General features: G+C 60.5%; 48 protein-coding genes (1 of these 48 cut by a window edge). 18 read left to right on the top strand and 30 right to left on the bottom strand.

The genetic code is table 11. The features are described 5' to 3' along the window. Positions 1-137: 137 nt before the first annotated feature. Entirely contained in the window at positions 138-908 is a 771-nt protein-coding gene (locus tag CIB54_RS04185) for an amino acid ABC transporter permease (protein WP_101218722.1), read from the bottom strand. Then, complete coding sequence (locus tag CIB54_RS04180) at positions 905-1,726, bottom strand: ABC transporter substrate-binding protein (protein WP_065953295.1); 822 nt, start codon at positions 1,724-1,726, stop codon at positions 905-907. Before CIB54_RS04180 ends, CIB54_RS04185 begins: the two co-directional genes overlap by 4 nt. A 114-nt stretch (positions 1,727-1,840) precedes the next feature. On the opposite strand from CIB54_RS04180, the gene CIB54_RS04175 reads away from it, so the two are divergent. Continuing rightward, positions 1,841-2,743, top strand: a complete 903-nt coding sequence (locus tag CIB54_RS04175) for a homocysteine S-methyltransferase family protein (RefSeq protein ID WP_101218721.1) — start codon at positions 1,841-1,843, stop codon at positions 2,741-2,743. Between the two features lie 131 nt (positions 2,744-2,874). Here CIB54_RS04175 and CIB54_RS04170 read toward each other — a convergent pair whose 3' ends face one another. From CIB54_RS04170 to CIB54_RS04160, 3 genes are read right to left on the bottom strand one after another with little or no spacing between them, the layout of a single operon-like run. Continuing rightward, positions 2,875-3,546 (bottom strand): GNAT family N-acetyltransferase, encoded by a 672-nt coding sequence (locus CIB54_RS04170; RefSeq protein ID WP_065953293.1) that lies wholly within the window; start codon positions 3,544-3,546, stop codon positions 2,875-2,877. A 10-nt stretch (positions 3,547-3,556) separates the two neighbouring features. Next, on the bottom strand, positions 3,557-4,003 hold the full coding sequence (locus CIB54_RS04165) for a GNAT family N-acetyltransferase (RefSeq protein ID WP_101218719.1): 447 nt from the start codon (positions 4,001-4,003) through the stop codon (positions 3,557-3,559). Then, positions 4,000-4,638 (bottom strand): FMN-binding negative transcriptional regulator, encoded by a 639-nt coding sequence (locus CIB54_RS04160; RefSeq protein WP_101218717.1) that lies wholly within the window; start codon positions 4,636-4,638, stop codon positions 4,000-4,002. Before CIB54_RS04160 ends, CIB54_RS04165 begins: the two co-directional genes overlap by 4 nt. Positions 4,639-4,725: 87 nt before the next feature. On the opposite strand from CIB54_RS04160, the gene CIB54_RS04155 reads away from it, so the two are divergent. Then, entirely contained in the window at positions 4,726-6,264 is a 1,539-nt protein-coding gene (locus CIB54_RS04155; protein WP_101218715.1) for a MocR-like pyridoxine biosynthesis transcription factor PdxR, read from the top strand. Between the two features lie 8 nt (positions 6,265-6,272). Here the strand turns inward: CIB54_RS04155 and CIB54_RS04150 are convergent, their stop codons facing one another. The 7 genes from CIB54_RS04150 to aspA all read right to left on the bottom strand — a co-directional run bounded on the left by CIB54_RS04150 (position 6,273) and on the right by aspA (position 18,871). Continuing rightward, positions 6,273-10,898 carry a dermonecrotic toxin domain-containing protein gene (locus CIB54_RS04150; RefSeq protein ID WP_101218713.1) on the bottom strand — a complete coding sequence of 1,542 codons (4,626 nt, stop codon included), beginning with the start codon at positions 10,896-10,898 and terminating at the stop codon, positions 6,273-6,275. Between the two features lie 358 nt (positions 10,899-11,256). Continuing rightward, positions 11,257-12,348, bottom strand: coding sequence for a polyamine ABC transporter substrate-binding protein (locus CIB54_RS04145; RefSeq protein ID WP_065953289.1), 1,092 nt, complete (start codon positions 12,346-12,348; stop codon positions 11,257-11,259). Continuing rightward, on the bottom strand, positions 12,345-13,379 hold the full coding sequence (locus CIB54_RS04140) for a histone deacetylase family protein (protein WP_101218711.1): 1,035 nt from the start codon (positions 13,377-13,379) through the stop codon (positions 12,345-12,347). The genes CIB54_RS04145 and CIB54_RS04140 overlap by 4 nt, the downstream gene beginning before the upstream one ends. A 132-nt stretch (positions 13,380-13,511) precedes the next feature. Further along, on the bottom strand, positions 13,512-14,504 hold the full coding sequence (locus CIB54_RS04135; protein WP_101218709.1) for an AraC family transcriptional regulator: 993 nt from the start codon (positions 14,502-14,504) through the stop codon (positions 13,512-13,514). 50 nt (positions 14,505-14,554) lie between these two features. Further along, positions 14,555-15,532: an asparaginase gene (locus CIB54_RS04130; protein WP_065953286.1), complete on the bottom strand. Its 978-nt coding sequence runs from the start codon at positions 15,530-15,532 to the stop codon at positions 14,555-14,557. A gap of 76 nt (positions 15,533-15,608) precedes the next feature. After that, positions 15,609-17,054: an alanine/glycine:cation symporter family protein gene (locus CIB54_RS04125; protein WP_065953285.1), complete on the bottom strand. Its 1,446-nt coding sequence runs from the start codon at positions 17,052-17,054 to the stop codon at positions 15,609-15,611. 392 nt (positions 17,055-17,446) lie between these two features. Beyond that, on the bottom strand, positions 17,447-18,871 hold the full coding sequence (gene aspA, locus CIB54_RS04120) for an aspartate ammonia-lyase (protein ID WP_032884466.1): 1,425 nt from the start codon (positions 18,869-18,871) through the stop codon (positions 17,447-17,449). A gap of 182 nt (positions 18,872-19,053) precedes the next feature. On the opposite strand from aspA, the gene CIB54_RS04115 reads away from it, so the two are divergent. Then, positions 19,054-19,968 (top strand): LysR substrate-binding domain-containing protein, encoded by a 915-nt coding sequence (locus CIB54_RS04115; RefSeq protein ID WP_065953284.1) that lies wholly within the window; start codon positions 19,054-19,056, stop codon positions 19,966-19,968. A 58-nt stretch (positions 19,969-20,026) separates the two neighbouring features. On the opposite strand, the gene CIB54_RS04110 is transcribed toward CIB54_RS04115, so the two are convergent. Further along, the gene (locus CIB54_RS04110) at positions 20,027-20,677 is read right to left on the bottom strand and encodes a M12 family metallo-peptidase (RefSeq protein WP_101218707.1); all 651 of its coding nucleotides are present in this window, start codon (positions 20,675-20,677) and stop codon (positions 20,027-20,029) included. A 362-nt stretch (positions 20,678-21,039) separates the two neighbouring features. On the opposite strand from CIB54_RS04110, the gene purE reads away from it, so the two are divergent. From purE to CIB54_RS04090, 4 genes are all read left to right on the top strand, one after another. Beyond that, on the top strand, positions 21,040-21,531 hold the full coding sequence (gene purE, locus CIB54_RS04105; RefSeq protein ID WP_003195648.1) for a 5-(carboxyamino)imidazole ribonucleotide mutase: 492 nt from the start codon (positions 21,040-21,042) through the stop codon (positions 21,529-21,531). 12 nt (positions 21,532-21,543) lie between these two features. Then, entirely contained in the window at positions 21,544-22,629 is a 1,086-nt protein-coding gene (locus CIB54_RS04100; RefSeq protein ID WP_101218705.1) for a 5-(carboxyamino)imidazole ribonucleotide synthase, read from the top strand. A gap of 105 nt (positions 22,630-22,734) precedes the next feature. Beyond that, a complete protein-coding gene (locus CIB54_RS04095; protein WP_057006311.1) occupies positions 22,735-22,980 on the top strand; it encodes a GlsB/YeaQ/YmgE family stress response membrane protein in 246 nt (81 codons plus the stop codon). Positions 22,981-23,057: 77 nt separating this feature from the next. Further along, positions 23,058-23,594 (top strand): DUF3299 domain-containing protein, encoded by a 537-nt coding sequence (locus CIB54_RS04090; RefSeq protein ID WP_065953281.1) that lies wholly within the window; start codon positions 23,058-23,060, stop codon positions 23,592-23,594. Between the two features lie 119 nt (positions 23,595-23,713). Here CIB54_RS04090 and CIB54_RS04085 read toward each other — a convergent pair whose 3' ends face one another. Then, positions 23,714-24,613: a D-hexose-6-phosphate mutarotase gene (locus CIB54_RS04085; protein WP_101218703.1), complete on the bottom strand. Its 900-nt coding sequence runs from the start codon at positions 24,611-24,613 to the stop codon at positions 23,714-23,716. Positions 24,614-24,688: 75 nt separating this feature from the next. After that, positions 24,689-25,093 carry an acyl-CoA thioesterase gene (locus CIB54_RS04080; RefSeq protein ID WP_003176975.1) on the bottom strand — a complete coding sequence of 135 codons (405 nt, stop codon included), beginning with the start codon at positions 25,091-25,093 and terminating at the stop codon, positions 24,689-24,691. A 405-nt stretch (positions 25,094-25,498) separates the two neighbouring features. On the opposite strand from CIB54_RS04080, the gene CIB54_RS04075 reads away from it, so the two are divergent. From CIB54_RS04075 to CIB54_RS04045, 7 genes are all read left to right on the top strand, one after another. Beyond that, the gene (locus CIB54_RS04075) at positions 25,499-26,788 is read left to right on the top strand and encodes an MFS transporter (RefSeq protein ID WP_065953279.1); all 1,290 of its coding nucleotides are present in this window, start codon (positions 25,499-25,501) and stop codon (positions 26,786-26,788) included. A 197-nt stretch (positions 26,789-26,985) separates the two neighbouring features. Continuing rightward, complete coding sequence (locus tag CIB54_RS04070; RefSeq protein WP_017135798.1) at positions 26,986-27,972, top strand: phosphate ABC transporter substrate-binding protein PstS; 987 nt, start codon at positions 26,986-26,988, stop codon at positions 27,970-27,972. 386 nt (positions 27,973-28,358) lie between these two features. After that, positions 28,359-30,392: an ABC transporter permease subunit gene (locus CIB54_RS04065; protein ID WP_175413321.1), complete on the top strand. Its 2,034-nt coding sequence runs from the start codon at positions 28,359-28,361 to the stop codon at positions 30,390-30,392. 15 nt (positions 30,393-30,407) lie between these two features. Continuing rightward, a complete protein-coding gene (pstA, locus tag CIB54_RS04060; protein ID WP_101218702.1) occupies positions 30,408-32,078 on the top strand; it encodes a phosphate ABC transporter permease PstA in 1,671 nt (556 codons plus the stop codon). Between the two features lie 105 nt (positions 32,079-32,183). Continuing rightward, positions 32,184-33,017: a phosphate ABC transporter ATP-binding protein PstB gene (gene pstB / locus CIB54_RS04055; RefSeq protein WP_065883786.1), complete on the top strand. Its 834-nt coding sequence runs from the start codon at positions 32,184-32,186 to the stop codon at positions 33,015-33,017. 111 nt (positions 33,018-33,128) lie between these two features. Further along, complete coding sequence (gene phoU, locus CIB54_RS04050) at positions 33,129-33,890, top strand: phosphate signaling complex protein PhoU (protein WP_065953276.1); 762 nt, start codon at positions 33,129-33,131, stop codon at positions 33,888-33,890. A 167-nt stretch (positions 33,891-34,057) separates the two neighbouring features. Next, a complete protein-coding gene (locus CIB54_RS04045) occupies positions 34,058-34,966 on the top strand; it encodes a response regulator (protein ID WP_065953275.1) in 909 nt (302 codons plus the stop codon). Positions 34,967-35,086: 120 nt separating this feature from the next. Here the strand turns inward: CIB54_RS04045 and CIB54_RS04040 are convergent, their stop codons facing one another. The 3 genes from CIB54_RS04040 to phoB all read right to left on the bottom strand — a co-directional run bounded on the left by CIB54_RS04040 (position 35,087) and on the right by phoB (position 38,809). Continuing rightward, entirely contained in the window at positions 35,087-36,427 is a 1,341-nt protein-coding gene (locus CIB54_RS04040; RefSeq protein ID WP_057726098.1) for a hemolysin family protein, read from the bottom strand. 266 nt (positions 36,428-36,693) lie between these two features. After that, positions 36,694-38,016, bottom strand: coding sequence for a phosphate regulon sensor histidine kinase PhoR (phoR, locus tag CIB54_RS04035; RefSeq protein WP_101218701.1), 1,323 nt, complete (start codon positions 38,014-38,016; stop codon positions 36,694-36,696). A gap of 103 nt (positions 38,017-38,119) precedes the next feature. After that, positions 38,120-38,809 carry a phosphate regulon transcriptional regulator PhoB gene (phoB, locus tag CIB54_RS04030; RefSeq protein ID WP_003195617.1) on the bottom strand — a complete coding sequence of 230 codons (690 nt, stop codon included), beginning with the start codon at positions 38,807-38,809 and terminating at the stop codon, positions 38,120-38,122. 156 nt (positions 38,810-38,965) lie between these two features. Between phoB and CIB54_RS04025 the strand changes: the two genes are divergently transcribed. Next, a complete protein-coding gene (locus CIB54_RS04025) occupies positions 38,966-39,343 on the top strand; it encodes a COG4315 family predicted lipoprotein (RefSeq protein WP_101218700.1) in 378 nt (125 codons plus the stop codon). Between the two features lie 119 nt (positions 39,344-39,462). Here the strand turns inward: CIB54_RS04025 and ubiA are convergent, their stop codons facing one another. Together ubiA and CIB54_RS04015 are read right to left on the bottom strand one after the other, a co-directional pair. After that, positions 39,463-40,353 carry a 4-hydroxybenzoate octaprenyltransferase gene (gene ubiA / locus CIB54_RS04020; RefSeq protein ID WP_065953272.1) on the bottom strand — a complete coding sequence of 297 codons (891 nt, stop codon included), beginning with the start codon at positions 40,351-40,353 and terminating at the stop codon, positions 39,463-39,465. Continuing rightward, positions 40,353-40,916 (bottom strand): chorismate--pyruvate lyase family protein, encoded by a 564-nt coding sequence (locus CIB54_RS04015; protein WP_065953271.1) that lies wholly within the window; start codon positions 40,914-40,916, stop codon positions 40,353-40,355. Before CIB54_RS04015 ends, ubiA begins: the two co-directional genes overlap by 1 nt. Positions 40,917-41,109: 193 nt before the next feature. On the opposite strand from CIB54_RS04015, the gene CIB54_RS04010 reads away from it, so the two are divergent. From CIB54_RS04010 to CIB54_RS04000, 3 genes are all read left to right on the top strand, one after another. Further along, entirely contained in the window at positions 41,110-41,277 is a 168-nt protein-coding gene (locus CIB54_RS04010; protein WP_065953270.1) for a rubredoxin, read from the top strand. A gap of 37 nt (positions 41,278-41,314) precedes the next feature. Further along, positions 41,315-42,463: an NAD(P)/FAD-dependent oxidoreductase gene (locus CIB54_RS04005; protein ID WP_101218699.1), complete on the top strand. Its 1,149-nt coding sequence runs from the start codon at positions 41,315-41,317 to the stop codon at positions 42,461-42,463. Positions 42,464-42,653: 190 nt separating this feature from the next. After that, positions 42,654-42,929 carry an HU family DNA-binding protein gene (locus CIB54_RS04000; RefSeq protein ID WP_003213368.1) on the top strand — a complete coding sequence of 92 codons (276 nt, stop codon included), beginning with the start codon at positions 42,654-42,656 and terminating at the stop codon, positions 42,927-42,929. Positions 42,930-43,014: 85 nt separating this feature from the next. Here the strand turns inward: CIB54_RS04000 and CIB54_RS03995 are convergent, their stop codons facing one another. The 10 genes from CIB54_RS03995 to tssF form a co-directional block, all read right to left on the bottom strand. Continuing rightward, positions 43,015-43,371 (bottom strand): DUF7716 domain-containing protein, encoded by a 357-nt coding sequence (locus CIB54_RS03995; protein WP_057726105.1) that lies wholly within the window; start codon positions 43,369-43,371, stop codon positions 43,015-43,017. Between the two features lie 10 nt (positions 43,372-43,381). Further along, complete coding sequence (locus CIB54_RS03990) at positions 43,382-43,726, bottom strand: HNH endonuclease (RefSeq protein ID WP_269801672.1); 345 nt, start codon at positions 43,724-43,726, stop codon at positions 43,382-43,384. A 151-nt stretch (positions 43,727-43,877) separates the two neighbouring features. Next, entirely contained in the window at positions 43,878-44,525 is a 648-nt protein-coding gene (locus tag CIB54_RS03985) for a hypothetical protein (protein WP_101218697.1), read from the bottom strand. 130 nt (positions 44,526-44,655) lie between these two features. Beyond that, entirely contained in the window at positions 44,656-45,225 is a 570-nt protein-coding gene (locus tag CIB54_RS03980; protein WP_065953267.1) for an imm11 family protein, read from the bottom strand. A 1-nt stretch (position 45,226) separates the two neighbouring features. After that, positions 45,227-49,615 (bottom strand): RHS repeat-associated core domain-containing protein, encoded by a 4,389-nt coding sequence (locus CIB54_RS03975; RefSeq protein ID WP_101218696.1) that lies wholly within the window; start codon positions 49,613-49,615, stop codon positions 45,227-45,229. A 12-nt stretch (positions 49,616-49,627) separates the two neighbouring features. Beyond that, positions 49,628-50,062, bottom strand: a complete 435-nt coding sequence (locus CIB54_RS03970; RefSeq protein WP_065953266.1) for a DcrB-related protein — start codon at positions 50,060-50,062, stop codon at positions 49,628-49,630. Positions 50,063-50,077: 15 nt separating this feature from the next. Next, complete coding sequence (locus CIB54_RS03965) at positions 50,078-52,018, bottom strand: type VI secretion system Vgr family protein (RefSeq protein WP_065953265.1); 1,941 nt, start codon at positions 52,016-52,018, stop codon at positions 50,078-50,080. A gap of 156 nt (positions 52,019-52,174) precedes the next feature. Further along, the gene (tssH, locus tag CIB54_RS03960; protein ID WP_101218695.1) at positions 52,175-54,829 is read right to left on the bottom strand and encodes a type VI secretion system ATPase TssH; all 2,655 of its coding nucleotides are present in this window, start codon (positions 54,827-54,829) and stop codon (positions 52,175-52,177) included. Further along, positions 54,822-55,865 (bottom strand): type VI secretion system baseplate subunit TssG, encoded by a 1,044-nt coding sequence (tssG, locus tag CIB54_RS03955; RefSeq protein ID WP_101218694.1) that lies wholly within the window; start codon positions 55,863-55,865, stop codon positions 54,822-54,824. The genes tssH and tssG overlap by 8 nt, the downstream gene beginning before the upstream one ends. After that, positions 55,829-57,414: the 3' portion of a type VI secretion system baseplate subunit TssF gene (tssF, locus tag CIB54_RS03950; protein ID WP_101218693.1), read on the bottom strand. Its footprint extends 274 nt past the window's final position; 1,586 of the gene's 1,860 nt are visible here — the last part of the coding sequence; the start codon falls outside the window, past its right edge; its stop codon occupies positions 55,829-55,831. The genes tssG and tssF overlap by 37 nt, the downstream gene beginning before the upstream one ends.

Raw genomic sequence — 57,414 nt, 5'->3', positions numbered from 1 at the left:
TCCCGACCTCTGATGAATGAGGCCGGGAATGTAGCGAGGTCGTCGAGGGATAACTGTCAGGCCACTGACCGCTGGTTTGCGGGAGTTGTCGTTAATGGCGTGCGGCTGAAAGCTCATCTGCCTAGGGGTTCTGAACTTCAACCGCGGCGCACATAACCTTTGCCGAAATGCCGCTCCATGCGCGCCTGGATCAGCTCCAGCCCGAGAGACATCACCCAGTAAATGATCGCCGCCGTGGTGAGCATCTCGATATAGCGATAGCTCGAGCGGCCATAGGACTGCGCCAGGAACATCACTTCCCAAACGCCCATCACCGAGATCAGCGACGAGTCCTTGAGCATCGAGATGAACTGGTTGGTGGCCGGCGGAATGATGGTGCGCATGGCCTGGGGCAGGGTGACATGCCAGAAGATCGCCCGGTCACGCATGCCCAGGGCCAATGCGGCTTCCCGTTGGCCATGGGGCACGCCGAGGATACCGGCGCGAAAGATCTCGCTCAGATAGGCACCATAGTTCAGCGACAGCGCGATGATCCCGGCGACGATGGCGCCCGGTACCAGGCCCAGTTGCGGCAAACCCAGGTAAATCAGCAGGATCTGGATCAGCAACGGCGTGCCGCGAAAGAACGAGGCGTAGAAACTGGCAATGCCAAACGCCACCGCGCTTTTCGACAGGCGCCCCAGGGCAGTGACAAAACCCAGTACCGACGACGCAACGATGGCGCACAGGCACAAAAACAGCGTCAGCGCCGCACCTTGCAGGAAGCCATTGGGCGCCAGGTGCAGGCCGACCAGGTTGGGCAGCTTGTCGAGGATGATCGAGAACTTCAGGTCAAAGCTCAGGAAGAAACTGGCAAACAAGGCGAACAGCGCCGCCCAGGTCAGGTAAAGCCGTATACGAAAACTCATCGGCTGATATCGGCGCCGATCCATTTTTGCGACAGCTTGCTCAAGGTGCCGTCCTGTTTGAGCTGGGCGAAGACCTCACGCACTTTGCTGTCCCACTGCGCGTCGCCTTTCTCGATGGCCACCGAGTTGGGCTCCGAATACAACGGCTCGCCTGCAAGCTTGAAGCGCTTGTCCTGGGTCAGGCGCGGCTGCGCGGTGACCAGGTTGGTGAGGATTGCATCCAGGCGCACGCCCGCGCCCAGGCCGAGGTCCTGGAATGCCACGTTGTCGGTGTCGTACGGGGCAATCTGCACATCCTCGAACGGGTACTGCAACTGTGTGTCTTCGGCGCCTTCGATCACCAGGTTCTTGTTCAGGTAGCTTTCATAGCTGGAGGCGCTGGTGAGGCCGACTTTCTTGCCGCTCAGGTCTTTGGCTGTATGGATGCGATCATCCTTGGCATTGACCACGATGACGGCGGGCGAGGCGTAGTACTCCACCGGGAAGTCGAACACCTCGGCGCGTGCCTTGCTCGGGGTCATGGAGCAGATGCAAATATCGTAGCGCCCGCTCCAGCGGCCGGCGGCAATGACGTCCCATGAAGGCGTTTCCAGGCGCAACTTGACCCCAAGCTTTTGCGCCACGGCCTTGGCCACATCCACGTCGAAGCCGTCGAGTTGGTTTTGATCGTTGAGGAATGAAAACGGCGGGTAGCTTTCCATCAGCACACCGACCAGCTCTTTCTTCTGTTCGATACGGTCCAGCGTGGCGCCGCCAAAGGCTTGGGTTGAAGCGGCCAATATCGTCAGGCCCAGGGCCAACAGCGGTCGTAATTTCAAAATCGAGCACCCGAATAAAAAAGAGGTTGTTATTAACCGAACGGTACGCATTAAATAGTTATAAGAACGACTCTCATAGTGAGTTATTTTCATAAGCATATGAGTAAAAAGCATATGGGCACAGCAAGTACAGTAATTCTCGATGGCGGCATGGGCCGTGAACTGCAACGCCGTGGCGCGCCGTTCCGCCAGCCGGAATGGTCGGCGCTGGCCCTGAGCGAAGCGCCGCAAGCGGTAGAGGCGGTGCACGCAGCTTATATCGACAGTGGTGCCAACGTGATTACCAGCAACAGTTACGCGGTGGTGCCGTTTCATATCGGCGAAGCGCGGTTCGCGCAAGAGGCCCAGGCGCTGGCCGCGCTGGCCGGTGAGTTGGCGCGACGGGCGGTGAAGGCATCCGGCAAACCGGTGCGCGTCGCCGGTTCATTGCCGCCGTTGTTTGGCTCATACCGGCCCGACCTGTTCCTGCCGGAGCGGGTCAGTGAATTGCTGACACCGCTGGTGCAGGGCCTGGCGCCTCACGTTGACCTGTGGCTGGCGGAAACCCAAAGCTCCATCGTTGAAGCACAAGCGATTCATGCCGGCCTGCCGCAGGATGGCAAGCCGTTCTGGCTGTCGTTTACCTTGAAAGATGAAGACACTGATGACGTGCCGCGCCTGCGTTCCGGTGAGCCAGTGGCGGAGGCGGCCGAGGCGGCGGCGCAGTTGGGCGTGCAGGTGTTGCTGTTCAACTGCAGCCAGCCGGAAGTGATCGGCGCGGCGATCGATGCGGCGCGGGCAACCTTCGAGCGATTGGGCGTCGCGATTCAGATCGGCGCCTACGCCAATGCCTTCCCACCGCAACCCAAGGAAGCCACGGCCAACGATGGCCTGGACCCATTGCGCGACGATCTCGACCCGCCGGGTTACCTGCAGTGGGCGGCTGATTGGAAAGCGCGTGGCGCCAGCCATTTGGGCGGTTGCTGCGGCATCGGGCCGGAGCATATTGCGGTGTTGGCCGAGCGCCTTACCAACTGATTCACCGCAGATCAAAATTGTGGGAGGGGGCTTGCCCCCGATAGCAGAGTGTCAGTCTCAGCCTGTTTGACTGATAAACCGCCATCGGGGGCAAGCCCCCTCCCACATGGGTTTTGTTTTGCGGGTGAGGTTCAGGTTCGGCATTCGGCCAGTGTTCTGAGCTGACCGGAACCGGCCTGGTTCTCCTCCGACAACCACGCCTCAAACCCCGCGCCAATCTTCGGCCATTCCGAGTCGAGCATCGAATACCACGCCGTATCCCGGTTCTGCCCCTTGACCACCATATGCTGGCGGAACACGCCTTCAAAACTGAACCCCAGGCGCTCGGCTGCATACCTGGAGCGCGCATTGCCGTTGTTGCACTTCCATTCCAGGCGGCGGTAGCCCTGTTCGAACGCGTACTTGGCCAGCAGGTACACCGCTTCGGTACTTTTTGGCGAACGCTGCATCGGTGCGCCAAAGGTGACGTGGCCGATTTCAATACGCCCGTGAGCGGGGACGATGGACATCAGGCTGAGGATGCCCTGGACCTGGCCGCTTGCGCGGTCGACCACGCTGAAGAAATACGGGTCGCTGCTGGCAGCATGGTTGTTCAGCCAGGCATCGAAGGCGCTGCGCTCAGCAAAAGGCCCGTAGGGCAAATAGTCCCACAACGTCGGGTCGGCACCGGGGCCTTCGAGGGCTTGCCACAGTTGCTCGGCGTGGCGCGCCGGGTCGAGCTTTTCCAGGCGAATAAAGCGCCCTTCAAGCAGTTGCGCGGCAGGCGCGGGGGCGCCTTTCCAGTCGGCGGGGGAAGTGACCATGCTGCGCTCCTTAAAGACCTTTGCGAAATTGGATGAAACCCGGGCGTTCAGCGATGCGTTCGTACAGTTGAATCGCGGTGGCGTTGGTCTCGTGGGTCAACCAGTGCACCTTGCAGCAGCCATCGGCCTTGGCGGTGGCGTAGACGAATTCGATCAGCTTGCGGCCCACGCCAGTGCCACGCTGGGCGGGGTCCACCAGCAAGTCCTGCAGGTAGCAGGAGTTCTCGATGCTCCAGTTGGAACGATGGTAGATGAAGTTGACCATGCCCACTGCCTTGCCGTCCTGCCAGGCGAGTGCCGAATGAGTCGGCTCGCGGGCGTCGATCAGGCGTTGCCAGGTGCTTTGGCTGACGGCGTCCGGCAGTTCGGTGTTGTAGAACTTCAAATACGCCTGCCACAACGGCAGCCAGGCGGTGTGGTCGGCGGCGGTGACTTGGCGAATGTCGATCCGGGTCATTGTGTAACTCCTTGGGGAATAAAGCGGGCGAGGGTCTGGTCGTGCACATCGGTACTGGCGGCCAGGCCTTCGCGCACGCCTGCCATGTCGGCCGCGCTGCGGTTCTGACTGAGTTTGTGTTTGCCGATCACACGCTCGATGGGCAGGGCGAAGCCGACGATCGCCTTGAGCATGCCGTCGATGTAATCCGCCGGCGCGTCGCTGACTGCCCAGGGCTGGGCGCGGCCGCTTTCATGGCGCTCGGTGAGGGCGTTGACCACCTTGAGCAATCGCTCGGCGTCGCTGAACACCTCGGCCTTGCCATAGGCGTGCACGGCGATGTAGTTCCAGGTCGGTACCACTTTGCCGTGTTCGGCTTTGGCCGGGTAAAACGCCGGGCTGATATAGGCGTCGGCACCCGCAAAGATCACCAGCGCCTCACTGCCATTTTGCAGCTCGCGCCATTGCGGGTTGGCCTTGGCCAGGTGCCCGTAAAGCGTGCCGTTGGGACCTTCATCGGGGTTGAGCAGCAGTGGCAGATGGCTGGCTTGCAGGCCATCTTCTCCCACGGTCACCAACTGCGCCAGACGGGTGTGCTGGATCAGTTGCTGGATTTGGGGCAAGTCATCGAGGGCAAAGGCGCGGGGTGTGTACATGGAAATTTTCCTTGGCGAATGCCTGCATCGTAGGCAGGCTATTGGTTCGTTGTAAGAGCCATCTAGCGCTATTTCCATAGGTCCAATATGCCGCTCCTTTCGCCGCCGTTATCCTTCAACCCTGCCGGTATCGAACTGGACCGACGCCAGGGCCTGACGCGCCAACTCTATGAAGCCCTGCGCCAGCGAGTGCTGGATGGACGGCTGGTCAGTGGTACGCGGTTACCTGCTACTCGTGATCTGGCGGCGGCATTGTCGATTTCCCGAAACAGCGTCGTGCGCGCCTACGATCAGCTGTATGCCGAGGGGTTTATCGAGAGTCGGGTGGGAGATGGCACCTATGTAGCCCAATTGCCCAGGCCAAAAAAACTATCCACAAAAGTATCCACAGGGTTTTCAACAGGCTTATCCCCAGCCTTATCCACAAAATGGGCGAATTTGCCTGAGGATCTGGACGATCAAGTTATCCACAGCACGGGCTTGGCGCGGGTAAAAAACCACCACCTGCCTCAGCCTCCCATGGGGCCACCGCGGGCATTTCGGGTGGGCGTACCGGCCTTTGATCTGTTCCCATTTGAGGTATGGGCCAAGCTGAACGGGGCGTTCTGGCGCAAACCTGACCTGGAACAGCTGTGCTATGGCGATCCAGCAGGTGACGGCCGCCTGCGTGGTTTGATTGCCGCCTACCTGCGCAGCTCACGGGGTATGCAGTGCACGGCTGAACAAATTGTGATCACCAGTGGGGCACAGCAGGCGATCAGCCTTTGTGCACAGTTGCTGGTTGAGCCGGGTGATGGGGTGGCGGTGGAAAATCCGGGTTACCGTGCGGCAGGCCATGCATTCGCCCTGGCTGGTGGACGATTGCAGGGCGTGCCGGTTGACAGCGAGGGCCTGGATTGCCAGGTGCTCAACGCTCTGCATGACTGTCGTGTGGCCTATGTCACACCTTCCCATCAGTATCCGTTGGGCGTGGTGATGAGCCTGGCCCGGCGTCTGGAGTTGCTGGCCTGGGCCGAGCGTTCGGGCGGTTGGATCGTGGAGGACGATTATGACGGTGAGTACCGCTACACCGGCGCGCCGCTGTCGCCGTTGGCGGCGCTGGACCGCAGTGGTCGCGTGTTATACGTGGGCACTTTCGGCAAAGTGGCGTTCCCGGCGTTGCGCCTGGGTTACCTGGTGCTGCCACCGGGCCTGGTGCAAGCCTTCACTCGGCGCCGCGCCGTGGACATGCGCCATTCCGAAGTCAGCACCCAGGCGGTGATGGCTGAGTTCATGGCAGCGGGGCACTTCCAACGCCACATTCGCCGAATGCGTCGCGCTGCGCTGAGCCGTCGCAATGCCTTGCTGGCCGGTTGGCCCGATGGGTTGCCCGGCGTCGGCGCCTTGCCCAGCGTTGCGGCCGGACTGCACCTGACAGTGCGAGTGGACAGCCTGGCCCGCGAGCAGGCGTTGCTCGCGCAGGCCCGTGCGGTAGAGGTTGAGATCAACGGTTTGAGTAGCTATTGGCTGGCTGGCACAAGCCCACCACCGGACCAGCGCGCGGGCCTGGTGATGGGGTTTGCCGCCGTGCCCGAGGCGGCCATCGCGCAGGCGCTGGCCCGTTTGCGCCAGGTATGGCAGGCATAAAAAGGTGATCAGCTGTTGAAGAACAGCGACTTGGCCAGTTGATCACCGATGCTGCTGCGGTGGATTTCTATCATTTCCCAGTCACTGGGTCCGGTGCGTTGGCGAGAGCCACTCAGGCGCTGTTGTTCACGCGTCTTGAGGTGGGCCTTATGGAATCTCTCAAGGGCGGCGCCTTTCGTTGCATAGTGGAAGTGCGCGTACCACAGCACGGCGTTGGTTTCTTTATCACGTACCTCGTACTCGTCCAGGTAGCCCTTTGGAGGCCCTTTGACGGCGCGGCGGCTGAAGGTTTTGCTGATACTTATCAGCCCTTGGCTACGCAGCCACTCCACCCGCGCCGCCGTGGGCGGCTGCTGTTTGATCATGTCGATGTAGGTTGTTCTACCCAGGCGATAAAGCCGCTGTGCTGCGTCGTTGAGGTTGCGCTTGGTCGACGCGGCGGAAGTATGGTCGCTTTCGGTGAGATTGCGTCGGGTCAGCGCTTGCTCGATGTCGTTTGACACATCCTCCAGTTTTTTGGCGTAGGCCTCGTACATATCTTGGATATCCTGGGGCGCGTGCCAGGGTTTACGTGAGAAGCCCTGATACTTGCGGGTTTCAGCCTGCTCGGCATCCAACAGCGTTTGTCCGGTGTTGATGCTGGTATCCAGGTCCACCGTGGCAGGCGGTGGCGGTGGCGGGGTGACCTTTTGCCGCTTGACCCAGACGCCTGGGGTTTTTTCATGAAACGTAGCGAGTACCTTGCCCGTCACGGACGTCCTGACATCGACCAGCGTACTGTCGGACTCTTGGGGCTGGGCTATTAGAATGCCATCGTAGCGTGTCGTGATCACCTTGCGCCGTGGCGCGCGCGTGGCCTTTGAGCTGCCGGGCTTGGGTTCCAGGGCTTTTTTCTCGCGCAGCAGATGCGCCAGGTCGTGAACGGCCCGCCGGCTGAACTCGCCAATTTGCTGTCGAAAGCTCTCCAGGCGAGTTTTCAGCAGAAACTGCGGGTGGTCGGCATGCATGTCCAGCAGACGTTGGTCTGCGCTGGAAAATTGCTCGACCAGGCTGTTGAGCACGTCAATGCGCTCATCCAGCGATGTGTCGCTACCCCGTTCCATGATTTCGGTGAAACTCTCGACGTTAAGTTCGGCTGTATCGACGCACTGGTTCATCTGCTCTCGCAGCGTGGCAGGGATCTGGCTTTGCTCTTCATCGATACACAAGTAGCGACCCAAGCCGATCTCCAGGGATTTGAGCTCAGCGAGGGTGAGCGGGGGCAACTCGCTCATGGTTTTTTGAATGACCGCTGCGCCTTCATCTCCCAGCATTTTGAGATCGCTGAAACGGTTGTTGATGAACTCCAGGCGCTTGATGATTGCCAGGTTCAAGGTGGACAGGGTTTGTGCGCTTCGCGCCTGGTTTTTATAGTCAATGCCTGTTTCGGCGTCGAGGATGGGGGACGAAGCCTTCAAGGCCTCGCTATAGCCCACCAATTGTTGCTCCACGACTATCTGAGACAGTTGTATTTGCTGTTTCAGGTATTCACTCATGTTGCGCTGGTAGGTGGGCACGGCATCGATGATGCTCAAGGATTTCAGCTGACTGATCGCTTCATCGTACGCCGTCAGCCGGTTGTCGGCTTTACCTATGAACGCTGTACGCAGCAGGTCCGTGGAAGGGCCGGGGGCGGCGTCCAGTGCAGGCTTTGACTCAAGCACGTCCAGCTGTTGTCTGGCGGCGACCGCATCAAAGGCGTTGAGCTGGGTCATGAGTGCCGCAATGCGCTCAGGCTGGTTGACCTTGACCGCACGCTGACGGTTCCGAAGGCCGCCGCCGCGCAGTCGTAAGCGGATGTCAACGTACCACTGGCCCGCCAGATTGCCGATCAGCGGCGGGCCCGTACGCAACGGTGCCTTCGGGTCGATGATGATGACAATGTCGTTTTCATCCACCCTCACCTCGAACCAACGCGCGGCAACCGGTGCATACCACTTGTCCGCAAGTGGATACAGATTCAAGTGGCGCCCAGGCGTTTTGTTTTGCTCGCCAAGCTTATCGGGTTTGGCGATATTGAAACTGTCGAGTGTCTTGGCCAGGCCCAAGCGGCTATGGCTCAGGGCCCCCAGGATGTGTACGGCGCCTTGGTGCTTGGCGGGCAGTTGGCTGTCGGGAATATTGGCTTGTTGCACAGCTTTATATTTTTTCTTGGTAACCGGTGGTTTACCGGCGGTTTCGATCGTTTTTGACTCGGATTGAGTTTTGCCCTTCGGCGCATCGAACTGTTCCAGCGGGCGAGGATGGCGTAGGGCGATGTGCAGGGTCAAAGCCATGCCCAGGTTGAGGAATACATCCACTAACGCTGTCCACGAAGCTTGTTGATCCCCCTTGTCCACGGCTTCCTCGGTGGCTTGCAGGTCGTCCATGATTTGCCAGACCCAGGCGGCTATTCCGACGGTACGGCCCATGAATGGCAGGGCCGCGTTGAATATTTGCCAGCCGGTGTGTCGAAACGTCGCCCAACGCTTCTGTACAGTGGACACCGACTGGCGGTCCGCCAATTCGACCATCGCGGTGGCGTTGGCCTTGAACAGCGTTGCCAGGGCGTCATTGCCCACTTCTTGATCGGCCAGGGCCACGGGGCCGCTCATGTACAGCAGGGTGAGGGGCTCGACCAGGGCTCGCACCACCGTCCAGGGCGAGGGGAAGGTGTCGGGGAACACGTATTGGGCGTAGTTGAAGCTTTGCGCTTGCGGCAGCCAGGCCAGCACCGATTCGCGCAAGGGGCGGTTATGTTTGATCGCGTACAGCAGGTTTTGCCGTGACGGGTATTGCACCAGCACCGGTTCCAGCAACGGGCGATAAAGCAGGCACGGGCCGGCGTTGGCGTCCCTTGGACCGATCACGAACATATTGGCGACCACGTCGCGCTCATGGCCGGGCCGCAATGTGGGCACGAAGGCCAGGGCGCGGATAACAATGAGTTGCCCGTCTACGTGGCGGTCGTATTCATCGGTGTGCATCACGGCGGCAACGTAACGGTAGCCGCGCTCATCGATCGCGCCCTGTCTGCGGATTTTCATTTGCAGGGCCAGCAGCGGCAGTTGCAGGCGTAGATGGCTGATATACAGCTGTTGGCGGTGACTGGATTGCACCGGGTCATCGAGCAGTTTCTGTTTGATCAGTGCGGGGTAGTGTTCGCCGATATCAATGTCTTCGATCAGGTCTTTCAAATAGCGGAAGGTCAGCCAGCTGGGGACGCCATTGTTATCGTCGTTGTGGTGCACCGTGGTGTTGCCGGTGGGCAGGCCGGTGAGGTTGTCCAACGTCAGATCGATCAGGCCGCGACGGGTGATGTCCACGCTGCCCGGCACGACGAAGGTGCCCCATACCACCGGGCTTTCGATCACCACCTCGATTTTGTCCAGGTTCAGGCGTGCACCGCCTTTATGCGCCTGGATGCGGCTTTGCAGTTGTGTGCGGGCATAGTCCCGAATGGGCGCAATGCCGTCCTGGAATGTTTCGCCGCGATAGTGGGCATGCAGTTGGGCCAGGTCGATCATGTAGCGGCTATAGGCGGCGGTGTCCGAGTCCGACGCCGAGGCCAGCCAGTCGGGCAGTTGTTGATGAACCTCGCGGATACTCGAGAGTTGGTGATCGCTCATCTCTTCGATGCTGGGCACAATGCGGGCGACGGTGGTAGGGCTTGGCTGGTCCTCTGCCGGCTCATCGACCGCGGCTTGGCTGTAACTGCCGATGGCGCGGATTTGCAGCGCGATCAGGGTGCAGGCCAGTGTGTCGAAAAAGTTGCCGGCGGGCTCATACAGGCGCCATTGCAACGTGATATCGCGCTGTGGCGCACTGAGCCGGGCTGGCAATGAGGCGCCGAACGCTTCAAGTGACTCGAAGGTTTCATAGCCACTGACCAGCGAGTGCGTCAGGACCAATTGGCGCTCGTCGTGCTCGCCAACCAGTACGGCGATGTCCAGGAAACTGATGTGGGTGGACTCGCCGTCCCACAGTAGGTCGACGTCAACCAGGTAGGCGTGACTCTTGTAGCGATCATTGAGCGAGCGCCTGCCCCGGTCCGGTTCCTGGAACACTTCACGGGCCATGGCCGCATGGTGCTCATCCAGGCCTTGCTCTTCGGTGACATTCCACACTTTCCTCAGCGAATTGGAAAACGTCTGCCAGCGTGGCCTGCTGCTGTCGTCGGAGGCGTTCCAGAAGTTAAGTTGCTGTTCCTGAAAAGCGATGAACAGCAAGTCGGATAACTCGTTGATCAAGCGTGCGATGGCATCGATCTTCACCGCAAGGTGCACAGGCGCCGCCGCGTTCGGCTGCAGCGTGAGGAAGTGCTCGCCATCGATGTAAGTGACCCGCTCGCTGGTCAGCGTTTGATGAGCCAGTACCGAGGTCAGGGACTGGATAACGGCTGGCGCCGGTTCGACAGCGCTGCCCACGACATGCCAGCGCGGGCTGACCACCATCGCCAGGTCGGGATCGATATTAAGGGTGGGGTAGAGTTCTCTGAGTGCCGAGCGCAACGTGGCGGCCGCGACCTCGTGGGTGGTGGGCCCGGTGGTTAACTGGGTGAGCAGTTCATAGGTGCTGGGGGGGCGATGATTGTTGTCAAGTCGGTCGTTGGGCATGTGTTGCTCCTCTGCAATCGCTGGCCTGGACGGGCGTTGAGGCTGTGCAAGGTAGCGATGGCCAGGGAAACTTTTCATAACCCTTGAGCAGCAGCGGGGTCGCAGTCTCCCTGAACGACGCGCCGCTAGAGCGCTGCGTGAGCAGCGCTATCGGTGCATTCGGACGCGGTGTGTGGGTGGGCGTGGTAGTTGAAGCGGCGGCGTTCATGGTGAGGCTTCCCTGTCTGGCCGTTTGGTGGAACTAGCCTGAGGTAAAGGCTAGGCGTTCCATGCTAGGGCGCGGCCACACAGAGAGGCGGTGCTTAGATAGGCCCACCTTCACGAGCGCACTGGAAGGCGCCCGTCAAATCAAGGTGTTTCAGGTGCCGGATTTGATCTTGGTCCAGGCCCTTGTCCTGGCGCGTTCGGCTTTGCTGTCCAGGGGCTTTAGGGTATAGAGCGTCGTCATGGCCGCGTCGGTCGGGTACAAGTTGGGGTTGTTGCGTATCGCCGGGTCGACCCACTCGGTAGCGTCCTTGTTCGGGTTGGGATAGCCGACAAAGTCGCTGACCGGTGCGATGACGTTGGGTTGCAACAGATAATTGATGAACGTGTGGGCGTCGCCCGGGTTTTTAGCACCCTTGGGGATGGCGAGCATGTCGAACCAGATCGGCGCGCCTTCCTTGGGCAGGCGCATATCCACGGTCACGCCGTTCTTGGCTTCCTTGGCGCGGTTGGCGGCCTGGGAAAAACTGCCGGAATAACCCACCGCCACACAGATGTCGCCGTTGGCGATATCGGCCATGTATTTGGAGGAGTGAAAGTAGGTGATGTACGGACGGATTTTCATCAGCAGTGCTTCGGCCTTGATGTAGTCCTTGGGGTTGCTGCTGTTGGGGTCCAGGCCCAGATGCTGCAAGGCCAGCGGCAGGATCTCCGAGGGCGAATCCAGCAGCGCGACGCCACATTGCTTGAGCTTGCTGATGTTTTCTTCCTTGAAGATCAGGTCCCAGCTGTCCACTGGCGCGTTGTCGCCCAGGGCCGCCTTGACCTTGGCCGGGTTGAAGCCGATCAGGATGGTGCCGTACATGTAGGGCACGGCGTACTGATTGCCGGGGTCGTTGGCTTCGATCAGCTTCATCAGCTTGGGGTCCAGGTGCTTCCAGTTGGGCAACTGGCTACGGTCCAGGGGTTGGAACACGCCGGCTTCGATCTGCTTGGCCAGGAACACGTTGGACGGCACGACCACGTCATAGCCGGAGTTGCCGGTGAGCAGCTTGGCTTCCAGCGCCTCGTTGGTGTCGAAGATGTCGTACACCAGCTTGATCGACGGGTTCTGCGCCTTGAAGTCCTCCAGGGCCTTGGGGGTGATGTAGTCGAACCAGTTGTAGACCTTCAGGGTTTTCTCTTCGGCCTGTGCCGCGCCGCTGGCGACAGCGACGCACAGGACGAGCGATTTGAGTATGTTCATTGGGCTGCTTCCTCGAAACCTTCAAGCACGTTGACGGCGTTGATACCGATTTCTTCTACGGCGTAGCCGCCTTCCATCACAAACAGCGTCGGCTTGCCGAGCTGCGCGATGCGACGACCCATGGCCAGGTAGTCCGGGCTGTCCAGCTTGAATTGCGAAATGGGGTCGTCCTTGAAGGTGTCCACGCCCAGGGAGACAACGATGACATCGGCACCGTAGCGCGCGATCTCGGCACAGGCTTGTTCAAGCGCGGCGCTCCAGGTTTCCCAGCCGGCGCCGGCCGGTAACGGATAGTTGAAGTTGAACCCTTCTCCCGTGCCCTCGCCGAGCTCATCGGCATACCCGAGAAAGAAGGGGAACTCTGCCTCCGGATGGCCATGGATCGAGGTGAAGAGCACATCGCTACGCGGGTAGAAAATCGACTGCGTGCCGTTGCCGTGGTGGTAATCCACATCAAGGATGGCGACCTTTTTGCAGCCCTGATCGAGGAACGCCTGGGCGGCGATGGCCGCGTTATTGAGGTAGCAATAACCGCCCATCAGGTCGCTGGCGGCGTGATGCCCTGGCGGGCGGCACAGCGCAAAGGCACTGTGGGCGCCTTGCACGATGGCGGCCTGGGCGGTGAGGGCGACTTGCGCCGCGCTGTAAGCCGCTTGCCAGGTGCCGGCGGTGATCGGCGCGCCTCCATCGAAACTGTAATAGCCCAGCTGGCCGTGCAGGCTGGCGGGAATCACGCGGCGCAACGTGCGAGCGGGCCAGGTGTAGGGCAACAGGTCGCCGTCCTGGCCGTACTCGGTCCAGCGTTGCCAGGCGCCTTTGAAGAAGTCCAGATAGTCGCTGCTGTGAATACGTTGCAGCGGCGCCAGACCGAAGTCCTGCGGGGCCTGCACGGGCCCCAGGTCACGGTCCTTGACGCGTTGCAGCACGTGGTCGGCGCGCGAGGGCATTTCAAAGCAGGGCATCAGTTGCCCGTCCATCAATTCACAACGGCCGTGGTGCAGGTGGTGATCGTCCGAGTAGATCGTCAGCATTTATTGTTCTCCGCAGGCGGTATCGGTGCCTGCAGTCTTGCGGCGGACGCGGTTTATGAGAATGGCAGGAGCGGCCAAAAGGGGATAAATATGGCCAACTTATGTGTCCGCAATTGGCCCCTGATTGGGGCGTCATGCGCGAAATTGGCTCGGCGCTACGCCGCTCCAGCGTACGAACGCGTGCCTGAAGCTGGCCGTCTCGCTGAACCCCAGCGTCTCGGCAATCCGGTGGATTGGCCACAGGCCGTCAGCCAATAGCTGTTTGGCGCGTTCAAAGCGCAACTCATCGAGCAGCTCCTGATAGCTGCAGCCCAGGTCGTGCAAGTGTCGACGCAGGGTGCGTGCGGAGCAGTTCATTTGCCGGGCCAGGCCATCCAGCCCGGGTGCGGCATGCAGTTGCGCGGCCAGCAACTGACGGATCCGCCCCAGCCATGCCTCGCGTCCGGTGAATTCGGTGTTCTGTTTCCGGCAACGCTCGACCATGGCCTGGTGGGTCACGGTGTCGGCCAGTGGCAGAGGTTGGGCAAGCCAGCGTTTATCAAAGGCGAATGCATTGGCCGTGGCCTGGAACTGCAGTGGGCAATCGAAGCTCTCGACGTAACGCGCTTGATAATCCGGCGCGTCGTGCTCGAAACGAGCGCCCAACAAGGGCAGTGGATGGCCAAGCAGGTCGTCACAGATCACCTTCAGCGACCCCAGGCACAATTCGACATTGAAGGCCGTCAGTGCAGGGCTCTCGCGGTAATCGCCAGCGGTGAACCAGACACGTTCACCGTCCTCCTCCAGGCGCAGTTCGAAGAGTGTTCCCAGCAGCGCCGGATAACGCAGGGCCAGGCGCAAAGCGTCACCGAAAGTGGCACTGGTGAGCAGGGCATAGCCCAGCATGCCGTAGGAGGAAACATGCATACGCCGCCCCACGATCAAGCCGATATCGCGCTGCAGGGCCACGGCGTTGGCGCACACTTGCATCTCCTGGTGCGTGGCGATACGCGTGTCGGCGCGGCGCAAGTCCGCTGCGCGGATGCCGCTGCCGGCCAATAACGCTTCATGGGGCAAGCCTTCGGCCTCGAAGGTACTGAGCACCAGGGACACGGCATTGAGGGTGGTGAGATGGGAGTGCAGCATGGGGACTTCCAGCCTTGGGTAGGCTGGAAGTGGAGCAAGTTACATGCCGGTCAGTTCAGTTCGCCGCACAGGTCCAGTTCCACCAGGCGCCGGATTTCGCTGGTTTGCAACCCGGCCCCGAGCAGGGCGTTGAGCTTGCCGAATACCGCCTCGCGGGTCATGCCGCCACCGGACAGCACGCCCACACCGCGCAGGCGGCTGCCGGCTTCGTAGACGTCCAGTTCCACGCCGCCTTCATGGCATTGGGTGATCGCAACCACCACTACATCCTGATCCTGCGCACGTTGCAGGCTGGCCAGGAAGGCCGGGTTGTCACTTGGGCCGGTGCCGCTACCGAAGCATTCGAGCACCAGCGCCTGGATGCCACTGTCGAGCAGCGCATCCAACAGGTCGGCGGCGATGCCCGGCACCAACGGCAGGACGCCGACCCTGGCGACGGACTTGGGTTGGCGGTAATGCAGGGCAGCAGGGATCATGTCGGCTTGGGAGACGCCGCCGTTACGTTGCAAGGCTGCGAACGGATGGCGACCAAAGCTGCGGATCTTCGCGCACCGGGTTGGCGCCATGAGTGCGCCGTGGAAATACAACTGCACGCCAGGTGCCAGGCCTTCCCCCAGTGCCGTCAGCGCACCGCTGACGTTTTCCCAGGCATCACTGTCGGGCACGCCTGCCGGCAACATCGAGCCGGTGAACAGTACGGGTGCCGGCAGACCGAGGAGTTGAAAACTCATGGCCGCCGCGCTGTAGGCCAGGGTGTCGGTGCCGTGCAGGATCAGCACGGCGTCGCAGCCGTCGTCCACGGCCTCGACGACGGCGCTGCGCAGGTGCTGCCAGTAGGCAGGGGTCATATTGGCGCTGTCGATCAGCGGCGACATCTCCCGGAAGCGCCACGTGGGCACGGGTGCGTCGGCCAGTTGCTCGCGCATACGCGCCTCAAAACCGGAAGCGGGTGCCAGGCCATTGGCACTGGCCTGCATACCGATGGTGCCGCCGGTGTAGAGCACCATGACGTTGTTGGCTGGTTGCATGAAAAATCTCCTGAACGAAAAACGCCGCCGGGCCCAGAGCATGCCCAAGGCCGGGCGGCGTGTCATCTAGCGGTGATTAACGTTGCGCCTGGGCGCTCAGTTCAGGCGACGGCGCTGCTTCGGATTTTACCGGGTTGGCCGGCCAGGCCTTGCGGTCCAGATCCAGGTCAGGGAACTGGCTGGAGTCGAACACCGGGGTCTTGATGCCCGCTGCGCGCTGGTTGTCGTAGTCGTTGAGGATGCGCATGGCGATCTTGAACAGGAACGCCAGGGCGAACAGGTTGACGAACGCGAGCATGGTCATGGTGATGTCGGCGAAGGCGAACACGGTGCTCAGGTTCTCGATCGAACCCCAGAAAATCAGCACCAGCACCAAGGCGCGATAGCCCATCAGCACCTTGCGGTTGTTGCCGACCAGGAAGCGCAGGTTGCTCTCGCCCAGGTAGTAGTTGTACATGATCGAGGTGAACACGAACAACGCCAGGGCGACCGAGATGAACATGCGGCCCCAGTCACCGACCACGGCGGCCAGGGAGTTCTGGGTCAGGGCAATGCCGTCGCCTTCAAAGCCCGGGGTGTAGAAACCGGACAGCAGGATCAGCAACGCGGTGCAGGTGCAGATCACGAACGTGTCGAGGAACACGCTGAATGCCTGCACCACACCTTGGGCAATCGGGTGTTCTACCGAAGCGACAGCCGCCACGTTAGGCGCGCTGCCTAAACCTGCTTCGTTGGCGAACACGCCGCGTTTCACGCCCATGATGATCGCGCTGCCCACCAGGCCACCGAAGGCCTGGTCGAGGCCGAAGGCGCTCTTGACGATGGTCGCGAGCATGGCCGGCACGTGGTCGAATTGCAGCACGATCACGTACAGGGTCACTGCGATGTAGACCAGCGTCTTGACCGGCACCAGCAGGTCGGCAATCGACGCAATACGCTTGATCCCGCCGATGAATACCAGGCCCAGCAACACCGCCAGCGCGAGGCCGGTATAGGTGGTGTCGAGACCGAAGGCGTTATTGAGCGAGTGAGTCACGGCGTGGGCTTGCAGGCCGTTGAAGGCAAAGCCGAAGGTCACCAGCAGCAGGAACGCCATGACCATCCCCAGCCAGCGTTTGTGCAGGCCGTGCTGGATGTAATAGGCCGGGCCGCCACGGTAGGTACCTTCCGCATCGGTGCGCTTGTACAGCTGACCCAGGGAGCACTCGATAAAGCTTGAGGACATGCCCACCAACGCAGTGACCCACATCCAGAACACCGCACCCGGGCCGCCCAGGGTCACGGCAATGCCGACGCCGGCAATGTTACCGGCACCGACGCGGCCCGCCAGGCTGAGCATCAGTGCCTGGAACGAGCTGAGTTGACCGGAGCTGCTTTTCAGGCTGTCTTTAAACACCGAGAACATGTGGAAAAAGTGACGCAGTTGAACGAAACGCGAGCGGATCGTGAAATAACCGCCGAGCCCGACAATGAGCACGATCAGTACTTTCCCTGAGAGGAAGTCGTTGATGACTTCGAGCATGGAGTGTTCCTCGCTGATTTTTCTAATGGCAAACGCAGGACGGTCCGATACATCGCTCGGCACCAGGCAGTGCACGACGCTTCGATCCCGATCCTTTTGCGGGTGTTGTTATTCATGCGCTTTCGCGTGGTATCCGGGCCTCGTTACCGATTGCCGCAGACGCGAAGAGGGGCGGCACTATACCTAGGCGAGCGTGATCCGTCTGCACGGCCTGATTAAAGGTTTCAGCGAAGCGGTGACAGGGGAGGTGGGTAAGCGGTGCGATATTGGATTTTTTATAAGCGTCATGAGCAACCTCAAGGCAAAAAAAAGGGCCTGAAGAACGAGCCTTCAGGCCCTCAAAAGGTGAGAGGTGTCTAGTCCCTCAACCTGGTGAGCGGTGCAACAAACACTTAGGCCTTCAGTGGGACCAAGCGTGGAGCGATCATGTTTTCGGGGCGCAGGATGTCGTCGAGCATGGCGTCGTCGAGCAAGCCTTCTTCACGCACCAGTTCCAGCACGCCGCGACCGCTTTCAAGGGCGATACGCGCAATGCGGGTGGCGTTTTCATAGCCGATGTAGGGGTTCAGCGCGGTGACCAGGCCGATAGAGTGCTCCACCAGCTCGCGGCAGCGCGCTTCGTTGGCGGTGATACCGACGATGCAGTGCTCGCGCAGCATGTCCATGGCGCGTTGCAGCAGGCGGATCGAGTCGAAGATCTTGAAGGCGATCAGCGGCTCCATCACGTTCAGCTGCAGTTGGCCGCCTTCGGCCGCCATGGTCAGCGCCAGGTCGTTGCCGATCACCTGGAAGGCCACCTGGTTGACGGCTTCCGGGATCACCGGGTTGACCTTGCCGGGCATGATCGAGCTGCCCGGCTGGCGTGCCGGCAGGTTGATCTCGTTGATGCCGGTGCGTGGGCCGCTGGACAGCAGGCGCAAGTCGTTGCAGATCTTCGACAGCTTCACGGCGGTACGCTTGAGCATGCCGGAGAACAGCACGAAGGCACCCATGTCGGAGGTGGCTTCGATCAGGTCGGCCGCCGGTACCAGCGGCTGGCCGCTGATGGTGGCCAGGCGCTGTACGGCCAGGGCCTGGTAGCGTGGGTCGGCGTTGATGCCGGTGCCGATGGCGGTGCCGCCCAGGTTCACTTCGGTGAGCAGCTCCGGCGCCAGGGTTTTCAGGCGGGCCAGGTCTTCGCTCAGGGTGGTGGCGAAGGCGCGGAATTCCTGGCCGAGGGTCATCGGCACGGCGTCTTGCAGTTGGGTGCGGCCCATTTTCAACACATGCCCGAACTCGACACCTTTGGCGGCAAAGGCCTGGATCAGGCTGTCGAGGCTGGCCAGCAGCGCGTCATGGCCCAGCAGCAGACCCAAGCGGATCGCGGTCGGGTAGGCGTCGTTGGTCGACTGCGCCATGTTCACGTCGTTGTTGGGGTGCAGGTACTGGTATTCGCCCTTCTGGTGGCCCATGGCCTCCAGCGCGATGTTGGCGATCACTTCGTTGGCATTCATGTTGGTTGAAGTGCCGGCGCCGCCTTGAATCATGTCCACCACGAACTCTTCGTGGAAGTCGCCACGGATCAGCCGGGCACAGGCTTCGCTGATGGCAGCGTGCTTGGCTTCACTGAGCTGACCCAGTTCGCGGTTGGCGTCCGCCGCTGCTTGCTTGACCATTGCCAGGCCGACCACCAATTTCGGGTAATGCGAAATCGGAACGCCCGAGAGGCGGAAGTTGTTCACCGCTCGCAGGGTCTGGATGCCGTAATACGCTTGAGCCGGTACTTCGAGTACGCCAAGCAGGTCTTTTTCTGTACGGAAAGATGCAGCAGAGGACATGACGGAAATCATCTCGATAGGGACCCGGAACTGGCCGGAACGCTGCGAATGCTAGGCTTGTAGAACTTTTTGGGCCAATGCTGTTAAACACTGGCCTATGCACAAACGGCATAATGTGGATGTGACCCGGTTACCATGACGGGCGTGTGTGCCAAAATGGTGCATTCCCGTGGGAGGCAGTGATGAACCTTGAGAGCAAATGGCTGGAAGACTTCAGCGCCCTGGCGGCAACGCGCAGCTTTTCCCAGGCGGCGGAGCGGCGCTTTGTCACCCAGCCGGCGTTCAGTCGACGTATTCGCAGCCTGGAAGCGGCGCTGGGGTTGACCCTGGTCAATCGCACACGCACGCCGGTGGAACTGACGGCGGCGGGGCAATTGTTCCTGGTCACCGCGCGCACGGTGGTCGAACAACTCGGTGAAGTGCTGCGCCATTTGCATCATCTGGAAGGCGGGCAGGGCGAGGTCATGCAGGTGGCGGCGGCTCACTCCCTGGCATTGGGTTTTTTCCCGCGCTGGATCGCCCAGCTGCGCAACGAAGGTTTGAACATCGCCACGCGGCTGGTCGCCACCAACGTGGGTGACGCCGTGCACGCCCTGCGCGAAGGCGGCTGCGACCTGATGCTGGCGTTCTACGACCCGGATGCCGCCATGCAGATGGACGCCGAGATCTTCCCCTCCCTGCACCTGGGCAACACCGAAATGCTCCCGGTGTGCGCCGCCGATGCCGACGGCAAGCCGCTGTTCGATCTTGAAGGCGAGGGCAGTGTGCCGCTGCTTGCCTACAGTGCCGGTGCCTTTCTCGGGCGCTCGGTGAACCTGCTGCTGCGCCAGCGTGCCCTGCGTTTTACCACCATCTATGAAACCGCCATGGCCGACAGCCTCAAAAGCATGGCCCTTGAAGGCTTGGGGATCGCCTGGGTGCCGCAATTGAGCGTGCGAGCGGAACTGGCTCGAGGCGAACTGGTGGTGTGTGGCGGGTCGCAATGGCATGTGCCGCTGGAGATTCGGCTGTATCGCTGTGCGCTGGTGCGCAAGGCCAATGTGCGGTTGTTGTGGCGCAAGCTCGAGAGTGGCATCGCAGTGAGTTCCTCCGCATGAGCGGAGGAAGGCCAGTGATCGAAGCGATGGGCGTAAAACGGTAAAAGAGGTGTTGGTATTAATCTTTGCTGGCCAGGTAATTCTTGATATTTTGCCGATTGGCGGGGCTGAACGTGTAAGTGGTGGAACTGCTACTGCGGGGTGCCATATAGGTATACGTCTTAATGTCCTCGTACCAGGTTCCGAATACCCAAGCTTCTAGAAGTTTAAGGCCGCTGGCCCAGCGGCGCTTTAAATGAACTTCAGAGTCGTCATGTCTGGCCCCTAATAAATGACCGATCTCATGGGCGATAACTTCTGGCGAGACCAATGATGCGATGGCGAATGTTCCGCCCTGGGTTTCCCCATGCGTGCTCGCGAGGCCTAAAACCGTATTATTTAATTTGTCGTTGGTGACGAGAACGACTTTGGTCAGATCATTGGTTTCCAGGCCCTCTTGCGTCATGTCGTCGAGAAGTTGAGTGCCGAGAGTTTGCCAGCGTGTTGCCGCGTCCTCAATATCGTCGCCTTTGTATTCCATGTTGCTGTGGGGCTCGCCCTGGGTGAAGACGACATTGATTTTCCGCTCTGCGAAGCTTTCCAGTTCTTTTACGAGTGCGTGAAAAAAATCAGCGTAAATGGTCTTTCGTTTTGCCGGCGTCACGTCATCATGCAGGACGGCGATAATAGTAATGTGTTTGTTAGGTGTGCCTTCGGTTGTCGACGTCATCTTTCAAACCTTTCAAGGAGTTCCAGGTTATTGATAGTGAATCAGGGTCCGGCGAGTTTATTAAATGAAGGTATTGCCCCAGGTGGTAATTAATTCTCGACGGTCATGCGGTTTGGCGAGTGGGCATGAGCGTGGTGTTTTGGCGTGCGCCAGTGACTGACCTGAGAGTCAATAAATCGCTCGGTGGCAACGGATGACAGATGGTCGTGACAGGGGCTGTTTATCTGGATTATTACGGTATACTGCGCGGCCTTCGGCCGGTCCAACCGGCCTGATTTCGTACACCAAGCCACGCCGGATTTCCCGCGTGGCTTGTTGTTTTTTGACGCGCCTGCGGGCGCCCAGAGAGAAGAGGCACGACGATGAGTGCATTGGTTGGCGTGATCATGGGCTCCAAGTCCGATTGGTCCACCCTTAGCCACACCGCCGATATGCTGGAAAAACTCGGCATTCCGTACGAAGTGAAGGTGGTCTCCGCCCACCGCACCCCGGACTTGCTGTTCCAGTATGCCGATGAAGCAGAATCCCGTGGCATCGAGGTGATCATCGCCGGTGCCGGCGGTGCGGCGCATTTGCCAGGCATGTGTGCAGCCAAGACTCACCTGCCCGTGCTGGGTGTACCGGTGCAGTCGTCGATGCTCTCGGGCGTGGATTCGCTGTTGTCCATCGTGCAGATGCCGGCCGGCATCCCGGTGGCGACCCTGGCGATCGGCAAGGCCGGCGCGATCAACGCCGCGTTGCTGTCCGCCAGTATCCTGGGCGCCAAGCACCCGCAGTTCCATGCGGTGCTGAAAAAATTCCGTGCTGAGCAGACAGACAGCGTGCTGGACAATCCAGACCCACGCATCGCCTGAGGGTGTTGATTGATGAAAATCGGTGTAATCGGTGGCGGCCAACTGGGCCGCATGCTGGCTCTGGCGGGAACCCCGCTGGGGATGGATTTCGCTTTTCTGGACCCGGCGCCGGACGCTTGCGCGGCCGCCCTGGGTGAACACCTGCGCGCGGACTACAGCGACCCTGATCACCTGCGCCAACTGGCCGACGAAGTTGACCTGGTGACCTTCGAGTTCGAAAGCGTACCGGCCGAAACCGTGGCTTTCCTGTCGCAGTTCGTGCCGGTGTACCCGAGCGCTGAAGCCCTGCGCATCGCGCGCGACCGCTGGTTCGAGAAAAGCATGTTCAAGGACCTGGGCATCCCGACCCCGGCCTTCGCCGATATCCAGTCCCAGGCAGACCTGGACGCCGCCGTCGCCAGCATCGGCCTGCCGGCCGTGCTGAAAACCCGCACCCTGGGGTATGACGGCAAGGGCCAGAAAGTGCTGCGCACCGCTGCCGATGTGGCCGGTACCTTCGCCGAACTGGGCAGCGTCGCCTGCCTGCTGGAAGGCTTCGTGCCGTTCACCGGCGAAGTCTCGCTGATCGCAGTGCGCGCCCGTAATGGTGAAACCCGCTTCTATCCGTTGGTGCACAACACCCACGACAGCGGCATTCTCAAGCTGTCCGTGGCCAGTACCGACCACCCGCTGCAGGCCCTGGCCGAAGATTACTCCAGCCGTGTGCTCAAGCAGCTGGATTACGTCGGCGTGATGGCGTTCGAGTTCTTTGAAGTCGATGGCGGTCTCAAGGCCAACGAGATCGCCCCGCGCGTGCACAACTCCGGGCACTGGACCACCGAAGGCGCCGAGTGCAGCCAGTTCGAGAACCACCTGCGGGCGGTGGCGGGCTTGCCGTTGGGCTCCACGGCCAAGGTTGGCGAGAGCGCCATGCTCAACTTCATTGGCGTGGTGCCGCCGGTTGAGCGAGTCATGGCGATCGACGATTGCCATGTGCATCACTACGGCAAGGCCTTCAAGGCAGGGCGCAAGGTGGGTCACGCCAACCTGCGCTGCAAGGACCGCGCGACCCTGCAGGCGCAGATCCTCAAGGTCGAAGCACTGATCGCCGAACAATAAGCTGCGTCGCCGTGGGAACCATTAAGGCTCGGCGTCCCTCTGATAGCAGGATGCCAAAGTCTGACTAGGCTTTGGCATGACTCACACCAATCAGAGGGAAATGCCATGGGTATCATCGGAACCATTTTTATCGGCTTGATCGTCGGCCTGCTGGCGCGTTTCCTCAAGCCTGGCGACGACAGCATGGGCTGGATCATGACCATTCTGCTGGGTATCGCCGGCTCCCTGGCTGCAACCTACGGTGGCCAGGCCCTGGGGATCTACCAGGCCGGTCAAGGCGCGGGCTTTATCGGTGCGCTGGTCGGCGCGATCGTGCTGCTGGTGATCTACGGCCTGATCAAAAGAAAGTAATCAGCCGACAAAGTCCTCTGCGCTGCGCAGGCGCAGAGGGCTAGAATGCTCGCCACTTGTACTTGCCGAGCCTCTCCATGCGCCGTCTTCTGTTGACTCTCCTCTTGCTGGCCCCAGGCCTGGCCCACGCTGGCGAACTGCCGGAAACCGACTGGCTCGAGCTGATGCCGCTGTCGGATCAGAAAGCCCTCGAAGCCATGCCCGAGATCGATCACAACTCGCCCGAAGCCCAAGGCACCTTTACCGACAAGGGCGGCCTGAAACAGAGCAAAGGCTTGCCGGCGGTGATGTATTCCACCAAGACCGTGCCGGCCATGAACGGCAAGCACATCCGTATCGGCGGCTACCCAGTGCCGTTGGAAACCGATGCCAAGGGCCGCAGCACGCTGTTCTTTCTCGTGCCATACCCCGGCGCGTGCATCCATGTGCCGCCACCGCCGCCCAACCAACTGGTGTTGGTGCGCTATCCCAAGGGCTTGAAGCTGGATGATATCTACACGCCGCTGTGGGTCACCGGAACCTTGAAGGTGGAGAAGGTGAATAACGACCTGGCGGACGCGGCGTATGCGCTGGACGCAGGGAAGGTGCGGGTAGTGAAGGAGTCCGATCTCTGAAAGCCAACATCTAACAATGTGGGAGGGGGCTTGCCCCCGATTGCGGCATGCCAGTCAAACATGTTCTGACTGAACCACCGCTATCGGGAGCAAGCCCCCTCCCACATTTTGAACTTCGCCTACAGGGCGACAGCGGCGATGCTCACGCCCAGGGTGTGGCTTTCACCGGGCGCCAACGCCACCACATCATCCAGCACATTCGCCGTCTCTACGCATAACATCCCCTGCCAGCCATCGTCGGCCATGTCATCGAAGGCCTTGGCGCGTTCGGTCCACGGGTTCCAGATCACGGTCGATTTCGAACCTTCGCTGGTGAGCTGGATGCGGCGCTGCCAGTCCTTGTCGACGATGCTCAGATGGGCAGGCGTGTCCAGATAGATACGGTCAGTCTCGGCCGTGAAGTGCAGCAGGCCCGATTGCATCTTCTCGGCCCAGCCATCGGCGGTATCGATATAGGACGCCCCATCCAGGCCTTCGACCTGCACCTTGCGCACATCGCTGACGGCGAAGTAGGTGTGCAGTGCCTGGCTGAGGGTCACGGTGTCAGTGCCGCGGTTATGGCTGGTCAGGTGGATATGCAACTGGTCGTCCATCACCAGGCTCAACGTCAAGTCGACCTGATGAGGCCAGCCAGGAAAGCCGCCTGCCGGTACGGGCAGCGCAAGATCCACCCGCAACGCCTGGCCTTCAAGCTCGGTTGCGGCTAATTCCCACAACGCCGTACGCACAAAACCGTGGGCACCGGCCGGCTGATCGCTCTGGCGCATTGCCTTGACGCTCTGCGGGTTGCGGTCGAACACACCAAACCAGGGCCAGCACACCGGGACGCCGGTACGAATGCCTTTGCCCTGCTTGAACACCGCTTCGGGGTTCGGCCAGATCAGCGGCTGCTCGCCGTCGCGCTGATAACTGAAGATATGCGCGCCCTGTTGGGCCACCCTCAACTCGGCGCCGTTGTGGCGGATGCGCCAGCAATCCAGCGCGTCGATTTTCACGGTTTCAACGTGGGGCGTCGGCATAACAAAGCTCTCTCAATGGCAGGCAATGGGCAATGGCAGGCAATGGGGCAATTGACCGTGAAAACCCGATGAGGTTTAACGCGCGCGCGACGGAACCGAGCGCGTGCGGCCGCTGCCGTCGATGGCGACGAACACGAATACCGCCTCGGTGACCTTGCGCCATTCGCTGGACAGCGGGTCGTCGCTCCACACTTCGACCATCATCTGGATCGAGCTGCGGCCGATTTCCAGGGCCTGGGTATAGAAGGACAACTGCGCGCCCACCGCGACCGGTACCAGGAATGCCATGCGATCAATGGCCACCGTGGCTACGCGCCCGCCGGCCACCTTGCTGGCCATTGCCGTACCGGCCAGGTCCATCTGCGCGACCAGCCAGCCACCGAAGATATCGCCAAAACCGTTGGTTTCACGCGGCAGCGCAGTGATTTGCAGGGCGAGATCGCCTTGCGGGATAGGATCTTCTTGTTCGAGTTCGATCATGCCGAAGGTGCCTCTGACCCGTGACGCTTCATGGGTATTTCAAGTGGATAGCCGTCTTCTGGAAAAACGTTTCAGCACCAACATACACCGCTCGATGCGTTTCTCGTAAGGCGAACTAAAGGGAAACTCTGCCAAATCGGCTGGATGGCGCCCAACAACGTTTTGGCACAGCAGCCCGTCAAGACTGGGGTTCCTGCGCTTGCACGGGCGAGTATATCGGGACGCTGGCGCGACGACGACCACCTGAGGCTCATTTGGTCGGTTAATAGGCGCTGTATCGGGGCTTTTGCGCGCAACTGTTTTCACAGCGCTGTGCTTTTTCAAGCGATTTGCTATCTTGCCAAACCCGCCGCAAGTCACGGGCGTGCAGTCCTTTACGATGATTACTATAAGAGAAGCCTTGCCATGTCCTCCGTGCCCGCAAGCAGCGCGCAACCGTCGCGCCCGCTGACCCGCAACGACTACAAAACCCTGTCGCTGTCTGCCTTGGGCGGGGCGCTGGAGTTCTACGACTTCATCATTTTCGTATTTTTCGCCACCGTGGTCGGGAAACTGTTCTTCCCCGTCGACATGCCCGAATGGCTGCGCATGATGCAGACCTTCGGCATCTTCGCCGCTGGCTACCTCGCCCGCCCGCTGGGCGGCATCATCATGGCGCACTTCGGCGACCTGCTGGGCCGCAAGAAAATGTTCACCCTGAGCATCTTCATGATGGCCGTGCCGACCTTGATCATGGGCCTGTTGCCGACCTACGCGCAGATCGGCTTGTGGGCGCCGCTCCTGTTGCTGCTGATGCGCGTGATCCAGGGTGCGGCGATTGGCGGCGAGGTACCGGGCGCCTGGGTATTTGTCTCCGAACACGTCCCGCCACGCCACATCGGCTACGCCTGCGGTACCCTGACCAGCGGCCTCACCGCCGGTATTCTGCTGGGCTCGTTGGTCGCCACCGCCATTAATACGGTCTATACCCCGGAGCAGGTCTCCGATTACGCCTGGCGGATCCCATTCCTGCTCGGCGGTGTATTCGGCCTGCTGTCGGTGTACCTGCGCCGCTGGCTGCATGAAACACCTATTTTCGCCGAGATGCAGCAACGCAAGACCCTGGCCGCCGAGCTGCCGTTGCGCGCGGTATTGCGCGACCACCGTGGCGCCATCGTGTTGTCGATGCTGCTGACCTGGCTGCTCTCGGCCGGCGTCGTGGTGGTCATCCTCATGACGCCGACCGTGCTGCAGACCGTCTACCACTTCAGCCCCACGGTTGCGTTGCAGGCCAACAGCCTGGCCATCGTCACCCTGAGCCTGGGTTGCATTGCCTCGGGTGCCCTGGCCGATCGTTTTGGTGCCGGTCGTGTACTGGTCACCGGTTGCGCATTGTTGCTGGCCACTTCCTGGACGCTGTATCACAGTCTCATGGCCCACCCGGACTGGCTGTTCCCGCTGTACGCCTTGACTGGCCTGTTTGTCGGCACCATCGGCGTGGTGCCTTACGTGATGGTCAAGGCATTTCCGCCGGTGGTGCGTTTCAGTGGCTTGTCGTTCTCCTACAACGTGGCCTACGCCGTGTTCGGCGGGCTGACGCCGCTGGCGGTGTCGCTGCTGATGAAGGAAAGCCCGATGGGGCCGGCCTACTATGTTGCTGCCTTGTGCTTGATGGGGATGGTGGTGGGTGGGTATCTGTGGAAGCGTTCCCGCTGACACTGCCCTGATCTCCTGTGGCGAGCGAGCAAGCTCCCTCGCCACAGTGAAGGTGTTCATTGACCGTTTTACGTTCCCAAGCCTGCGCTTTCGATAGTGGCCTTTCATCTAACTGTCACATTGCAGACATAGAGTGTTCACACGGCCTCTCGATACTTGGCCCCGATCCAACTATCCCTATCTGCTAGGAGCAAGGCATGAAACTGAAACGTTTGATGGCGGCAATGACGTTTGTCGCTGCTGGCGTCGCGACCGCCAACGCGGTGGCTGCTGGCGTTGACCCGGCGATCCCGGCTTACGTCAAGACCACTGGTGTGTCGGGCAACCTGTCCAGCGTCGGTTCCGATACCCTGGCAAACCTGATGACCCTGTGGGCCGAGGGTTACAAAAAGGAATACCCGAACGTCAACATCCAGATTCAAGCGGCCGGCTCCGCCACCGCGCCACCTGCGCTGACTGAAGGCACCTCCAACCTGGGCCCGATGAGCCGCAAGATGAAGGACACCGAACTGGCGGCCTTCGAGCAGAAGTACGGCTACAAGCCAACCGCTATCCCGGTAGCCGTGGATGCCCTGGCGGTATTTGTGCACAAGGACAACCCGATTCAGCACCTGACCATGGAACAGGTTGACGCGATCTTCTCTTCGACGCGCTTGTGTGGCGCCAAAGCCGACGTGAAAACCTGGGGTGACCTGGGCGTGACCGGCGACCTGGCCAACAAGCCGGTTCAGCTGTTTGGCCGTAACTCGGTGTCCGGCACCTACGGCTACTTCAAGGAAGAAGCCCTGTGCAAAGGCGACTACAAGCCTAACGTGAACGAACAACCTGGTTCGGCTTCGGTCGTACAGTCGATCAGCTCCTCGCTGAACGGCATCGGTTACTCGGGCATCGGCTACAAGACGGCCAGCGTGAAGACCGTGGCCCTGGCCAAGAAAGGCAGCACTGACTTCATCGAAGACAGCGAAGAAAACGCCCTGAACGGCAAATACCCGCTGTCGCGTTTCCTCTACGTTTACGTCAACAAAGCCCCGAACAAGCCTCTGGCTCCGCTGGAAGCTGAGTTCGTGAAACTGGTGCTGTCCAAGCAGGGCCAGGAAGTGGTAGTGAAAGACGGTTACATCCCGCTGCCAGCCAAAGTTGCCGCCAAGGCCCTGGCTGACCTGGGTCTGAAAGAAGGCAACTGATTGCCTCTGCGGGCGCCGGTACGCCGGTTCCCGCATCACTCATTTTCAATCCGCTGCCAGCCCTGCTTCGCGGCGGATTTCCTGCGTCACTGCACTGTCATCTTTCTGTCATACAGGACCGCTAGGGTGTGCGCATGAATGATCTGGCCAATTCCACCATGACGACGACTTCTCCCCCCAAGCGCATTGATTTCAATACGCCTGAGCTGCAACGCAAGCGCCGCATTCGCGCGCTCAAGGATCGTTTCACCCGCTGGTACGTATTGGTCGGCGGCCTCGCCGTGCTGGGTGCCATTACCCTGATTTTCTTCTTTCTCGCCTATGTGGTCGCGCCGCTGTTTCAAGGCGCCTCGCTGACCAAGGAAGACGCGCTGACGCCTGCCTGGATGCAGGACGCCGGCAAGCCATTGCTGATCTCGCTGGAAGAACAGAACCAGGTTGCCATGCGGGTTTCCGACAAGGGCCAGGCGCTGTTCTTTGCAGTCGACACCGGCACCGAGCTCAAGCGCGTTGACCTGCCGCTGCCGGCCGGTACAAGCGTTGCGTCCATCGGCGAAGACCAGCCGGGCAGCCCGCTGGTGATCCTGGGTTTGTCCAACGGCCAGTCCATGGTGTTCCGCCACACTTATAAAGTGTCTTACCCGGACGGCAAGAAAACCATCACGCCGGCAATCGAATACCCTTATGGCGAGACGCCGATCGTGCTGGATGAGGCCGGCCGCCCGTTGGAGCACGTCGCGCTCAATGCCACCGATACTTCCCTGGTGGTGGCAGGCTCGGCCGGTTCGCACTTGAACGTGCTGACCCTGAGCCGCGAAGAAAACATGATGACCGGTGAAGTCACCAGCGAGCAGAAGCGTGTCGAGCTGCCGCAAATGACCGAGCCGGTGAAGGCGATCTTCATCGACCCGCGCCAGCAATGGTTGTATGTGATCAACGGTCGTGCCCTGGCCGACGTGTTCAGCCTGCGCGACAAGAGCCTCAACGGTCGCTACAAGCTGCTTGAAGACGGCACTGCCGACGTCACCGCCAGCACCCAGCTGGTGGGCGGCATCTCGCTGATCGTCGGTAACTCCAAGGGCGGCCTGGCCCAGTGGTTCATGGCCCGCGATCCGGATGGCGAGCAGCGCCTCAAGCAAATCCGTACCTTCCAGATGGGCACTGCGCCCATCGTGGAAATCACCGCTGAAGAACGTCGCAAGGGTTTCACTGCCCTCGATGCTTCCGGTCAGTTCGGCGTGTTCCACAGCACCGCGCACCGCACCTTGCTGGTCGATCCGGTGGTCGACGGCCCAGGCGTGTTCGGTTTGTCGCCACGGGCCAACCACGTGATCGTCGAGGCCGGTGGCAAGCTGCAACCGTTGCTGCTCGACAACCCGCACCCGGAAGTCTCCTGGAGCGCGCTGTGGAGCAAGGTCTGGTACGAGAACTACGACGAGCCTAAATACGTCTGGCAGTCGACCGCCGCCAACACCGACTTCGAGCCCAAGATGAGCCTGGCGCCGCTGACCTTCGGTACGTTGAAAGCCGCGTTCTACGCGATGCTGCTCGCCGCGCCGCTGGCCGTAGCCGCCGCGATCTACACCGCTTACTTCATGGCCCCGAGCCTGCGCCGCAAGGTCAAGCCGGTGATCGAGTTGATGGAAGCGATGCCCACGGTGATCCTCGGCTTCTTCGCCGGCCTGTTCCTGGCGCCTTATGTGGAAGGGCATCTGCCGGGGATTTTCAGCCTGCTGATGCTGTTGCCGATTGGCATCCTGGTGGCCGGCTTTGTATTCAGCCGGTTGCCTGAGTCGATCCGCCTGCGGGTGCCGGATGGCTGGGAAAGCGCGATCCTGATCCCGGTGATCCTGTTCGTGGGCTGGCTCTCGCTGTACATGAGCCCGTACCTGGAAACCTGGTTCTTCGGCGGCGACATGCGCATGTGGATTTCCCATGACCTGGGCATCACCTACGACCAGCGCAACGCCCTGGTGGTCGGCCTGGCCATGGGGTTCGCGGTGATCCCGAACATCTACTCCATCGCCGAAGACGCCGTGTTCAGCGTGCCGCGTGGCCTGACCCTGGGCTCCCTGGCCCTCGGCGCCACGCCCTGGCAGACCATGACCCGCGTAGTGATCCTGACCGCCAGCCCGGGCATTTTCTCGGCATTGATGATCGGCATGGGCCGCGCCGTCGGCGAGACCATGATCGTGCTGATGGCCACCGGTAACACGCCGGTGATGGAGATGAACCTGTTCGAAGGCCTGCGCACCCTGGCGGCCAACGTCGCGGTGGAAATGCCCGAGTCGGAAGTGGGCGGCAGTCACTACCGCGTGCTGTTCCTCTCGGCGCTGGTGCTGCTGCTGTTCACCTTCATCATGAACACCCTCGCCGAGCTGATCCGTCAGCGTCTGCGCAAGAAATACTCGTCGCTTTAAGAAAGGTAGAAGTCTGTGAAACAGAACTCCCTGAATGGATGGTTCAAGAGCGGCGCCCCCGGCGTCTGGATAAGCGGTGGCGCGGTGTCCATCGCGGTCATCATGACCATTGGTTTGCTGGCGGTGATTGCGGTGCGCGGTCTGGGCCATTTCTGGCCGGCCGACCTGATCCAGGCCAACTACAGCGTGCCGGGCCAGGCCAACCATATCGTCATCGGCGAAGTGGTGCAGAAGGAAGAAGTCCCACGCGAGCGCCTGAAAAGCGCTGGCCTGCCGGTGCCCGATGAGGGCCCGGAGTTCATGACTCGCGAGCTGATCAAGGTCGGCAACCGCGACTTGAACGGCAATGACTTCACCTGGATCGTCGGCGAATGGTTGAAGGACCAGACCAAGCCGGTGCAGTTGATGACCATCGAGCGGCGTGAATGGGGCAACTTCTACGGCACCCTGGTCAACGTCAAGCAGGATGGCAAGATCATCGCCGAAGGCGAGGCCGCGTGGCCGGAGTTGCAAGCCCGTGTGGAGCGCGTCAACACGCTCGCCGCCCAGCTCAAGAGCCTGGAGAAAACCGATATCGGTGCGATCAATGCCGGGCTGGAGCGCGTCCGCCTGCACGGTCGCAAGCTGGAGCTGGAAGGCAAGCTCGACGCCGCCGCCCAGGCCGACATGGACGCCGACCGCGCCGAACTGAACGCCCGCTACCAGGACATCGAAGCGCGCCTGGCCGACCTGCACGCCCAGTTCAACCGCGACGCGCTGACGGCCCGGGACGGCAACGGCAAGGAAATCGAAATCGGTATCGGCAAAGTGGTACACGCCTACCAGCCGAACGCCATGGGCACCCTGACCAAGATCGGCTTCTACTTCAGCAAGGTCTGGGAGTTTCTGAGCGACGATCCACGGGAAGCCAACACCGAAGGCGGGATCTTCCCGGCGATCTTCGGTACCGTGATGATGACCCTGATCATGGCGATGATCGTCACGCCATTCGGCGTACTGGCGGCGGTGTACCTGCGTGAGTACGCCAAGCAGAACACCCTGACGCGGATTATCCGCATCGCGGTCAACAACCTGGCGGGCGTACCGGCCATTGTCTACGGCGTGTTCGGCCTGGGCTTTTTCGTGTATGTGCTGGGTGGCTCGGTGGACCGGCTGTTCTTCGCCGAAGCCCTGCCGGCGCCGACCTTCGGCACGCCGGGGCTGCTCTGGGCCTCGCTGACCCTGGCGCTGCTGGCGGTGCCGGTAGTGATCGTGGCCACCGAAGAAGGCCTGGCGCGGATTCCTCGCACCGTGCGTGAAGGTTCCCTGGCGCTCGGCGCGACCAAGGCGGAAACGCTGTGGAAGATCGTGCTGCCGATGGCCAGCCCGGCGATGATGACCGGCATGATCCTCGCCGTGGCCCGGGCCGCCGGTGAAGTGGCGCCGCTGATGCTGGTCGGCGTGGTGAAGCTGGCCCCGTCGCTGCCGTTGGACGGTAACTACCCGTACCTGCACCTTGACCAGAAGATCATGCACCTGGGTTTCCATATCTATGACGTCGGCTTCCAGAGCCCCAACGTCGAAGCGGCGCGGCCGCTGGTCTACGCCACAGCCCTGCTGCTGGTGCTGGTGATCGCCACGCTCAACCTGTCGGCGGTGTGGATTCGTAACCACCTGCGCGAGAAGTACAAGGCGTTGGACAGTTGACAGCTAAAGCTAAGTCACAAGCGGCAAGCCTCAAGCTACAAGCCGCTTTTGCTCAAATCTTGCAGCTTGCAGCTAAAAGCTTGCAGCTACGAACGGAGTGAGACCATGCAACACGAAACCCATTCCCACGGCATCAACATGTCTGCCCTGGGACGCGACAAGCAAAGCCTAAGCCTGGCCCAGGAAACCGTGGCCATCGAAGTGCCGGGCCTGAGCCTCTACTACGGCGACAAGCAGGCGCTGTTCGACGTCAGCATGAACATCCCCAAGCAGCGCGTGACTGCCTTCATCGGCCCGTCCGGCTGCGGCAAGTCCACGTTGCTGCGCACGTTCAACCGCATGAACGACCTGGTGGACGGTTGCCGCGTGGAAGGCGCCATCAACCTCTACGGCACCAACATCTACCGCAAGGGCGAAGACGTGGCCGAGCTGCGCCGCCGCGTGGGCATGGTGTTCCAGAAGCCCAACCCGTTCCCCAAGACCATCTATGAAAACGTGGTTTATGGCCTGCGCATCCAGGGCATCAACAAAAAACGCATTCTCGATGAAGCGGTTGAATGGGCACTCAAGGGCGCAGCGCTGTGGGACGAGGTCAAAGACCGCCTGCACGAGTCGGCCCTCGGTTTGTCCGGTGGCCAGCAACAGCGTCTGGTCATTGCCCGCACCATCGCCGTGGAACCTGAAGTGCTGCTGCTCGACGAACCGTGCTCGGCCCTCGACCCGATTTCGACGCTGAAGGTTGAAGAGCTGATCTACGAGCTCAAGTCCAAGTTCACCATCGTCATCGTGACCCACAACATGCAGCAAGCCGCGCGGGTGTCCGACTACACCGCGTTCATGTACATGGGCAAGCTGGTGGAGTTCGGCGACACCGATACCCTGTTCACCAATCCGGCGAAAAAACAGACCGAAGACTATATTACGGGGCGGTATGGTTAGCCCCGGCTGCAAGCCGCAAGTTTGAAGCGGCAAGTAAAAGCAGTTTGATTAACGACACACATCAGCTTGCAGCTTGTAGCTTGCGGCTTACAGCTTTTGCGGAGCAAAACCATGATTTCAAAGGAAGGCCTTACCCACCACATCTCCGCGCAGTTCAACGCCGAGCTTGAGGAAGTGCGCAGCCACCTCCTGGCGATGGGCGGGCTGGTGGAGAAGCAAGTCAACGATGCGGTCACCGCGCTGATCGAGGCCGACTCGGGCCTGGCCCAGCAAGTGCGTGAGATCGATGACCAGATCAACCAGATGGAACGCAACATCGACGAAGAATGCCTGCGCATCCTGGCCCGTCGCCAGCCCGCGGCTTCCGACCTGCGTTTGATCATCAGCATCTCCAAATCGGTGATCGACCTCGAGCGTATCGGCGACGAAGCCACCAAGATCGCCCGCCGCGCCATCCAGCTGTGCGAAGAAGGCGAAGCGCCGCGTGGTTACGTGGAAGTGCGGCATATCGGCGACCAGGTGCGCAACATGGTGCGCGATGCCCTTGACGCGTTTGCGCGGTTCGATGCAGACCTGGCGCTGTCGGTGGCCCAGTACGACAAGGTCATTGATCGCGAATACAAGACTGCCTTGCGTGAGCTGGCCACCTACATGATGGAAGACCCGCGCTCTATCTCGCGCGTCTTGAGCATCATCTGGGTGCTGCGCTCGCTGGAACGCATCGGCGACCACGCGCGCAATATCTCGGAATTGGTGATTTATCTGGTACGCGGCACCGACGTTCGGCACATGGGCCTCAAACGCATGAAAGCCGAAGTTGAAGGCAACGCTGATCTTATCCCTAATGTTCCGGGCGAATCTGACGATAAGTAAGGTTGCCCGAGAAATTAACGCCCGGCCATTGGTCGGGCGTTTTCGTTTGTGGCGAGCGGAATTTATTGCGGACGGGGCGTAATAAGTCCTAACGTGACTGCAGAGTTTTGGCAAACTGCCATCAGTCAGGCGTACTGCCAGCCAAGGTTTTATAGGATGAAGGGTCGATGAGTAAAGTCAGTGTGTTGGTGGTGGATGACGCCTCGTTTATTCGCGACCTGGTGAAGAAGTGCCTGCGCAACTACTTCCCGGGGATCAAGATCGAAGATGCGGTGAACGGCAAGAAGGCGCAATCCATTCTGATGCGCGAGACCTTCGACCTGGTGCTGTGCGACTGGGAAATGCCGGAGATGTCCGGGCTTGAGCTGTTGACCTGGTGCCGCGAGCAAGCCCATCTGAAGGCCATGCCGTTCGTGATGGTGACCAGCCGGGGTGACAAGGAAAACGTGGTGCAGGCCATTCAGGCCGGCGTGTCCGGTTACGTCAGCAAGCCGTTCACCAATGAGCAGTTGTTGAACAAGGTCAAGCAGGCCCTGCACAAGATCGGCCGCCTCGACGCGTTGATTGCCAGCGCGCCGACCAAGATGAACTCGGCCTTCGGCAACGACTCCCTGAGCGCGCTGACCGGTGGCAAGCCCGAAGCTGTCAAACCGGCGCCGGTATCGGTGGCGGCAGCCCCGAGCAGAGGCCTGCTCAATAGCGCGCCTGTCGCCGCCGCCCCGACCGCTTCGCCTGCAGGCGGCCGTGGCCAGGGCCAGTTGCGGCTGTCCAGCGGAACCCAGCAGTGCGTGATCAAGGCGCTGAGCATCAAGGAGGCGTTGTTGGTGGTGCGTCGCGGTGAGGTCCTGCCCCAGGTACTGGAAAGCGCCGTGCTCGACCTCGAACAGGGCGAGAACGCTGAAGTGGCACGCCTCAACGGCTACCTGCACGCCATCGTTGCCTACGAGCCCAGGCCCGACAGTGACTGGCTGCAACTGACCTTCCGGTTTATCGACCAGGATGCGCAGAAGCTGGATTACATCTCCCGCCTGATCGCACGTGGTACCGCGCAGAAGCATTTTGTGCCGGGTGCGTAATTCAAAGGATGACCACTCACCAATGTGGGAGGGGGCTTGCCCCCGATTGCGGTCTAACAGTTAAAAATATGCTGACTGAACCACCGCTATCGGGGGCAAGCCCCCTCCCACAATGGGTAGTCAATCCAGCATCAACACCTTGGCCAGCACGATCTTCGGTCCTTTCATCTTCTTGATGATGATCCGCAAGCCTTCAACCTCCAGCACTTCTTCCTCTTCAGGCACCCGTTTCAAGGTGTCGTAGATCAGGCCGGCCAGGGTTTCGGCTTCGATGTGGTCCAGGTCGATGCCGAGCAGGCGTTCTACCTTGAACAGCGGGGTGTCGCCACGCACCAGCAGCTTGCCCGGCTGGTAGGCGAGGATGCCGCGTTCGGCCTTGCGGTGTTCGTCCTGGATATCGCCCACCAGCACTTCCAGCACGTCTTCCATGGTCAGGTAGCCAATGATCTTGCCGTCGGCTTCTTCCACCAGGGCGAAGTGCGCGCCGCCTTTGCGGAACTGCTCCAGCAACTGCGACAACGGCATGTGCCGCGACACGCGCTCCAGCGGGCGGGTCAGTTCGGCCAGGTTGAACGACTCGGGGATATGGTCCAGGGCCGCCAATTCAAGCAGCAGGTCCTTGATGTGCAGCAGGCCCACGAACTCGTTGCGCACGGCGTCATACACCGGGTAACGGCTGAATTTGTGGCGACGGAACAGCGCCAGGATTTCCTTGAGTGGGGCGTTGAAATCCAGGGTGACCAGGTCTTCCCGGGAGTTGGCCCAGTCCACCACTTCCAGTTCGCCCATTTCCACGGCGGAGGCGAGTACGCGCATGCCTTGGTCGCTCGGGTCCTGGCCACGGCTGGAGTGCAGGATCAGCTTGAGCTCTTCGCGGCTGTAATGGTGTTCGTGATGCGGGCCGGGCTCGCCCTGGCCGGCGATGCGCAGGATGGCGTTGGCGCTGGCGTTGAGCAGGTAGATCGCCGGGTACATGGCCCAGTAGAACAGGTACAGCGGCACGGCGGTCCACAGCGACAGCAATTCGGGTTTGCGGATGGCCCAGGATTTGGGGGCCAGCTCGCCGACCACAATGTGCAGGTAGGAAATCACGAAGAAGGCGGCAAAGAACGAAACGCCCTTGATCACCTCCGGCGACTCCACGCCTGCGGCGCCCAGCAAAGGCTCGAGGATGTGCGCAAAAGCCGGTTCGCCGACCCAGCCCAGGCCCAGGGAGGCGAGGGTGATACCCAGCTGGCAGGCCGACAGGTAGGCGTCGAGCTGGCTGTGCACGGTGCGCAGGATCTGCCCGCGCCAGCCGTTGGTGTGGGCGATGGCCTCGACCCGGGTCGAGCGCAGTTTGACCATGGCAAATTCCGCCGCAACGAAGAAGCCGTTGAGCAGTACCAGGACCAGTGCAAAAAGAATCATGCCGAAATCGGCGAAAAGTGTCGCGAGGGTGATACCAGGGGAAGGGTCCATGATGGGGTTTTGCAGGTTCCGTCTGTTCAATAGGGGGAAGGCTGGCCTGAAAGGCAGGCGCAAGTCGGCCAATGTAGCGGCTGATGGGGCGCTTGCCTAGTGGTTGCTGCCGGGCGGGGCCTGGAATGCATTCCCCAGATTCATGCACAACCACTGTGGGAGGGGGCTTGCCCCCGATAGCAGGGTGTCAGTCAGCACATCTGGTACTGATACACCGCTATCGGGAGCAAGCCCCCTCCCACAGTGGGTGTTGTGCTGTGTTTGAGTTATTCTTCATTTCCGACGAGCCGCGAACGGGTCACCTGCGTTGTCGGAAAGTGGCAGGTAAATGTACTGCCATGCCCCAGCACGCTGCTGATCTCCAGGCGTGCCCGATGGCGCAGCAGCACATGCTTGACGATCGCCAGGCCCAGCCCGGTGCCGCCGGTATTGGAGTTGCGGCTGGAATCGACGCGGTAGAAGCGCTCGGTCAGGCGTGGCAGATGCTTGGCGTCGATACCGATGCCGGAGTCCTGCACGCTCAGGTGCGCCCCCTGTTCGTCGGCCCACCAGCGGATGCGGATATTGCCCTTGTCCTGGGTGTACTTCACCGCGTTGAACACCAAGTTGGAGAACGCACTGCGCAGCTCGCCCTCGCTGCCCTTGAGCAGCACCGTCGGGTCGGCTTCCAGAGTGATCTGCTGGCCGCGTTCGCCGGAGAGCGCCTGGGCGTCGTTCTTGATGGTTTGCAGCAGGCTTTGCACCGCCACTGGGTGGTTATCGGAGGGGTAATCGGTGGCCTCAAGCTTGGCCAGCAGCAGCAAGTCATTAAGCAGGGTCTGCATGCGTGAGCCTTGCTGCTGCATCTGCTGCAGGGCGCGGCTCCAGCGCGGGTTGATCTCGTCGACATTGTCCAGCAGCGTCTCCAGGTAGCCGCAGATCACCGTCAACGGCGTGCGCAGCTCGTGGGAAACGTTGGCAACGAAGTCCTTGCGCATCTGTTCCAACTGATGGATGCGGGTCACGTCGCGCACCAGCATCAAGTGCTCGTTGTTGCCGTAGCGCGTCAGGTACAGCTGGATACGCATGCGATCATTGGTGGGCGAGGGGATTTCCAGGGCTTCTTCGTAGTTGTCCTGCTCGAAGTATTCCTTGAAGCGCGGGTGGCGTACCAGGTTGGTCACCGGCTGGCCGCTGTCCTGGGGGGTCTTGAGGCCCAGCAGGGTCTCGGCGGCGCGGTTCCACCATTCCAGGTTGCCGTCGCTGTCGAGCATGATCACCGCGTCCTTGAGCGCGGCGGTGGATTCCTGTACCCGATCGATCACCGCCTGCAGGCGCCCGCGCACCCGTTGGTCGCGGCGCTGCAAGTGGTAAATGCTGTCGAACACTTCACCCCACAGGCCGTAGCCATCGGGGGGAGCTTCGTCGGGTTTGTGCTGGCGCAGCCATTCATGCAGGCGCAGCAGTTGCTTGAGGGTCCAGCCCAGGTACAGCGCGATGCCGATAGCCAGGCTCCAGCCGTAATAGCCACTGATCAGCCCGACCAGCAGGCAACCGGTGACCAGCAGGAGCATGTGGCGAATCAGGGTGCCATGCCAGTTTTGGTTCATGGAGCGTCCTTCGGAGCAGCTTCAAGTTTCAAGCTGCAAGCTTCAAGTCAGAGCGAGGCGGCTTTTCTCTTGCCGCTTGTAGCTGATCACTTGCAGCCAGGTTTCAACCTTTGGTTGAAAACCGGTAGCCCGTGCCGCGCACGGTTTGTACCAGATTCTCATAGGCATCGCCCAAGGCTTTGCGCAGGCGGCGGATATGCACGTCCACGGTGCGCTCCTCCACGTACACATTGCCGCCCCACACCTGGTCCAGCAGTTGGCCACGGGTGTAGGCGCGCTCCTGGTGGGTCATGAAAAACTGCAACAGACGGTATTCGGTCGGGCCCATCTCAGCCGGCTTGCCGTCGATGGTCACGCGGTGGCTGATCGGGTCCAGGATCAGGCCGTCGACTTCGATGGGGGCTTCGCCGTCGGTCGGGCCGGCTCGGCGCAGTACGGCTTTGAGGCGCGCTACCAACTCTCGCGGGGAGAAAGGCTTGGTGATGTAGTCATCGGCGCCGACTTCCAGGCCCTGGATCTTGTTGTCCTCTTCGCCCTTGGCGGTGAGCATGATGATCGGGATATCCCCGGTCAGCTCGTCACGCTTGAGGCGCCGGGCCAGCTCGATACCGGAAGTGCCGGGCAACATCCAGTCGAGCAGGATCAGATCCGGCTTGCGGTCGACGATAATGGCATGGGCCTGCTGGGAGTTCTCCGCCTCCAGGCAGTCGTAGCCGGCCATTTCCAACGCAACGGCGATCATCTCGCGAATGGGCGCTTCGTCGTCAACAATCAGAATGCTCCTGCCAACCATGCTCAAAAATCCTCTTTGTCATTTAACTGTCTTGCGCCGCATTAGATAACGGAATTATTGCAGTCGTGTGACAGTAATTTAGACCCTTGGGCAATTCACGGCACTCTGGACTACCCTTTGGGTCCGAATCCTGACAACCACAAAAGGAAGGTTCCGATGACTTACAGCACGATTTCCTGGAAAGCCCTGCTGGTAACGGCCGCGTTGACGCTGCCGGGCCTGGCTTTGGCCGCAGAACCTGCGATGACGAAAGACGGGATGCTGGTTGATCACAAAGGCCTGACGCTCTACACCTTCGACAAGGACGCCGACGGCAAGTCCGTGTGCAAGGACCAGTGCGCGACCAATTGGCCGCCGCTGAAGGCCGAGTCTACCGATACCAAGGCTGGCGACTGGACAGTGATTACCCGCGACGATCAGACCAGTCAATGGGCCTACAAAGGCAAGCCGGTCTACACCTACAAGGATGACAAGAAAGCCGGTGACAAGACCGGGGATGGCAAGGGTGGGGCTTGGCATATCATCAAGCCTTGACTGCGCGGCGCTGCTGAAATCATCGGGGGCAAGCCCCCTCCCACATTTGAAGGTGTTAACCCATCAACTGTGGGAGGGGGCTTGCCCCCGATGGCGTCGGAACAGCCACCGCAAACCTCTCAGCGAACCGCGTAATCCACCACAATCCCCACAAAAATAGCCAACCCGGCCCAGTGGTTGTGCAAGAACGCCTTGAAGCACTTCATACGGTCCCGGTCTCGGGTGTACCAGAATTCCCAGGCAAAACAGCCTGCCGCCGCCAGCAGACCCAAGTGAAACCAGCCGCCCAGCTCGAACCGGGCCCCGGCGAGCAACAGGCACACCAGCGCCAGGCCCTGCAGGGTGAGAATGATCACGCGGTCAGCATCACCGAACAGGATTGCGGTGGATTTCACGCCGATCTTCAAATCGTCGTCGCGGTCGGTCATCGCGTAATAGGTGTCGTAACCCACCGTCCACAACAGGTTGGCGATGTACAGCAGCCAGGCCTCGGCTGGCAGATGGCCGGTCTCGGCCGTGAATGCCATCGGCATGCCCCAGGAGAACGCCGCGCCCAGCACCACCTGCGGGTAATAGGTGTAGCGCTTCATGAATGGATAGCTTGCCGCCAGCGCCAGCCCGCCAAGGGACAGCAGGATGGTGCTGGCGTTGGTCAGCAGCACCAGCAGGAAACTGATGCCCATCAGCAGCGCAAAAAACACCAGTGCCTCTTTCGAACTGATCTTGCCGCTGACCAGCGGACGTTGCTCGGTGCGTTTCACATGCCCGTCGACCTTGCGGTCGGCCCAGTCATTGATCACGCAGCCACCGGCACGGGTCAGCACCACACCCAGCACGAAAATCACGATATTGAGCAGCGACGGCGAGCCCTTGCCGGCGATCCACAGCGCCCATAGCGTGGGCCACAGCAGCAGGTAGATACCGATAGGCTTGTCCATGCGCGTCAGTTGAATGAAATCCCAGGCCCTGGGGTTCAGGCGATTCAAGGATTTGAGCACACGTTGGTACATCAGCGGTTCTCCGGATGGTCATGCAGCACCTGCCAGACACTCGGCAGGAAGACTTCCGCCACCAGCACGCTCAGCGCCCCGCGATCGAAACGCGAGCGGCGCGCCCACAGCCCGTCGACCTGATCCGCAGCGGGTAGCCAAGGTGCCGGGTAATGGCACACCTCGATCGGCTGGCGGGTAAAGGCGCGGTCGCAGAACAACAACTCGCCCAGCGAGCGGCTGCCCAACTCATCCATCTGCAAGCCGTCGCCCTGCAATGCCCCGCGTGACGCGACACTGCGGGCAAACACCCAGGGTTGGTCATGCCCGCGCAAATACACCTCGCGTACCCAGCCGACAGTGCCCGGGGGCAGGGCCAGCGCCGTACATTCATCGTCGCGCAACGGTTGCCAGCCTTCGAGCAGCGGCGTCACGCTGAAGTCGTTGCCGGACAGCCCTGTCAGCCGCCGCGTCAGCGAGCCTTCATCGAACAGCCAATCGAGGGTCAAGGGCGCAGGCATCGGGCTCAGAAGGCTCTGGGGCAGCCATCGGCAAGCATCGGAAGGGGCGATTGAGTGCGGCACGGCAAGTCAATATTGGCGGCAAAAGAGGCGGCGAGCTTACCATGGCGTCCTGAACTTTTGCCGGGCTGACCCGACGTTTAAGCCAATCCTACTTGCATCTGCCGGCTGCGATCAGTACAAACGCCCTGAGCCGAGCGGCAGCGCTGGTCTATCGACCGTCGGCCAAGATGCCTGGACCCTGAGGAAGTACGTAATGAAAAAGTGGCAATGTATCGTCTGTGGCCTGATTTACAACGAAGCGGATGGTTGGCCGGATGACGGAATTGTGCCCGGCACCCGTTGGGAAGATGTTCCGGAAGACTGGCTGTGCCCGGACTGCGGCGTAGGCAAAATGGATTTCGAAATGATCGAAATCGGCTAATTTGAAGTTTTACGAAACGTACTACAAGGAGAAAGGAATGAACTCACCTGTCGTGATCATCGGCACAGGATTGGCCGGTTACAACGTAGCCCGGGAGTTTCGCAAGCTCGACAGCGACACCCCATTGCTGCTGATCACCGCGGATGATGGGCGCTCCTACTCCAAGCCCATGCTCTCCACCGGTTTTGGCAAGAACAAGGAAGCCGATGGCCTGAGCATGGCCGAACCTGGCGCCATGGCCGAGCAACTCAAGGCCCAGGTACGCACCCACACCCGTATCAGCGGCATTGACCCGGGCCACAAGCGCTTGTGGATCGGCGAGGAGTCAGTGACCTACCGCGACCTGATCCTGGCCTGGGGTGCCGAGACCGTGCGTGTTCCGGTCGAGGGTGATGCCGCCGAGCTGATTTTCCCGATCAACGATCTTGAAGACTACGCGCGCTTTCGCGCCGCCGCTGCCGGCAAACGCCGCGTGCTGCTGCTCGGCGCCGGCCTGATCGGCTGCGAATTTGCCAACGACCTGATCCTTGGCGGCTATGAAGTCGACCTCGTCGCGCCGTGCGAACAAGTCATGCCGACCCTGCTGCATCCGGCGGCTGCGGCTGCGGTGCAAGCCGGGCTGGAAGGCATTGGCGCGCGTTTCCACCTGGGGCCGGTACTCAACCGCCTGCAACGCAACGCCGATGGCCTGGAAGCCCATCTGTCGGACGGCGAAGTGATCCAGTGCGACCTGGTAGTCTCCGCCATCGGCCTGCGCCCACGCATCGACCTGGCGGCGGCGGCCGGCCTGCAGATCAACCGCGGCATCATGGTGGACCGCCACCTCAAGACCTCCCACGCCAATATCTACGCCCTGGGCGATTGCGCCGAGGTCGATGGCTTGAACCTGCTGTACGTCATGCCCCTGATGACCTGCGCCCGCGCCCTGGCCCAGACCCTGGCCGGCAACGCTACCGCCGTGAGCTACGGGCCGATGCCGATCACCGTGAAAACCCCGGTCTGCCCGCTGGTGGTCTCGCCGCCTCCACGCGGTAGCGAAGGCGTATGGAGTGTCGAAGGCGAGGGCGCCGACATCAAGGCCCTGTGCTGCGACGCCAGTGGTCGCCTGCTGGGCTACGCGCTGACGGGCACCGCCGTCATGGAAAAACTGGCATTGAATAAAGAACTTCCGCCGCTGCTGGCGTAAATGTCGGTCGTTCTGTCGGAATCAGCCTCTTCTTACCCGTAGAAAGGTCGCGGCGAGGCTGGCGGAGCGTGCGAGGGCATGCCATCCTCACTCCCGTCTGCCGCAGAGTAGAGCCTGCGGCGCCTTGGCGCTGCTCCACCAGAGAGCAGCACGGACATAACAACAAAAAACCGTCAAAGAGGCTTCACATATGCGTAAACCAGAACTCGCCGCCGCCATCGCTGAAAAGGCCGATCTCACCAAGGAGCAGGCCAACCGCGTCCTCAACGCCGTTCTCGAAGAAATCACCGGCGCCCTGCACCGCAAGGACAGCGTCACCCTGGTCGGCTTCGGCACTTTCCTGCAACGCCACCGTGGCGCCCGCACCGGCAAAAACCCGCAGACCGGTGAGCCGGTGAAGATCAAGGCCAGCAATACTGTTGCGTTCAAGCCGGGCAAGTCGCTTAAAGACAGCGTCAATCCGTAAAAGCGGTACCGCCTGAAGGGAAGCGGGTTGGTATGAAAAATGGGCACGCCGACGGGGTTGGGTGCCCATTTTTGTTGGATAGGAATCAGCCTTCCATGAAGTCGTCGTATTCCCGATAGTGATTGATTGCTCGGATCAAAATATCATTATCTGGCGCGTTAACCTTCTTTTGAATGACTTCAAATATGGCTTGTAGAGTTTGCACATCCAACCAAGTTTCGACGTTTTCTTTTTCCAGGGACTTGGGGATAAGCTCGCCGGCAGAATTCTCGACTGTTTTATCGTCTTCCTCGAGATCGTCAATTTCCTCCTCGGAAATGAGGTAGAAAATTGCATTCCTTGGTTCTTCTTCCCATTTATCCAAGTTGGTATAGACCCAGTCGTTATCGGTATGGGAGTTGACGGTGCTGAACAGGTTGGTGATGCCTTGCATCTTTTTCATCAGTGACTCCTCATTTTCTACAAGATGACCCGCCACCCCAGGTTTTTCTGCCGCCTACTCGTTTACCGTTACGGCCTTTCGGGTGGTAGTCGCCGTGACGGTTTTTATGGTCCTCGTGACTGACCAACTGCAAATTGCCACCTACTACAGGGTGGTGATGCCAGGTCGAGCCTTTCATTGCTGTTGTTCTGAACTTGCCATTTTTCTTCGGCGCAACCCATTTTGAGATGCCTGGGTGTTTTGCTTCGACAGTAGCTTGCAATGCGGGATCGTTCTTCATTGCGTAATGCAGTTGTCTGTTGGATTCGGCGAAATGTACGGAGTCCTTTGAGAAGGGAGAAGGGGACGGATTTATTTTCGCAATTGCTTGGCTAGGAGATCTTTAAATAAATCTTTCCCTTTTTCTACTTTTCTATAAAAACTTGATAGCCTTGCTGCCGTGGAGCTGCACACCGCGAACTCCAAGATAGCCTTGAATTTTGTTGGTTGAGTAAGGGAATTCATTATCAAAGAGCGATTTCAAAAACCACTTTGCCGAGACGATTTTTGATTTTATAAGCAGAGTCATTGATTTCCGCAGTTTTGAATAAGTCGCTCCGGTCAATAAAGCCGGGCAGCTCATGCATCCAGCTTTTTTTATGCGCCGGGAAGAGCTCTTCACAGTACCAGCCTTCACCGACTGCAGCATTGAGCACTCGATAAACATTTATCTTGGATTTTTTATTTTTGCTGGTTTTTGAGAGTTTTTTGATTTGAGTTTCTAGTTCAAAATTTGTTTTTAATACGGCCTCAGCGGTTGAGTTGGTAACATCAACAATGGCTTGATTGTCTTCTTTTTTCGTTGCAATAAGAGTGAGTGATTGACGCAACTTTTCCAATAATTTTTCATCCTGGCTACGGCGGTTCAGAGAGAGAAACTGTTTGAAGTCGAAATTTTCAACGAAGATATTGGTCACGCCTAAGACATTATCAAATACATCTTCGTCTCCGCGAGGTCCCAACGAAACAACTATTTTGCTACTACCGTTTAGCTCGACCTTGGGCAGCAACGTCATGAATATCTGGGTAACGTGATGGCTCAGTTGACGTACACGAACGCCATCTCTCAGAGCAGATGCGTCACTTTCTTGCAAAGTCAGTAGATTTAGATTCATTGCAGTATTCACTTCGAAAAACTAACCGATAAAGGGGTCGGATTTATTTATAGTCCCTATCCGGATTAAATAGGTCCGTCCCCTTTATTGTTCCCTTTATTGTTGTTTATTGTTCAGTCCCCTTTATTGTTCAGACTTGGATACCTTTGGAACAGTCTACGAATCGAAGACCTTTAAGCTGGGATGCTTCGCATTGCTGCTTGAACTGCTGGGAAACAAAGATGCGTTGTGAACTTTCCTTAGCTCTCACGATATGGTGATTGCCTAAGGTAGCAGGTGGCAGACTTTGAAGAGTGGTGAATCTCAGAGGGCCATCCGGCATAAAGCTGAACATGGGACCATATTGAGAGTTATTCAAATCAATACAAGGAAGTATCTGGATCACATTGAATACATAGTAACCTTCCAGCTTTTCTTCTTTTAGATAAACGTTGGCAGGAAAAAGCTGAACGTCTGTCGGGAATTTGCGCAGTACGTTGGCCATTGCCTCGCTTACAAATTCAAGCGTGTCACTTTGAAGAAGATCGAAGGACATTAGGCGAGATGCGCTGATCTTATTTTTATTTCTAAAGGTTGGAGTGGTAGCAATTGATGATTGCTCTTCTCCACTAATAAACAATAGGTGGTCGGGAGATTTTTTCTGGTCGTATTTGAACCAGTAAATTTCTGAATAATTTTCACTGATTTCTAATAGGTACATATTATTTCCCGCAGCGACCTGCTTGAGTTGAGTTTTTATTCAACCGAGTACGCCCATTGCGTAATCCCGACCTTTCAGAGCTGACAACCTCCCTCACTGCCTGCGCGTACTGGGCTTTTTTCCATTTTCCAGCCTTGCCCGCGAGGGATATTTCATTGAGTTGTGCCCGAACAGCTTTGTTGTAACCCGGATGTGAGCCTTTGTGAATAGTGCGATATTTGTGCTTGCCCTCTTCACTAGGCAAGTAAATGATGTTGGAAGTTTTGTGTATGTCGAATCCAGCCTTCTTCAGAGCAGGGTGATCAGCCAGCGATTGAGGAATAATATGGTGTTTCTGGAATCCATCGATTCCAGGCATATTTTTATAGTTCCAGTTAAACAGGCCCCATGGATCAACCCATGTAATTGGATTTGGCGCATATTGGTACAGGTTTATGCCGCCCAGTAAACTGATCGGATCTGGAGTCGTGAATCTCCCTATTTCGGGGTCGTAGAACCTGAGAGTGTTGTAGTGTAGCCCCGTCTCCCGATCCAGGTACTGCCCCTGGAACCGCAGGTTCTGCTCCTCGATGTAATAAGGCTCCCGCACCTCTTCCAGCGTGTTGCCCCACACCCGATAAGTCGCCTGCCAGACGCTGTGACCATCGGCTTCGGTCAGTTGCTCGGGCAAGCCGTTCAGGTCGTTGTGGTAGTAACGAATCTTCTGCAACGGACCAATGCCGTCCACGCGAGCCAAGGGCTCGTAACCGCTTTCATCTTCGTAAACATAAAGACTGGTCTGGCTATGTTTATGCTCCTGCAACAACCGCAAACCATCCCACGTAAACCGGGTTTCCCCCAGCGGATACCCATCGCTGCCATGCTCGGTTTTTTCAATCCGGCGCCCCAGCGGGTCATACGCCATTCTGACCACGCTGCCGTTCTCATTGCGCACTTCAATCAACCGACTTTCAGCGTCATACGCAAACCGCTGCACGCCGCGTTTGGCACTGCGCTTTTCAATCATCCGCCCAAACGCGTCATAGCGATAACGCTTGTCCTGATACGTCAGCAGCTTGTTATGCACCACCAACCCGGCACCCGCCTGCGAGCCGTCAAGCAGGTTGGCGGCGGCATCGTAGGCGAAGGTTTCGCGCTGGCCATGCAGGCTGTCCTGGCTGGCGATGATGCGGCCGGTGGCGTCGTAGTGCAGCAGTTGGCGATGTTGCGTGGCGGGTTGCTGGTCGAGTTTGCCGATCAGGTTGTCGGCAGGGTCGTACTCGAACTGTTTCTGCGCGGCTGCGGGCATCAACGATGGTTGGCTGGCCAGGCGGCGCTGGCGTGAGCGCAGGCGGCCGCTGCGGTCGTATTCGCTGCGGGTGCTGAGCTGGCCTTGGGTGCGCAGGACTTCGCGGTGCAGGCGGTCGCGTTCGAAGTCGCTGATGACCTGGCCGTCGAGGTTGATCTGGTGCAGATGGCCGCTGCCGTAGTACAGGCGGTTGAGCCAACGGCCGTCGGGTAGTTGGGTCTGGATCAGGTTGCCAAGTTCGTCGTAGTGGTGTTTCAGGCTACCGGCCGCGCTCTGTTCGACAAGCAGTTGGCCGAGGGCGTCGTAGGCGAAGCCCAAGGCCTGTGCATTGCCTTGTAGATCGGTGAAAGTCACCGCCGTGAGCTGGTCCACCGCATCGTAGCTGTACTCAGTGCGACCATCGTCGGTGACTTTCGCCACCAGCCGACCGACCGCATCGCGCTCCAGCCGATGAACGATGGGCGCGGGTGGTGCCTCGGGGACCACCGCCAGGCCGTTGCCATAAGGCGCCGCAATGGCGGTTACCGTGGTGATGTTGTCCAGCAGGTCGTAGTCGTAACGCTTGGCGCTGCCGTCCAGGTCCTGCTGCTCGGCCAGGCGGTCGGCGGCGTCCCAGGCAAAGCGATAGCGTTCACCGTTCTCGTTGATCAGCGCTTGCAGGCGCCCGTAGCTGTCGTAGCCGAACTTCACCTGCCGGCCATGGGCGTCGGTGCGCTGGCTGACTTGGCCGCGGCGGTTGTGCTGGTAGAGCGTGGTGTGCCCGGCCGGGTCGGTATACCCCAGCAGTTGACCGCTGATGTCGCGCTGATACTGCTCGATACGGCCATCCGGCAATTGAGTGCTTAGCAAGCGCCCCTGAGCGTCGTAGCTGAATTGCGTGCGCTCACCCAGTGCATCGGTGATGACGTGCAGATAACCGCGCTCGTCGTAGCTGAAGCGCGTCGGGTAACCCGAACAATCGATGTGTTCGACCAATTGCCCGAACGGGTTCCAGCGCAGTTTCTTGCTTTTGCCGGTGGCGTCGATGATCTCCACGACCTGGCCATGGGCGTCATAGCGGTACCGGGTGACGTAGCCCAGCGGATCTGTTTCGCCGATGCAGTTGCCGCGCTGATCGTAGCGATATTGCCAGCTGTTGTCGGCGGCGTCGGTCTCGACCAGCGGCAGTGCCCAATGCTCCAGCCACAAGGTCGAATCGCTGCGGCCCAGTGGGTCGGTTTCGCCGATCAGGTTGCCGGACTCGTCGTAGCTGTATTCGTAGCGCCCACCCTGCGGGTCGGTGGCGCTGAGCAATTGGCGCTCATCGTTCCATTCGAACAGCCAGGTCTGTCCGAGGTTGTCGCTGTAGCGAATGATCTGGTGCTGAGTGTTCCAGTGCCGGGTGCTGATGCGCTGCAATCCGTCGGTGATGCGGGTAAGGCCGGCGTTCAAGTCATAGTCGAATTGATACGCGTCGCCTTCATCCGTCCAGTGCCGCACCACGCGCCATTCCAGGCCTTCAACCAAAGCCCACTCATAGAAACAACGCAACCCGGTCGGCAACTGATGCTCCACCATGCGCCGGTCGCTGTCGTAGGCGAAGCGCCGCCGCACTTGACCGGTGGCATCACGCACCTCGGCCAGGTTGCCGGCGGTGTCGTAGCCATACCCAACAAGCGCCTCACGGCGTTGATCGGGATACACCCGTTCGATGCGACTGACCTGTTCGCCGTCGCGAATCAGCTCAACCTGCACCAGGTCGAAGGTATCGCGCAGCCGTACCAGGCGTCCGGCCTCGTCATAATCAATATGGATGCGGTTGTCGTTGCGGTCCCCCAACTGAGCCAGGCGCAGTCGCGACGGGTTAGTCGTAAGTTCAAAAAGACGGTACAGGCCATCATCGCTCTCAATCAGCAACTGCCCATTGAGGTGCCGCCGCACAGCGAGCCCTTCACCGGCGCTGAACACCGCGCCGCCCAAGGGAATCGAACCCATGTCGATAGGGCGCCCTTGCTCGTCGGTGTATACAAGCGTCTCGCCGCCGTCGGGATGAGGCCGGACTTCGACGCAGACCTCATACGGCACGCTCCAGCCCGCGCCAAACAGACTGCCGGTGCGTTCGTCGCGGCTGTTATAGAAACGTTGCCAGTCAATCGGCAAGATGCCGGGCAGCATGAAATCCAGCTCATCGACATCGCCCAATACCTTCGCGCCCGTCGCCGCATGCACCGGATTCGACGAGCCCATGGCAGCATTCGCCATCGCTCCCATCGCACTGCTGACCGCCATCGAGGTCGCACCGCCGATCAGCATGCAGGGCAACTTGCTGAAGAACTTGCCCTTGCCACCCTTGAGCATCAACAACGCGGTGACCGCCAGCCCCACGCCAGGCGTCTTGCCGCTGCGAATCTCGCGCACTACCACGGATCCACCGCCGATGGTCACGTTCGATGAAATCAACCCGGACGAAACCACCGTCGCATCACACGTGCTGCGGTCACCGCTGCGCACCGCTGGTTGGCCGTTGATCGTGACCTTGTCCGAGCCTTCGGCCAGAAACTGCGGCGGCATCGGCGGGTGTTTCATGCACACGACCAGGTCCAGTGGCTTGGGCACGGCACCGGGCGCAGGCGTGGCGACGGTCGGACGCCACATCTGCGAAAAGAAGCTCTCGGCCATGTCCAGGTAGCTGGCCTCAGGCGCAGGTGCCGGCTCTTCCAGTTCGGTACCCGCTGGCGCAACGTGAGAGCTGATCGCGCCAGCGGCGCGGGCGGCGGGGATGTTATTGGTGAGTGTGTTGGTGGAACCGGTGAGAATATTGGCCTGTACCGTGGGCGGAAACAGCGCATTGCTGAAGCTGTCGCATAAATTCGTCAGGCCTTTATCCGCGCCCGTCTTGCTCATGGCCAGGCCGACAATCGTGCCCACCACCGCGCCCAACAGGAAGCAGCCCAGCCCGCCGGTGGCGACGGTAATGCCGGTGGCCGCGACTACTGCGGCAGTCGCTACAGCAGTAATCGCGATATTCGCCGCCACCTCCAGCACACCGCCGAGGATGTCGGCCATCATCGAAGTGTGGGCGAGCGCATCGCCCATCCGGGCCGCCCATAACGCGTCAGACATGCAGGCCGCTCATCAGGAAATAGCGTCGAACGACAGTGAGTTTTTTATCAAGGCCCAATGCGCCGCCTCGGCCTCACCCAGCGCGTCCGCCTTCACGTAGCTGAGAGCAAGCATCTTGCGCGTGCCCGGAATCACCAGTGCCAATTGATACTGGAACACCTTGTCATTGCCCTTGTTGAACTGGCTGCGCAATTCGATCCCTGCCACTTCTTGAGCCGCGCCCAAACGCACATCGACACCCGGTTGATAACGTAAATCCTGAACCTGTTTTTCCAGGCGCTGGAGTTGGTCGTTGAAGTTGCTGTGCAGGGTTTCACCTTCGCCCAGCAAGCTGCGGCTGACGATCAGGGAGGTGCCCAGTTCGGGGAATTTGAGAATGTTGATCGTCGCGTCCTGCAACTCGCCGGCAGGCAGTTGAAACTGGAATTCATTGATTCGATACGTCATGGCAAACAGATCTCGTCAGGAGCTTTTAGGCGTGGGGAACGCGGCTTTGATATTGGCGTCGATGCTGGCTTTCACGCCCTGGCCATCCGGTGTGGCGCCCGCGCCGCCACCATTATTCAGGTGTAGGAGGCCGCCGGTATTGAACTCGGCATCGCCGCTGGCGTAGAAGCTGATTTGCACGCCAGTGAGGTTGATCTGACCGCTGGCGTTCAATTCCAGGATGCTTTCGCCGCAGACCAGGCGCAGGTTTTCGCCCACTTCGATGACGTAGCTCTGGCTGATGCTGTCGGTCTTGCGCTGGCCCACTGAGAGGATGTCTTCCTGCTTGACGATGCGCAGACGGTTATTGCCGATGGTCACCACCTCGTCATGTCCAATACTCTTATTCCGGTCATGCCCCACCGAATGGCTTTCATCCACTTCCACCACGATGTCCTGGTTACGCTCGGCATGGATGTACAACTGCTCCAACCCTTTCTTGTCCTCCATGCGGATTTCATTGAAGTTGGCCGGCGTGCCGCCTTTGCTGGATCGACTTTTCATGCCGCTCTGGGTCGCGTTTTCCGGCAGGTCGTAAGGCACGGTCTGCTCAGCGTTGTATACCCGCCCGGTGATGATCGGTCGGTCGGGGTCGCCTTCGAGGAAGCTGACGATCACTTCCTGGCCGATCCGGGGAATCTGCATCGAGCCCCAGTTCTTGCCGGCCCAGGACTGCGACACGCGAATCCAGCATGAGCTGTTTTCGTTGGATTGGTCGTGACGGTCCCAGTAGAAGTGCACCTTCACGCGGCCGTATTGGTCGGTCCAGATTTCCTCGCCTTTGGGGCCGACCACCAGCGCCGTTTGCGGGCCTTTGACCACGGGCCGATGGGTGGTGGGCAGGGTGCGGTAGCTCTGTTGCGCGGGGATACAGGTCAGGCTGCTTTCGAACTGCGCCGAGCCGGATCCGCCGCCACTTTCCAGGCTTTCCTGAACGATGTAGTAGCGACAGCCGACGATCAGGTATTCGCGGTTCTGGTCCTGGCGGCTGAAGCCGGTGAGGCTGAACAGGTGGCCCGAACCCAGGCCGCGGGCATTGCCGGCGAACTCGATCTGTTCATGCAGGGTTTGCAGGGCTTCGATGCGGGTGCGCGCGTAGTGTTCGCCGTCGGCGCTCTGCACGTAGGTGCCGGGATAGTCGTACAGCGGGTAGTCGCCGGCGGTGTGCGGACGCGGCATGGCCGAGCGCACGTCGATGCTCGCGCTGGGCCGCTGGAAGTCATAGTCGTTGAGCTCCAGCGAGCCGGGCTGCACCTCCTGCGCCAGGTGCCAGTTATGCATGTGGTCGCGTTCGCGCTGCTGCTCGTCCTTGGGGTAGTACGGAATCGAGGCGTAGCCGGGCACCGTGGTGTGGGCGCCATAGGCGTCGGCCAGCACCAGTACATGGCGGTCCTGTTCGTGACGGAAGAAGTAGTAGATACCTTCCTGTTCCATCAAGCGGCTGACGAAATCGAAGCTGGTCTCGCGGTACTGCACGCAGTATTCCCACTCGCGGTACGGCCGGCTCAGGGCGTCTTCGAAGTCGGAAAAGCCCAGGTCGCGGAACACCTGCTTGATGATCTGCGGGATGCTCAGGTTCTGGAAAATCCGGCAATCGGAGGTGCGACTGAGCAGCCACAGCCATGGGCGCAACGTCACCTGGTAGCTGGCGAACTGGCCCTGGTCGATGTTCTGGCTGCAGCGCGCGACGATGCCGTGGAAATGCCGCTCGCCACCGTCGGCCAGTTGCAGGCCCACGCTCATCGGCTTGCCCAGCAACTGGTTGAGGTCGATGTTGGCGTCCAAAGACGTCAGTTGCAGCTCGTAGTTGAACAGCCGTCCCAGCTCTTCGCCGCCGCCCATTTCATTGAGCAACAGCACATCCGGCCCGAGGGGGCTGGTGATCTGGGCCAGGCGTGAGGCTTGGTTGAATAACATCGGGCGTCTCTTAATGACTAAATGACTGAAGAAACCGGTTCAAAGTGTGGGAGGGGGCTTGCCCCCGATAGCAGTGTGTCAGTTGATGCATCTGGTGACTGATTCACCGCTATCGGGGGCAAGCCCCCTCCCACATTTGGATCGAGTTTCGTCAGGTCAATCGTTGAACTGGTAGTGCAGCTCGTTATCCCTACTGCTGATCCGCACCCCCGCCAACGCCTTGCCTTCGAGCATGCGTGTGAGGAATTCACGGCTCATGTCCGGCAGCAGGCTGTTGGTGAGGATAGTGTCGATCATGCGCCCGCCGCTTTCGGTTTCGGTGCAGCGCGAGACGATCAGGTCGACCACCGCGTCGTCGTAGTCGAAGACGACCTTGTGGGTGTTTTCCACGCGCTTTTTGATGCGGTTCAGTTGCAGGCGAGTGATGGCCTTGAGCATCTCGTCGCTCAGCGGGTAATACGGAATCGTCACCAGGCGACCGAGCAAGGCCGGCGGGAAGATCTCCAGCAGCGGCTGGCGCAGGGCCTTGGCGATTTCCTCGGGCTCGGGGATGTTTGCCGGGTCCTTGCAGACGTGGGAAATCAGCTCGGTACCGGCGTTGGTGGTCAGCAGGATCAACGTATTCTTGAAGTCGATCACCCGGCCTTCGCCGTCTTCCATCACGCCCTTGTCGAACACCTGGAAGAAGATTTCATGCACGTCCGGGTGGGCTTTTTCCACCTCGTCCAGCAGCACCACACTGTAAGGTTTGCGCCGTACCGCTTCGGTCAATACACCGCCTTCGCCGTAGCCGATATAGCCCGGTGGCGCGCCCTTGAGGGTCGACACGGTGTGAGCTTCCTGGAACTCGCTCATGTTGATGGTAATCACGTTCTGTTCACCGCCGTACATGGCTTCGGCCAGGGCCAGGGCGGTTTCGGTCTTGCCCACGCCCGAGGTGCCGGCGAGCATGAACACACCAATCGGCTTGCTCGGGTTATCGAGGCCGGCGCGGGAGGTCTGGATGCGTTTGGCGATCATCTGCAGGGCGTGGTCCTGGCCGATGATGCGTTTCTTCAGGTGCTGGTCGAGGTTGAGCACGGTCTCCAGTTCGTTGCGCGCCATGCGGCCCACCGGGATACCGGTCCAGTCGGCGACCACCGAGGCCACAGCCTGGTAATCCACGGTCGGCAGGATCAGCGGGGTTTCGCCCTGCAGTGCGCTGAGGCGCTGCTGCAGGTCGACCAATTGCGTGCGCAATTCATCGCTGCCGCTGTCCACCACGCCGGCTTTCTCACGCAAGGTCGCACGGGTGGCAAGCAGCTCATCCACCAGGGCTTTTTCTTCAGCCCAACGGCTTTCCAATGTGGCCAGGCGCTCACGCTCGGCGCTCAGCAAGGCTTCGCTGTTGGTCTGGCGCGCACCAATGGCGATGCCGATCGCATGCTCGCGGGCGATGATTTGCAGCTCGGTTTCCAGGGCTTCGATACGGCGGCGGCTGTCATCCACTTCGGCCGGCACCGCGTGCAGGCTGATGGCGACGCGGGCGCAGGCGGTGTCCAGCAAACTCACGGATTTGTCCGGCAACTGGCGCGCCGGAATATAGCGGTGCGACAGCTTGACCGAAGCTTCCAGCGCTTCATCGAGGATCTGCACCTGGTGGTGTTTCTCCATGGTCGACGCCACCCCGCGCATCATCAGCAATGCCTTGTCTTCCGAGGGTTCGGCCACCTGCACCACCTGGAAGCGGCGGGTCAGGGCCGGGTCTTTTTCGATGTGCTTTTTGTACTCGGCCCAGGTCGTGGCGGCCACGGTACGCAAGGTGCCACGGGCCAGCGCAGGCTTGAGCAGGTTGGCTGCATCGCCCGTGCCGGCGGCGCCACCGGCACCGACCAGGGTGTGGGCTTCGTCGATAAACAGGATGATCGGCTTGGGCGAGGCCTGCACGTCTTCGATGACCTGGCGCAGACGCTGTTCGAACTCGCCTTTCATGCTGGCGCCGGCTTGCAGCAGGCCCACGTCGAGACTGCGCAGTTCCACGTCCTTGAGCGCAGGCGGTACGTCGCCGGCGACAATGCGCAGGGCGAAACCTTCGACCACGGCGGTCTTGCCCACCCCGGCTTCACCGGTGAGGATCGGGTTGTTCTGGCGGCGACGCATGAGGATGTCCACCAGTTGGCGGATCTCTTCATCACGGCCCACGATGGGGTCGAGCTTGCCGCTGCGCGCCTGTTCGGTCAGGTCGACGGTGAAACGCTTGAGCGCCTCCTGCTTGCCCATCGCGCTGGGGGCCATGGCGCCGCTGGCTTCGCCTGGCACACCGGCATTGAAGCCATCGCTGGCGCTCAAGGCATTTTCCGGCGAGTCGCCGACGTACTCGTCAAAGCGCTCGCTCAAGGCTTCGGGCTTGATCTTGTCGAACTCGGCAGACAAGCCCAGCAGCGCATGGCGCAGGCTCGGCGTTTTCAGAATGCCCAGCACCAGGTAACCGGTGCGCACCTGGCTCTCACCGAACATCAGGCTGCCATACACCCAGCCGCGCTCCACCGCTTCCTCCACATGGGACGACAGGTCGGTAATCGAGGTCGAACCGCGCGGCAGGCGGTCCAGGGCGTCGGTGAGGTCGCGGGCCAGGCGTGCCGGTTCCAGGTTGAACTGGCGGATGATGCGGTGCAGGTCCGAGTCCTGCAGTTGCAGCAACTGATGAAACCAGTGGGCCAGTTCCACATACGGGTTGCCCCGCAGTTTGCAGAACACGGTGGCGGCTTCGATGGCCTTGTAGGCCACGCTGTTGAGTTTGCCGAACAGTGCGGCGCGACTGATTTCACCCATGCTCTGGATTCCTTGAGGTGGTGGCATGATCGGCGTAATGCCGGGCCAGGATTAGGTCGTTGGCGTCATGTGCAGGTTGGCCGAGCCAGGTATTGAAACCCAGGCGGAACCGGCCGTTGAGTTGCAGCGCCGGGACTTCAGGTTGTTGCAGGACCAGGTTCAAGTCCCAGTCCAGTTCATGGCCCAGGTACTCGGCCACCCAGGCCACCAGCTCGTTGAACGGCGGGTGGCCGGGCAGCATGCCCATGTAATCGTCGAGCTTGAGCGGCCCGAGGCGAATACGGAATTTGTGCTGGCGGTCCCACACATGGTTGCCCAGGCAGAAATCCACGCCCAGCCGGTTGGCGCTCACGCCGACGCGGCTGCGTTCGGGTAGTTCCAGCCATTGGCCGACGTATTCCTCGATCGCTACCGGCAAGCCGAAGTACTCGCTGAGGATCGCCTTCAAGCCATCCGGGTAGCGGGTTTGCGCCGACAAGTGGCCGCTGTAATGCAGCTTCGCCGTGTCGGCGATCAAGCCCTGGTTGAGCAAGCTCGGCATGCCGCGGCCACTCAAGGCGGCGAGGCGTGCGGACCAGTAGTCATCGTCTGGCCGGTCGTGGCTGACCGTCGGCCGTGCCTCGGCCCAGGCTCGGTAGAACAAGGTCAGCAGGCGATGGTGGAACACGTCCAGAAATTGCTTGCTGGTGCTGTCGGCGTTGTTGCGCTGGCGCTCGCGCACATACTCGGTGATATGCAGCGGCAGCGGGCCGTTGGGGCCGCCGAGGCCGAAGAAGAATTGCTCCAGCCGCGCCGGCTTGCCGTCGCCGCCGGGGTCGACCGACGCCAGGGTGGCCGGGGCGAAGGTGCAATCGGCCTGTTGCCCCAGGCGCAGCGGGTCGTCCGCCAGGCGCAGGGAATGGCCCAGGCGCGGCAGGTCTGGCGATTCGCACTCGATACGCCGCAGCGCCTGGAAGAAGTCATATTCCCAGGGCTCCTGGTGCATCGCGTCCAGGGTACTCACAGGGTCGGACGCCGTCCGGGCTTGGCTTTCCATCGCATGATCTCGCCGCGTTCGGTGGTACGGATCACCGTCTCGGTAAAACTGTTGATCGACACGTAGCGTGCCAGGAAGCGTTCCAGCACCGCACCGAGCAGGAACACTCCGGTGCCGCGAAACGCGTTTTCATCGAATTCCAGGGTGATCTCCAGGCCCCGGCCAAACACGATCGGGCCGGGCATCGGCAGGCGTCGGGTCACGGCTTTGCTGCTGACTTCGCGCAAGCCTTCAATCTGCAATTGCAGCGCGGCGTCGTTGCTGTCGCCGTACAGGCGCAGCAGTTCGCGCAAGGCGCCGGCCCCCTGGCCCTGTTCGCTCAAGGAAAGGTAATTGAGCGATAACTGGCTGATCAGGCGCCAGGCCTTGGCGTCGTGGGCATGGCTGGCGCGTGGGCGGCTGGGGCCTGCGACGCAGCGCACAGAGAGCACCGGCGCGCTGTCGGCGAGGGTGAAATCGGTCTTGCCGTTGCCCACGCTCATGAACAACGGCAAGTCACGGTTGGTGCACAGCGCCGTCACGCCGAGCTGGCGCAGGTCATGCCGATACGGCGCCTGGCGGCTGTCCACCAGGCTGACGAAGGTTTCGCTGCCCACATAGGTGGAACGCGGGCCGTTGCGACGCTGGTCACTGGACAGCACGCGGGGTTCGCGGCGTACCGTGTAATAGGCCTGGTCGCGCCCATAGCGGGAAGGATCGCGCACGGCGTAAAACGGCAAAAACGGCTGCTCCGGCCCGGTGCCGTGGCCAGTGATGCCGCTCAGGGAGTGAATCTCGAAATCCATCGGCCGGGTGCGGTCGGCGATCACATGGTGTTCGTTGACCCGATCAGACAAGTGAATACGGTCCACGCGCTTGGGGAACAGGTTGATCGCCGGCGTGCAGAACGGCAGGAACTGCGCCGCGCCGACGCTGCCTTCCAGGCTGGGGTCGTGACGGTCGAACAGCACGATCACCTCCAGCTCCTGGCCGTCGCAACGTTTGACTGCGCGGCTCAGTTCGGCGAATTCGACAAACAGGAAACGGTGGGGCAGGGCGAAGTACTCCTGCAACAACCGATAGCCCTGGAACGCCCGCGCCACCACCGGCATGGCCGCGTCGGCATCGTCGAAACCGCGTGAACGCAAGGCATCCTGAGGCAGGCGCTCAACCCAGTCGCCACCGGGCTTGCGTGCGAACACTGCGCAGGCGTTGCCCAGCAGTTGTTCGTAGAGACGGAACGGCTGCTCATCGGCGCCGCTGAGGTACAGCGGCAGGTTGTCCAGCTCGAGGCTGTTGAACGGCAATTCGGCGCCGGTGCGCAGGGTCAGGCGCAGACCGGCCTTGGCTTTCGGTTCGCTGGCGGCCAGGCGGCCGAGCACGGCGGACGGGTTGCCGAAGTACTCTGCATGGCTGACCTGCAGCGGCCACAGCGTCACCGGGTGCGCGGTGCGGTACTCGCAGCAGGTCTGGGTTTCACGGCCCAGGGCGGCGCGCAGTACGGTGTCGCGGGGCAGCGGGAAGCCGCCGCCGAGGGAGCCTTCGTCGGGGTCGGTCTGCAGCTGCACCA

The sequence above is a fragment of the Pseudomonas fluorescens genome (assembly GCF_002837185.1).
GTDB lineage: Bacteria > Pseudomonadota > Gammaproteobacteria > Pseudomonadales > Pseudomonadaceae > Aquipseudomonas > Aquipseudomonas fluorescens_AM.
Note: the sequence above shows the minus strand (reverse complement) of the source record. Positions and strands in the feature narration are given on the sequence as shown.

Bases quoted from the DNA above. Each gene is read 5' to 3' on its own strand.
- CIB54_RS04185 (WP_101218722.1), bottom strand. From the start codon at position 908: ATGAGTTTTCGTATACGGCTTTACCTGACCTGGGCGGCGCTGTTCGCC.
- CIB54_RS04175 (WP_101218721.1), top strand. From the start codon at position 1,841: ATGGGCACAGCAAGTACAGTAATTCTCGATGGCGGCATGGGCCGTGAA.
- CIB54_RS04170 (WP_065953293.1), bottom strand. From the start codon at position 3,546: ATGGTCACTTCCCCCGCCGACTGGAAAGGCGCCCCCGCGCCTGCCGCG.
- CIB54_RS04165 (WP_101218719.1), bottom strand. From the start codon at position 4,003: ATGACCCGGATCGACATTCGCCAAGTCACCGCCGCCGACCACACCGCC.
- CIB54_RS04160 (WP_101218717.1), bottom strand. From the start codon at position 4,638: ATGTACACACCCCGCGCCTTTGCCCTCGATGACTTGCCCCAAATCCAG.
- CIB54_RS04155 (WP_101218715.1), top strand. From the start codon at position 4,726: ATGCCGCTCCTTTCGCCGCCGTTATCCTTCAACCCTGCCGGTATCGAA.
- CIB54_RS04150 (WP_101218713.1), bottom strand. From the start codon at position 10,898: ATGCCCAACGACCGACTTGACAACAATCATCGCCCCCCCAGCACCTAT.
- CIB54_RS04145 (WP_065953289.1), bottom strand. From the start codon at position 12,348: ATGAACATACTCAAATCGCTCGTCCTGTGCGTCGCTGTCGCCAGCGGC.
- CIB54_RS04140 (WP_101218711.1), bottom strand. From the start codon at position 13,379: ATGCTGACGATCTACTCGGACGATCACCACCTGCACCACGGCCGTTGT.
- CIB54_RS04135 (WP_101218709.1), bottom strand. From the start codon at position 14,504: ATGCTGCACTCCCATCTCACCACCCTCAATGCCGTGTCCCTGGTGCTC.
- CIB54_RS04130 (WP_065953286.1), bottom strand. From the start codon at position 15,532: ATGCAACCAGCCAACAACGTCATGGTGCTCTACACCGGCGGCACCATC.
- CIB54_RS04125 (WP_065953285.1), bottom strand. From the start codon at position 17,054: ATGCTCGAAGTCATCAACGACTTCCTCTCAGGGAAAGTACTGATCGTG.
- aspA (WP_032884466.1), bottom strand. From the start codon at position 18,871: ATGTCCTCTGCTGCATCTTTCCGTACAGAAAAAGACCTGCTTGGCGTA.
- CIB54_RS04115 (WP_065953284.1), top strand. From the start codon at position 19,054: ATGAACCTTGAGAGCAAATGGCTGGAAGACTTCAGCGCCCTGGCGGCA.
- CIB54_RS04110 (WP_101218707.1), bottom strand. From the start codon at position 20,677: ATGACGTCGACAACCGAAGGCACACCTAACAAACACATTACTATTATC.
- purE (WP_003195648.1), top strand. From the start codon at position 21,040: ATGAGTGCATTGGTTGGCGTGATCATGGGCTCCAAGTCCGATTGGTCC.
- CIB54_RS04100 (WP_101218705.1), top strand. From the start codon at position 21,544: ATGAAAATCGGTGTAATCGGTGGCGGCCAACTGGGCCGCATGCTGGCT.
- CIB54_RS04095 (WP_057006311.1), top strand. From the start codon at position 22,735: ATGGGTATCATCGGAACCATTTTTATCGGCTTGATCGTCGGCCTGCTG.
- CIB54_RS04090 (WP_065953281.1), top strand. From the start codon at position 23,058: ATGCGCCGTCTTCTGTTGACTCTCCTCTTGCTGGCCCCAGGCCTGGCC.
- CIB54_RS04085 (WP_101218703.1), bottom strand. From the start codon at position 24,613: ATGCCGACGCCCCACGTTGAAACCGTGAAAATCGACGCGCTGGATTGC.
- CIB54_RS04080 (WP_003176975.1), bottom strand. From the start codon at position 25,093: ATGATCGAACTCGAACAAGAAGATCCTATCCCGCAAGGCGATCTCGCC.
- CIB54_RS04075 (WP_065953279.1), top strand. From the start codon at position 25,499: ATGTCCTCCGTGCCCGCAAGCAGCGCGCAACCGTCGCGCCCGCTGACC.
- CIB54_RS04070 (WP_017135798.1), top strand. From the start codon at position 26,986: ATGAAACTGAAACGTTTGATGGCGGCAATGACGTTTGTCGCTGCTGGC.
- CIB54_RS04065 (WP_175413321.1), top strand. From the start codon at position 28,359: ATGCAGGACGCCGGCAAGCCATTGCTGATCTCGCTGGAAGAACAGAAC.
- pstB (WP_065883786.1), top strand. From the start codon at position 32,184: ATGCAACACGAAACCCATTCCCACGGCATCAACATGTCTGCCCTGGGA.
- phoU (WP_065953276.1), top strand. From the start codon at position 33,129: ATGATTTCAAAGGAAGGCCTTACCCACCACATCTCCGCGCAGTTCAAC.
- CIB54_RS04045 (WP_065953275.1), top strand. From the start codon at position 34,058: ATGAGTAAAGTCAGTGTGTTGGTGGTGGATGACGCCTCGTTTATTCGC.
- CIB54_RS04040 (WP_057726098.1), bottom strand. From the start codon at position 36,427: ATGGACCCTTCCCCTGGTATCACCCTCGCGACACTTTTCGCCGATTTC.
- phoR (WP_101218701.1), bottom strand. From the start codon at position 38,016: ATGAACCAAAACTGGCATGGCACCCTGATTCGCCACATGCTCCTGCTG.
- phoB (WP_003195617.1), bottom strand. From the start codon at position 38,809: ATGGTTGGCAGGAGCATTCTGATTGTTGACGACGAAGCGCCCATTCGC.
- CIB54_RS04025 (WP_101218700.1), top strand. From the start codon at position 38,966: ATGACTTACAGCACGATTTCCTGGAAAGCCCTGCTGGTAACGGCCGCG.
- ubiA (WP_065953272.1), bottom strand. From the start codon at position 40,353: ATGTACCAACGTGTGCTCAAATCCTTGAATCGCCTGAACCCCAGGGCC.
- CIB54_RS04010 (WP_065953270.1), top strand. From the start codon at position 41,110: ATGAAAAAGTGGCAATGTATCGTCTGTGGCCTGATTTACAACGAAGCG.
- CIB54_RS04005 (WP_101218699.1), top strand. From the start codon at position 41,315: ATGAACTCACCTGTCGTGATCATCGGCACAGGATTGGCCGGTTACAAC.
- CIB54_RS04000 (WP_003213368.1), top strand. From the start codon at position 42,654: ATGCGTAAACCAGAACTCGCCGCCGCCATCGCTGAAAAGGCCGATCTC.
- CIB54_RS03995 (WP_057726105.1), bottom strand. From the start codon at position 43,371: ATGAAAAAGATGCAAGGCATCACCAACCTGTTCAGCACCGTCAACTCC.
- CIB54_RS03985 (WP_101218697.1), bottom strand. From the start codon at position 44,525: ATGAATCTAAATCTACTGACTTTGCAAGAAAGTGACGCATCTGCTCTG.
- CIB54_RS03980 (WP_065953267.1), bottom strand. From the start codon at position 45,225: ATGTACCTATTAGAAATCAGTGAAAATTATTCAGAAATTTACTGGTTC.
- CIB54_RS03975 (WP_101218696.1), bottom strand. From the start codon at position 49,615: ATGTCTGACGCGTTATGGGCGGCCCGGATGGGCGATGCGCTCGCCCAC.
- CIB54_RS03970 (WP_065953266.1), bottom strand. From the start codon at position 50,062: ATGACGTATCGAATCAATGAATTCCAGTTTCAACTGCCTGCCGGCGAG.
- CIB54_RS03965 (WP_065953265.1), bottom strand. From the start codon at position 52,018: ATGTTATTCAACCAAGCCTCACGCCTGGCCCAGATCACCAGCCCCCTC.
- tssH (WP_101218695.1), bottom strand. From the start codon at position 54,829: ATGGGTGAAATCAGTCGCGCCGCACTGTTCGGCAAACTCAACAGCGTG.
- tssG (WP_101218694.1), bottom strand. From the start codon at position 55,865: ATGGAAAGCCAAGCCCGGACGGCGTCCGACCCTGTGAGTACCCTGGAC.